The organism is Brevundimonas sp., from assembly GCF_044336875.1.
Taxonomy (GTDB): Bacteria; Pseudomonadota; Alphaproteobacteria; order Caulobacterales; family Caulobacteraceae; genus Brevundimonas.
Window position 1 is genome coordinate 57,268 of record NZ_JBIIOP010000009.1, and the last position, 57,671, is coordinate 114,938.

At 67.2% G+C, this 57,671-nt stretch carries 39 protein-coding genes and 3 tRNA genes (2 of these 42 only partly in view); 26 read left to right on the plus strand and 16 right to left on the minus strand.

The genetic code is table 11. The annotated features are described in order from the left end of the window. Together ACIQ1T_RS12100 and ACIQ1T_RS12105 are read right to left on the minus strand one after the other, a co-directional pair. On the minus strand, nucleotides 1-498 hold the start of the coding sequence (locus tag ACIQ1T_RS12100) for a glycoside hydrolase family 97 protein (protein ID WP_395944802.1). It extends 1,485 nt beyond the left edge of the window; the window shows 498 of its 1,983 coding nt (coding positions 1-498); it begins with the start codon at nucleotides 496-498; the stop codon falls past the left edge of the window. Next, nucleotides 495-2,027 (minus strand): tryptophan halogenase family protein, encoded by a 1,533-nt coding sequence (locus ACIQ1T_RS12105; RefSeq protein ID WP_395944803.1) that lies wholly within the window; start codon nucleotides 2,025-2,027, stop codon nucleotides 495-497. The genes ACIQ1T_RS12100 and ACIQ1T_RS12105 overlap by 4 nt, the downstream gene beginning before the upstream one ends. 218 nt (nucleotides 2,028-2,245) lie before the next feature. Here ACIQ1T_RS12105 and ACIQ1T_RS12110 point away from each other — a divergent pair, with 218 nt between their 5' ends. The 4 genes from ACIQ1T_RS12110 (at nucleotide 2,246) to ACIQ1T_RS12125 (ending at nucleotide 11,855) form a co-directional block, all read left to right on the plus strand. After that, complete coding sequence (locus ACIQ1T_RS12110) at nucleotides 2,246-5,131, plus strand: TonB-dependent receptor (protein WP_395944804.1); 2,886 nt, start codon at nucleotides 2,246-2,248, stop codon at nucleotides 5,129-5,131. An 84-nt stretch (nucleotides 5,132-5,215) separates the two neighbouring features. After that, complete coding sequence (locus ACIQ1T_RS12115) at nucleotides 5,216-6,859, plus strand: DUF5597 domain-containing protein (RefSeq protein WP_395944805.1); 1,644 nt, start codon at nucleotides 5,216-5,218, stop codon at nucleotides 6,857-6,859. Nucleotides 6,860-6,883: 24 nt separating this feature from the next. After that, a complete protein-coding gene (locus ACIQ1T_RS12120; protein WP_395944806.1) occupies nucleotides 6,884-9,820 on the plus strand; it encodes a TIM-barrel domain-containing protein in 2,937 nt (978 codons plus the stop codon). Between the two features lie 64 nt (nucleotides 9,821-9,884). Next, on the plus strand, nucleotides 9,885-11,855 hold the full coding sequence (locus tag ACIQ1T_RS12125; RefSeq protein ID WP_395944807.1) for a sialate O-acetylesterase: 1,971 nt from the start codon (nucleotides 9,885-9,887) through the stop codon (nucleotides 11,853-11,855). Nucleotides 11,856-11,868: 13 nt separating this feature from the next. Here ACIQ1T_RS12125 and ACIQ1T_RS12130 read toward each other — a convergent pair whose 3' ends face one another. Beyond that, nucleotides 11,869-13,491: an alpha-L-fucosidase gene (locus ACIQ1T_RS12130; protein WP_395944808.1), complete on the minus strand. Its 1,623-nt coding sequence runs from the start codon at nucleotides 13,489-13,491 to the stop codon at nucleotides 11,869-11,871. Next, complete coding sequence (locus ACIQ1T_RS12135) at nucleotides 13,488-15,761, minus strand: WD40/YVTN/BNR-like repeat-containing protein (RefSeq protein ID WP_395944809.1); 2,274 nt, start codon at nucleotides 15,759-15,761, stop codon at nucleotides 13,488-13,490. The genes ACIQ1T_RS12130 and ACIQ1T_RS12135 overlap by 4 nt, the downstream gene beginning before the upstream one ends. Before the next feature lie 286 nt (nucleotides 15,762-16,047). Here ACIQ1T_RS12135 and ACIQ1T_RS12140 point away from each other — a divergent pair, with 286 nt between their 5' ends. Then, nucleotides 16,048-18,600 (plus strand): glycoside hydrolase family 3 protein, encoded by a 2,553-nt coding sequence (locus tag ACIQ1T_RS12140; protein ID WP_395944810.1) that lies wholly within the window; start codon nucleotides 16,048-16,050, stop codon nucleotides 18,598-18,600. A gap of 25 nt (nucleotides 18,601-18,625) precedes the next feature. Beyond that, nucleotides 18,626-19,996: a mannanase gene (locus ACIQ1T_RS12145; RefSeq protein WP_395944811.1), complete on the plus strand. Its 1,371-nt coding sequence runs from the start codon at nucleotides 18,626-18,628 to the stop codon at nucleotides 19,994-19,996. 7 nt (nucleotides 19,997-20,003) lie between these two features. Here ACIQ1T_RS12145 and ACIQ1T_RS12150 read toward each other — a convergent pair whose 3' ends face one another. Further along, complete coding sequence (locus ACIQ1T_RS12150) at nucleotides 20,004-20,312, minus strand: GNAT family N-acetyltransferase (protein ID WP_395944812.1); 309 nt, start codon at nucleotides 20,310-20,312, stop codon at nucleotides 20,004-20,006. A gap of 274 nt (nucleotides 20,313-20,586) precedes the next feature. On the opposite strand from ACIQ1T_RS12150, the gene uxaC reads away from it, so the two are divergent. The 3 genes from uxaC (at nucleotide 20,587) to ACIQ1T_RS12165 (ending at nucleotide 25,175) form a co-directional block, all read left to right on the plus strand. Continuing rightward, nucleotides 20,587-22,002, plus strand: coding sequence for a glucuronate isomerase (uxaC, locus tag ACIQ1T_RS12155; RefSeq protein ID WP_395944813.1), 1,416 nt, complete (start codon nucleotides 20,587-20,589; stop codon nucleotides 22,000-22,002). Beyond that, nucleotides 21,999-23,483, plus strand: a complete 1,485-nt coding sequence (locus ACIQ1T_RS12160; protein WP_395944814.1) for a mannitol dehydrogenase family protein — start codon at nucleotides 21,999-22,001, stop codon at nucleotides 23,481-23,483. The genes uxaC and ACIQ1T_RS12160 overlap by 4 nt, the downstream gene beginning before the upstream one ends. A 192-nt stretch (nucleotides 23,484-23,675) precedes the next feature. Then, a complete protein-coding gene (locus ACIQ1T_RS12165; RefSeq protein WP_395944815.1) occupies nucleotides 23,676-25,175 on the plus strand; it encodes a UxaA family hydrolase in 1,500 nt (499 codons plus the stop codon). An 18-nt stretch (nucleotides 25,176-25,193) separates the two neighbouring features. Here ACIQ1T_RS12165 and ACIQ1T_RS12170 read toward each other — a convergent pair whose 3' ends face one another. From ACIQ1T_RS12170 to kduI, 5 genes are all read right to left on the minus strand, one after another. Further along, on the minus strand, nucleotides 25,194-27,857 hold the full coding sequence (locus ACIQ1T_RS12170) for a TonB-dependent receptor (protein WP_395944816.1): 2,664 nt from the start codon (nucleotides 27,855-27,857) through the stop codon (nucleotides 25,194-25,196). A 223-nt stretch (nucleotides 27,858-28,080) separates the two neighbouring features. Further along, the gene (locus ACIQ1T_RS12175) at nucleotides 28,081-29,739 is read right to left on the minus strand and encodes a pectate lyase (protein WP_395944817.1); all 1,659 of its coding nucleotides are present in this window, start codon (nucleotides 29,737-29,739) and stop codon (nucleotides 28,081-28,083) included. Nucleotides 29,740-29,895: 156 nt separating this feature from the next. Further along, the gene (locus ACIQ1T_RS12180; protein WP_395944818.1) at nucleotides 29,896-30,939 is read right to left on the minus strand and encodes a PfkB family carbohydrate kinase; all 1,044 of its coding nucleotides are present in this window, start codon (nucleotides 30,937-30,939) and stop codon (nucleotides 29,896-29,898) included. Between the two features lie 198 nt (nucleotides 30,940-31,137). After that, nucleotides 31,138-31,896: a 2-dehydro-3-deoxy-D-gluconate 5-dehydrogenase KduD gene (gene kduD / locus ACIQ1T_RS12185; RefSeq protein ID WP_395944819.1), complete on the minus strand. Its 759-nt coding sequence runs from the start codon at nucleotides 31,894-31,896 to the stop codon at nucleotides 31,138-31,140. Between the two features lie 22 nt (nucleotides 31,897-31,918). After that, on the minus strand, nucleotides 31,919-32,764 hold the full coding sequence (kduI, locus tag ACIQ1T_RS12190; RefSeq protein WP_395944843.1) for a 5-dehydro-4-deoxy-D-glucuronate isomerase: 846 nt from the start codon (nucleotides 32,762-32,764) through the stop codon (nucleotides 31,919-31,921). A gap of 174 nt (nucleotides 32,765-32,938) precedes the next feature. Here kduI and ACIQ1T_RS12195 point away from each other — a divergent pair, with 174 nt between their 5' ends. After that, on the plus strand, nucleotides 32,939-33,601 hold the full coding sequence (locus tag ACIQ1T_RS12195; RefSeq protein WP_395944820.1) for an RpiB/LacA/LacB family sugar-phosphate isomerase: 663 nt from the start codon (nucleotides 32,939-32,941) through the stop codon (nucleotides 33,599-33,601). 64 nt (nucleotides 33,602-33,665) lie between these two features. Here the strand turns inward: ACIQ1T_RS12195 and ACIQ1T_RS12200 are convergent, their stop codons facing one another. Continuing rightward, nucleotides 33,666-34,715, minus strand: coding sequence for a LacI family DNA-binding transcriptional regulator (locus tag ACIQ1T_RS12200; RefSeq protein ID WP_395944821.1), 1,050 nt, complete (start codon nucleotides 34,713-34,715; stop codon nucleotides 33,666-33,668). 169 nt (nucleotides 34,716-34,884) lie between these two features. On the opposite strand from ACIQ1T_RS12200, the gene ACIQ1T_RS12205 reads away from it, so the two are divergent. From ACIQ1T_RS12205 to ACIQ1T_RS12220, 4 genes are all read left to right on the plus strand, one after another. Continuing rightward, nucleotides 34,885-35,712, plus strand: coding sequence for a 2-keto-4-pentenoate hydratase (locus ACIQ1T_RS12205; RefSeq protein ID WP_395944822.1), 828 nt, complete (start codon nucleotides 34,885-34,887; stop codon nucleotides 35,710-35,712). A gap of 86 nt (nucleotides 35,713-35,798) precedes the next feature. Further along, nucleotides 35,799-37,085 (plus strand): MFS transporter, encoded by a 1,287-nt coding sequence (locus ACIQ1T_RS12210; RefSeq protein ID WP_395944823.1) that lies wholly within the window; start codon nucleotides 35,799-35,801, stop codon nucleotides 37,083-37,085. 58 nt (nucleotides 37,086-37,143) lie between these two features. Beyond that, the gene (locus ACIQ1T_RS12215) at nucleotides 37,144-38,781 is read left to right on the plus strand and encodes a family 43 glycosylhydrolase (RefSeq protein ID WP_395944824.1); all 1,638 of its coding nucleotides are present in this window, start codon (nucleotides 37,144-37,146) and stop codon (nucleotides 38,779-38,781) included. Nucleotides 38,782-38,784: 3 nt separating this feature from the next. Further along, nucleotides 38,785-39,777 (plus strand): alpha/beta hydrolase, encoded by a 993-nt coding sequence (locus ACIQ1T_RS12220; RefSeq protein WP_395944825.1) that lies wholly within the window; start codon nucleotides 38,785-38,787, stop codon nucleotides 39,775-39,777. On the opposite strand, the gene ACIQ1T_RS12225 is transcribed toward ACIQ1T_RS12220, so the two are convergent. After that, nucleotides 39,774-41,372 carry a carboxylesterase/lipase family protein gene (locus tag ACIQ1T_RS12225; protein ID WP_395944826.1) on the minus strand — a complete coding sequence of 533 codons (1,599 nt, stop codon included), beginning with the start codon at nucleotides 41,370-41,372 and terminating at the stop codon, nucleotides 39,774-39,776. The genes ACIQ1T_RS12220 and ACIQ1T_RS12225 overlap by 4 nt on opposite strands. Nucleotides 41,373-41,635: 263 nt before the next feature. Between ACIQ1T_RS12225 and ACIQ1T_RS12230 the strand changes: the two genes are divergently transcribed. Then, a complete protein-coding gene (locus tag ACIQ1T_RS12230; protein ID WP_395944827.1) occupies nucleotides 41,636-44,509 on the plus strand; it encodes a TonB-dependent receptor in 2,874 nt (957 codons plus the stop codon). Between the two features lie 220 nt (nucleotides 44,510-44,729). Here ACIQ1T_RS12230 and ACIQ1T_RS12235 read toward each other — a convergent pair whose 3' ends face one another. Beyond that, on the minus strand, nucleotides 44,730-46,091 hold the full coding sequence (locus ACIQ1T_RS12235) for an MFS transporter (RefSeq protein ID WP_395944828.1): 1,362 nt from the start codon (nucleotides 46,089-46,091) through the stop codon (nucleotides 44,730-44,732). 211 nt (nucleotides 46,092-46,302) lie between these two features. On the opposite strand from ACIQ1T_RS12235, the gene cyoA reads away from it, so the two are divergent. The 7 genes from cyoA (at nucleotide 46,303) to ACIQ1T_RS12270 (ending at nucleotide 53,185) form a co-directional block, all read left to right on the plus strand. Further along, nucleotides 46,303-47,514: a ubiquinol oxidase subunit II gene (gene cyoA, locus ACIQ1T_RS12240; RefSeq protein WP_395944829.1), complete on the plus strand. Its 1,212-nt coding sequence runs from the start codon at nucleotides 46,303-46,305 to the stop codon at nucleotides 47,512-47,514. A 13-nt stretch (nucleotides 47,515-47,527) separates the two neighbouring features. Then, nucleotides 47,528-49,531, plus strand: a complete 2,004-nt coding sequence (gene cyoB / locus ACIQ1T_RS12245; RefSeq protein ID WP_395944830.1) for a cytochrome o ubiquinol oxidase subunit I — start codon at nucleotides 47,528-47,530, stop codon at nucleotides 49,529-49,531. Nucleotides 49,532-49,534: 3 nt separating this feature from the next. Further along, nucleotides 49,535-50,158 (plus strand): cytochrome o ubiquinol oxidase subunit III, encoded by a 624-nt coding sequence (gene cyoC, locus ACIQ1T_RS12250; RefSeq protein WP_395944831.1) that lies wholly within the window; start codon nucleotides 49,535-49,537, stop codon nucleotides 50,156-50,158. Beyond that, on the plus strand, nucleotides 50,155-50,544 hold the full coding sequence (gene cyoD / locus ACIQ1T_RS12255) for a cytochrome o ubiquinol oxidase subunit IV (protein WP_395944832.1): 390 nt from the start codon (nucleotides 50,155-50,157) through the stop codon (nucleotides 50,542-50,544). Before cyoC ends, cyoD begins: the two co-directional genes overlap by 4 nt. Before the next feature lie 100 nt (nucleotides 50,545-50,644). Next, entirely contained in the window at nucleotides 50,645-51,328 is a 684-nt protein-coding gene (locus tag ACIQ1T_RS12260; RefSeq protein WP_395944833.1) for an SURF1 family protein, read from the plus strand. Then, nucleotides 51,325-52,659: an ATP-binding protein gene (locus ACIQ1T_RS12265; RefSeq protein WP_395944834.1), complete on the plus strand. Its 1,335-nt coding sequence runs from the start codon at nucleotides 51,325-51,327 to the stop codon at nucleotides 52,657-52,659. Before ACIQ1T_RS12260 ends, ACIQ1T_RS12265 begins: the two co-directional genes overlap by 4 nt. Next, nucleotides 52,649-53,185: a response regulator transcription factor gene (locus tag ACIQ1T_RS12270; RefSeq protein WP_395944835.1), complete on the plus strand. Its 537-nt coding sequence runs from the start codon at nucleotides 52,649-52,651 to the stop codon at nucleotides 53,183-53,185. Before ACIQ1T_RS12265 ends, ACIQ1T_RS12270 begins: the two co-directional genes overlap by 11 nt. A 30-nt stretch (nucleotides 53,186-53,215) precedes the next feature. On the opposite strand, the gene ACIQ1T_RS12275 is transcribed toward ACIQ1T_RS12270, so the two are convergent. Together ACIQ1T_RS12275 and ACIQ1T_RS12280 are read right to left on the minus strand one after the other, a co-directional pair. Then, a tRNA-Asn gene (locus ACIQ1T_RS12275) sits at nucleotides 53,216-53,290 on the minus strand. Between the two features lie 23 nt (nucleotides 53,291-53,313). Further along, nucleotides 53,314-53,388, minus strand: a tRNA-Asn gene (locus tag ACIQ1T_RS12280). A gap of 62 nt (nucleotides 53,389-53,450) precedes the next feature. Here ACIQ1T_RS12280 and ACIQ1T_RS12285 point away from each other — a divergent pair. After that, complete coding sequence (locus tag ACIQ1T_RS12285) at nucleotides 53,451-54,272, plus strand: TrmH family RNA methyltransferase (protein ID WP_395944836.1); 822 nt, start codon at nucleotides 53,451-53,453, stop codon at nucleotides 54,270-54,272. Nucleotides 54,273-54,528: 256 nt separating this feature from the next. Here the strand turns inward: ACIQ1T_RS12285 and ACIQ1T_RS12290 are convergent. After that, nucleotides 54,529-54,602: transfer RNA gene (locus tag ACIQ1T_RS12290), tRNA-Cys, on the minus strand. Nucleotides 54,603-54,734: 132 nt separating this feature from the next. Here ACIQ1T_RS12290 and ACIQ1T_RS12295 point away from each other — a divergent pair. The 3 genes from ACIQ1T_RS12295 to ACIQ1T_RS12305 form a co-directional block, all read left to right on the plus strand. Beyond that, complete coding sequence (locus ACIQ1T_RS12295) at nucleotides 54,735-55,364, plus strand: protein-L-isoaspartate O-methyltransferase (RefSeq protein WP_395944837.1); 630 nt, start codon at nucleotides 54,735-54,737, stop codon at nucleotides 55,362-55,364. 129 nt (nucleotides 55,365-55,493) lie between these two features. Next, the gene (locus ACIQ1T_RS12300) at nucleotides 55,494-57,029 is read left to right on the plus strand and encodes a TolC family outer membrane protein (protein ID WP_395944838.1); all 1,536 of its coding nucleotides are present in this window, start codon (nucleotides 55,494-55,496) and stop codon (nucleotides 57,027-57,029) included. 171 nt (nucleotides 57,030-57,200) lie between these two features. Further along, nucleotides 57,201-57,671, plus strand: partial view of a DUF2497 domain-containing protein gene (locus ACIQ1T_RS12305; protein WP_395944839.1) — the 5' portion only. Its footprint extends 153 nt past the window's final position; the window shows 471 of its 624 coding nt (coding positions 1-471); the start codon lies at nucleotides 57,201-57,203; its stop codon lies beyond the right edge, outside the window.

A 57,671-nucleotide genomic window follows, 5' to 3' on the forward strand; every position in this document is an offset into this window, starting at 1 on the left:
GCAGCCGTAGTCGGACGGGAAGGCGAACTGGGTGTTCTCCGCCACCACCCCCAGGGGCGCGTCTGGCCGGGCCGGCACGCGATAGCGGAAGGCGACCCCGTCGTCATAGGCGCGCATCACCAGGACCATGTCGGGCCCGTCGCGGCCCGAAGCCGGCGTCAGCATGGTCTCGCGCCAGGCCGAGCGCACATGGGACCTCCGTCCCAACAGGGGGTAGTCGTCCAGACCCTCGCGCACAGGCCCGGCGACGAAGATCTCGTCACCGCCGACCGTGACCCGGTTCTCCAGGGTCAGGCCGATGTCCGACGGCGCGATCACCGTGCGGCCGTCGCGTGCGACGGACAGGGCCGGCTTGCCGTCGACGGTCTCCACCCGGATGGTCAGCCGGCCGTCGGGCGAGGTCAGTTCGACAGGGTCGGCCAGGGCGACCGACGATAGGCCCGTCGCCAGGCAGGTCAGGGCTGCGCCGCACAGCAGCCGGGCGAGGGAAGGGGTCATGCGTGTTCCTTCGCCACGGGAAGGTCCGCGCGGCAGTTCCTGTCGATGAATTGCTGGTGCGTCGGCATGGCCGCGACACCGCTCTGGATGACGGTTCGGATCTGGGCCAGTCGGGCGGCCATCTGAGAGGCGGGAATCTGGTCGGCCATGGGGTCGTGGCCCTGCGGCGTGATCCCCTGGCCCAGCATGACCGCAACCCAGCTGGTGTGGGCGAACAGGTCCTCATGACGGCCCATCACGCGTCCGCGCGATCGGAACAGGTCGATCCGTGCCTTCAGGCTGTCGGGGATGTCTGTCGCGCGCACATGCCGCCAGAACTCGGAATCGTCCCGCTCTCCGGCGTGGTAGTGCAGAATGATGAAGTCGCGGGCGTGCTCGTACTCCTCGCGCATCAGGGCGTTGTACTTGTCGATGTCGGCCTGATCGAAACGGCGGTCCGGGAACAGGGACATCAGGGTGGTCACCCCGCTCTGGATCAGGTGGATGCTGGTCGATTCCAGCGGTTCCAGGAAGCCGGAGGCCAGGCCGAGGGACACGACATTCTTGTTCCAGGCCTTCCTGCGCCGCCCCGTCACGAAGCGCAGCGGTCGAGGATCGGCCAAGGGCTTTCCGTCCAGATTGGCCAGCAGGGTGTCGCGCGCCGCTTCGTCGCTGGTGAAGGCGCTGGCGTAGACATGGCCGTTGCCGGTGCGATGCTGCAGCTGGATCCGCCATTGCCAGCCGGCGTCATGCGCCGTCGAGCGGGTGTAGAGCGTGGGCGCCCCCACCGCTTCGCAGGGTACGGCCAACGCCCGATCCATCGGCAGCCAGTGGGACCAGTCCTCGTATCCCGTCTGCAGCGCCTGTTCGATCAGCAGGCCGCGGAATCCGGAGCAGTCGATGAACAGGTCGCCCTCGATCCGCCGTCCGTCGTCCAGGACCACGGCCTCGACGAAGCCGGTCTCGGCGTTCAGGGCCACGTCGACGATCTTGGCCTCGATCCGGTTCACGCCGCGCGCCATGGCCAGTTCGCGCATGAACCCGCCGTAAAGGCCGGCGTCGAAATGATAGGCGTAGGCCATGCGTGAATGGACATGGCGCGGGTCCTCGGCCGTGCGGGTGAACCGCCCCGCCTTCATCGCCATGATCGGCAGGGAATAGGCGTCGATCTCGCCGACGCCCGGCTGGTCGCGCAGCCTCAGCCAGTGCTGATGGAATTGAACACCCTCCAGGTCGGCGCCATAGGTTCCGAACGGGTGTATGTACTCGTGGCCCAGCCGGCCCCAGTTCCGGAACTGTATGCCCAGCTTGTAGGTGGCCTGGGTGCGGCGGACGAATTCGTTCTCGTCCATCCCCAGAAGCCGGTTCAGCGTCAGGATCGGCGGGATGGTCGCCTCTCCGACCCCGACCGTGCCGATCTCGGGCGATTCGATCAGATCGATTGCGGCATAGCCGTGCGCCAGGTTCTTCGAGATGACGGCGGCCGCCATCCAGCCGGCGGTGCCGCCGCCGACGATGACGATCCGTCTGATCCTCTGGTCTTCCGACATTGTGGTCCTCCCCGACCGCGAACGTCTGGCGCGATACGTCGCCGCGCCATTGTCGTCCTAAAAAATGGTACCGCTACCGAAAACAGTTTTCTTTCTATGAAACTTGTTGCATCCTTGAAATCGGGTCAAGCGGAACGCAGGCCCGATTGTCTTGGGAGAGATGTCGTCCAGCGCGCCTAGAGAGCGCGCGAGGCATCAGAGGGGAAGGGAAGAGACTCATGTCTCGTATCACTCGCGCCAACCGCTTCGCACTGCTGTGCGGCGCGTCCGTCCTGTCGTTATCGGCCATGGCCGCACCGTCCCTCGCTTCGGCGCAGGAAACGTCCGCTCCCGTTCCGGCCAGCGAGGACGACCAGTCCACCGAAGTCGGCGAGGTCGTGGTCACGGGCCTCCGGGCCAGCCTGGCCTCGGCCCAGTCGATCAAGAAGAATTCAGAGCAGTTCGTCGATTCCATCACGGCGGTGGATATCGGTCGCCTGCCCGACGTCAATGTCGCCGAGGCGCTGCAGCGCGTCTCGGGGATCCAGATCACGCGCAACTATGGCGAAGGCTCCGGCATCGCCATTCGCGGCCTGACCAACGTGCGTTCCGAGCTCAACGGGCGTGACATCTTCAGCGCCAGCGGCGGCCGCGGCCTGAGCTGGGAAGAGGTCGGCGCTGATCTTCTGGGCGGGGTGGACGTCTACAAGAACCCGTCGGCCGAGATGATCGAAGGCGGCCTGGGCGGCACCATCAACCTGAAGACCCGCCTGCCGTTCGATGCGCCGGGTCGCGTCCTGTCGGCCAGCACCGCCTACACCCATTACGATCTGGCCAATGACGACGGCTACAACGCCTCCTTCCTGGCCAGCGACCGCTGGCAGACCTCGGCGGGCGAGTTCGGCGCCCTGCTGAACATGTCCTACGGCGAGACCTCGTTCCGCCAGGATCTCGACGTGGTCGAGCCCTATCTGGTGCGCACCGACGTGCCGGGCTTCGTCGGTCAGGAGATCGCCGTGCCGAACGGCGGCGGGTTCAAGGTCGGCTTCGGCGACCGCGAACGCTTCAGCGTGGCGACCGCGCTGCAATGGCGCCCGAACGACAAGACCGAATTCTATCTGCAGGCCCTGCGGACGGAATACACCTTCCACGACAATGGTCTGTCCTTCTTCGCCTATGGCGGCAACGGCGTGCCGCTGGACCTGGCGCCGGGCGCGGCCTTTACGGTCGAGGACGGTATCGCCACCTCGGGCTCCTTCATCAATCCGGGCGTGGATGCGGTCACCTTCGCGACGACCCGCGAAACCGAGACGACCGACATCGCCATCGGGGGCAAATGGCGCCCGACCGACCGTCTCCAGATCTCCGCCGACCTGCAGTATATCAATTCCAAGGTCGATCAGCAGACGATGAACCTGACGGCCAGCGTCCTGACCAACACCTCGGGACCCAGCTTCGATGACGACAGCGATCCGCTGACGCCCAATATACCGATGTTCCCGGGCAACTACGTCTTCAACTTCGACACCCGTCCCTCGATCCCTGAGTTCGGGACGTCGAACGGCTATTACGGCGACCTCGACAACTATGGTCTGACCGCCGTTCTTCCCTATGCCGAGAAGAACGACGCCGAGAGCTGGGCCGGTCGCGCCGACATGCGTTGGGACTTCGAGGAAGGTGGCTTCTTCAAGGACTTCCGCGCCGGTGTTCGCGTCACGGACCGCACCGCCGTCAACCGGTCGACCACCTACGGCACCTGGACCGCGATCGGTACGACCTGCGCCAACTGGTCCAGCCCCGCCGGCTGCTATCGTCTGGCCGACTTCCCTCAGGTCGCCGAGCAGTTTCCGTTCCGCAACAGCTTCCTGAACGGCGACGGCCAGAACGTCTTCGGCGACGTCTGGATGTTCGGCCTGCGTCAGGTGGGCGATCCGCAGGCGGTGTTCGACTTCCTGAACGGCGCGCCGTTCAACCAGAATATCGGCTTCCGCTCGTTCGACGATCCGACCGCCCAGATCTCCAACGTGTCGGAGACGACCTATGCCGGCTACGGCGTGGTTCGTTTCGCCTCCAACTTCCTGGGCAAAGACTGGGACGGCAACTTCGGCGTCCGCATCGTCAAGACCGAGTCCGCCTCTGACGGTTTCGAGACCATCACTTACCGTGATCCGAGCGGCACGAGCGGCACGCCGACCAATCTGACGATCGTCACTCCGATCGTCGGCAACAACAAATACACCGACATTCTTCCAAGCCTGAACTTGCGGATGTTCCTGTCGCCTGAACTGCAGCTGCGTTTCGCCGCCTCGCAGAACGTGGCCCGTCCGGACTTCGGTCAGCTGAACGCCAGCTACAGCATCAGCCCGACGTATGCGAACTCGGGCGACATCCTGCCGATTCCGGGGCAGCGCGGAACCGGCACGGCCGTCGGTAATCCGCTGCTGGATCCGCAGCGCGTTACCGCGCTGGACTTCGCGGTCGAATGGTATTTCTCGCCGGTCGGCTTCGTCTATGCGACGGCTTTCAAGAAGGACATCAAGGACCTGTTCTTCAACGTCACGGCGGTGGAGAACTACAACCTGCCAGGTCTCGGCACGGTGCCGTTCAACATCACGCGCTTGAAGAACGTGGACGAGGGCACGCTGGAGGGTTTCGAGGTCGGCGGTCAGCGCTTCTTCGACTTCCTGCCGTCGCCGTTCGACGGTCTGGGCGTCCAGGCCAACTACACCTTCATCGACTCGAACGCGGCGACGGTCGCGGCCAACGCCCAGACGGGCGGCTCTGAAATCTCGGTGCCGATCCAGGGGCTGTCGGAGAACAGCTACAACCTCGTGCTGCTGTACGAGAAGTACGGCTTCAACGCCCGTCTCGCCTACAACTGGCGCGACGACTTCCTGCAGACCACGACCGGCGTCGGCACCGGCCAGCTGCCGATCTTCGGCAAGGCCTTCGGCGTTCTGGACGGTTCGATCAGCTACGACTTCAACGAGCGGCTGGCGGTCACCGTGGATGCGCAGAACATCCTGAACCAGGAATCGCAGACCTATCAGATCACCGAGGATCGTTATCGCGACTATCAGCTCGATGATCGCCGGTTCAGCATCCGGGTTCGCCTCCGCTACTAGGGGCGTACTGTAAGCCTATCGTTTCTCGGGCGTCGCCGTTCGCGGCGGCGCCTGATTTCGTTTCGTGACTACGGGAGGACGTCCATGATCAGCAACCGCATGTTCAGGACCTGCACGGCGGGGCTCGCGCTCGCCGCAACCCTGGCGACGGGCGGCGCCTTCGCCGCCGAACCCATTCCCCAGTTCGTCACCCGCGAGGGCCGCCACGCCCTGATGGTCGACGGCGCGCCCTTCACCATCCTGGGCGGACAGGTCAACAACTCCTCCAACTATCCAGCCCCCCTGGCCCAGGCCTGGCCGGCCCTGCGATACATGGGCGCCAATACGGTCCAGATTCCTCTCGGCTGGGAGCAGATCGAGCCGGAGGAGGGGCGTTTCGACTTCTCCTTCGTGGATCACGCCATCGAACAGGCCCGCGCCAACGACATGCGCGTCGTCTTCCTGTGGTTCGCCACCTGGAAGAACACGGCCCCGGCCTACGCCCCCGCTTGGGTCAAGCTGAACCCCGAGCGGTTCCCGCACCTGATCGAGAAGGACGGCAAGGAAAGCTACGCCCTGTCGCCTTATGGCGCTGAGACCCTGGCCGCCGACGCCCGCGCCTACGCCGCCCTGATGCGCCACATTCGCCAGGTGGACGAGCGCCAGCGCACCGTCATCATGATGCAGCCCGAGAACGAGGTCGGCACCTACGGCCCCGTGCGCGACTATTCCCCGGCTGCGCGCGCCGCCTTCGCCGCCCCCGTGCCTCAGGCCCTGCTGGACCGTACAGGCAAGTCGCCCGGAACCTGGGCCGAGGTGTTCGGCAAGGACGCGGACGAGTTCTTCCACGCCTGGTCCATCGGCCATTACGTCGGCACGGTCGCTGCGGCCGGCAAGGCGGAATATCCGCTGCCCATGTACGTCAACGCCGCCCTGCGCGACGCCATCAACGACCAGAACCCGGCGACCTACGCCTCGGGCGGCCCGACCTGGAACGTCATCGAGGTATGGCAGGCCGCCGCCCCGTCGATCGACTTCCTGGCGCCCGACATCTACACGCGCAAGTCGATCGAGTATGAAGCCCACCTGAACCGTTACGGCCGTCCGGACAACGCCCTTTTCGTCGCCGAGACCGGCAGCGACACCCAATACGCCCGCTATCTGTTCGAGACCCTGGGGCGGGGCGGCATAGGCTTCTCGCCGTTCGGCATCGATTACACCGGCTATTCCAACTATCCGCTGGGGGCCAAGGCGATCACCGAGGAGACGCTGGTCCCGTTCCGCGACCTGTATCGGCTGATCGCCCCCTGGCAGCGGACCTGGGCCCGCCTGTCCTTCGAGGGCAGGGTCTGGGGCGCCGCCGAGCCTGACGACCGCAAGCCCGAGGTCATCGACCTGGGCGACTGGACCGCCACCACCGGCTATCAGCGCTGGCAGTTCGGGGCCACTTCCATGGCCATCGATCCGAACGACGTCCCGGCCGCCACGGCCCAGCCGAACGGCGCGATCGCCATCGCCGAGATCGAGCCCGGTCAGTTCATCCTCGCCGGCCACAACATCCGCATCGACTTCGCCGCCAAGCCCGCGACCGACGGCAAGCGCCGCATGGTCCTGCGCATCGAGGAAGGCCATTTCGACCCCGCCGGGAAATGGGTGTTCGAACGCATCTGGAACGGCGACCAGGTCGACTACGGCCTCAATTTTTCCGACCGACCGCAGCTGCTGCGCGTCGTCACCGCCACCTACTGACCTGTCTGTAAAGCGAGCGCCCCCATGACCTCGACCCTCGCCCGCCGCCTGATGCTGGCCGCCCTGATGATTGCGCCCCTGAGCGCCTGCGCCGGATCAGGCCTGATGGACAGCGCCTCCGCCGGCGCTCTCGAACAGGCCGCCTTCGAGCGTATCCCCGCCGGGATCGTCATCGCCCCGACCGAGGGCGCGGCCCGCCGTGTTCGCCTGGAGGTCTATGGCCCCGAGACCATTCGCGTCACGGCGACCGAAAACGCCGATCTGGAACTGCCGGCCAGCCTTATGGTCACGGCCCAGCCCTCGACCACGACCCCGTTCGAGGTCGAGACCCGCGGCGAACTGGTCGTGTTGAAGACCGCCGAGGCCACGGCCGAGGTCTCGCGCCGGACCGGCGCCGTCCGCTTCCTCGACGAGAACGGCCGGGAGGTGCTGAAGGAACGGGCCGGCGTGCGCGAACTCAGCCCCGTCACCGTCGAGGACCAGGCCGGAGATCACCGTTTCCTGGCCACCCGCCAGGTCTGGGACAGCCCTGCCGACGAGGCCTTCTACGGCCTGGGTCAGCATCAGCAGGGCGTGATGAACTACAAGGGCCGCGACGTTCAACTGGCCCAGCACAATATGGACGTGGGCGTCCCCTTCGTCGTCTCCAGCCGCAACTACGGCCTGCTGTGGGATAATAACTCGATCACCCGGTTCGGCGATCCGCGGCCCTATGGCATGATCTCGGACCAGTTCATCGTCCGCGACGCCACCGGCCGCTTCGGTGGTCTGACCGCCAGCTACTATCAGGACGATCAACTCAAGGTTCAGCGCCAGGAGACGGAGGTGAACTACGAGTTCATCCGCGAATGGTCGCGCTGGCCCGAAGGCTTCAAGTCGCAACCGGGCCAGCCGGTCCAGACCGGCGACATGGGCAAGCCGGGCCAGGCGGGCGTCAGGGTCGTCTGGGAAGGCACGCTGGAAACCGCCGAGGCCGGCCTGCACAAGTTCCGCCTCTATTCGTCGGGCTACGCCAAGGTCACCATCGACGGCAAGGTGGTCGAACAGAACTGGCGCCAGAACTGGAACGCCTTCGACCATGATTTCCAGGTCGAGATGGCCGCCGACACGCGCGTGCCGATCAAGATCGAGTGGACGCCGGAGGACGGCTATATCTCGCTGCGCCACATGGATCCGCTGCCGGCCGCAGACCAGGGCGCATTGAGCCTGGCCTCGGAAGTCGGCACGGCCATCGACTACTACTACGTCGGCGGCGACGACATCGACGGCGTCATCTCCAACTATCGCGGCCTGACCGGCAAGTCGGTGATGCTGCCCCGCGCCGCCTACGGCTTCTGGCAGAGCCGCCAGCGCTACAACACCCAGGACGAGGTCGTCGACGCCGTGCGCGGCTATCGCGAGCGCGGCCTGCCGATCGACATGGTGGTGCAGGACTGGTTCTACTGGCCCGAGAACGCCTGGGGCTCGCACCAGTTCGACCCCGCCCGCTATCCGAACCCGACCCAGATGGTGAAGGACGTTCACGACATGAACGCCAACATCATCATTTCGGTCTGGCCGAAATTCTATCCGACCACCGACCATTACAAGCAGCTGGACGCCATTGGCGGCATGTATACGCGCAACGTCGACGTCGGTGCGCGCGACTGGGTCGGCCCCGGTTACGCCAACAGCTTCTACGACCCCTATCTGCCGGCGGCGCGCGACCTTTACTGGAAGCAGATGTCCGACAGTTTCAAGGGCATGGGCTTCGACGGCTGGTGGCTGGATTCGGTCGAGCCGGACATGCACTCCAACCTCGACTTCGCCGAACGGACCCTGCGCATGGGCCCGACCGCCAACGGTCCCGGCGCCTATGTGTTCAACTCGTATCCGCTGATGAACGCCGAGAACGTCTATCGCCATTTCCGGGCCGAGCATGACGACCAGCGGACCACCATCCTGACCCGCTCCGCCTGGGGCGGTCTGCAGCGCACCGGTTCGGTCCTGTGGTCGGGCGATGTGGTCGCGCGATGGGACAATCTGCGCGACCAGATCTCGGCCGGCGTCAACGCCGGCCTGTCGGGACTGCCCAACTGGACCCACGACATCGGCGGATTCTCGGTTGAGAGCCGTTATTCCAACACCGCCGGCATGAAGCCCGAGGACAAGGCCGAGTGGGACGAGCTGCAGCTGCGCTGGTTCCAGTTCGGGGCCTGGTCGCCGATCTTCCGTTCCCACGGGGAGTTCCCGCTGAGAGAAGTCTATAATCTGGCCCAGCCCGGCACCGACTACTACGCCGCCTACGCCGAGCAGCTGCGCACCCGCTACCGGCTGATGCCCTATATCTACAGCCTGGCCGGCGACACCTATCTGCGCGACGGCACCATTATGCGCGGTCTGGTCATGGACTTCCCGTCCGATCTGAAGGCGCGCGACATCGACGACCAGTACATGTTCGGCCACGCCCTGCTCGTGGCGCCCGTCACCGAGTACAAGGCGCGGGGCCGCTCGGTCTATTTCCCGGCCGGGGCCGAATGGTACGACCTGCTGACCGGCCAGAAGTACGCCGGCGGCCGATCGACCACCGTCGCGGCCGCCCTGGGCAAGATCCCGGTCTTCGTTCGCGCGGGCTCGATCCTGCCGACCGGACCGGCCATCACCTATACGGCCGAGAAGCTGGACGGCCCCTTGACCCTGGTGGTCTATACCGGCGCCGACGGGTCGTTCTCGCTCTATGAGGACGAGGGCCGGTCCTACGCCTACGAGCGCGGCGAGTTCTCGACCATCCCGATGCGCTGGAATGACGCGACCGGCGTCCTGACCATCGGCGCCCGCGCCGGGGCCTATGCGGGCATGCCGATGAACCGCACGATCAATGTGCGCTTCGTCAGCGGACCGGGTGCGGATGTCGGCGATTTCGACGCCGCTCCGGCGAAGACGATCCAGTACACGGGCGAGGCCGTCGAGGTCCGCCGTTAGTCGGCCATACGCCGCTCATCCCCGCCCATCGGGGATGAGCGGGTTCAGATCACAGGAGGCGCGGATGCGCTCGTTGCTGCTCACCGCCGTGGCGGCCGCCGTCCTTGCGACGACGACAGCCGTCCCCGTTCAGGCCCAGAACACGGAGGTGGTGAACACGGCCGCCGGGCCTCTGCTGGACGCGATGTTCCAGGACCACGCCGTGCTTCAGCGCGATCGGCCGGTGGCCGTGTGGGGCAGGGCGGCGCCGGGCGCCTCCGTCACCGTTGCGTTCGACCAGGTCCAGGTTCAGGCCGTCGCCGACGCGGACGGGGGCTGGCGCACCCATCTGCCGTCCCTGCCCGCCGGCGGGCCCCACGTCCTGACCGCCCGCAGCGGCGGCTCCACCCAGACGGTGGCGGACGTCATGGTCGGCGATGTCTGGCTGTGCTCGGGCCAGTCGAACATGGAGTATCAGCTCCGTCAGGTCACCAACGCCGACATCGAAATCAACAATGCACGCGACGAGGGCCTGCGCCTGTTTCTGGTCGGTCGGTCCAGCAAGCCGGCCCCGTCGACCTCGACCGCGCCCGTGGGCCAGTGGCGTCTGACCACGCCGGACAGCGCGCGCGACTTCTCCGCCGCCTGCTATTTCATGGGCCGCGACCTGCGCAAGGCGCAGACCGTTCCGATCGGCCTGATCGCCGCATCCTGGGGCGGATCGATCATCGAGGACTGGCTCAGCCGACAGACCCTGACCGATCTGGGCGGCAATCAGCAGGCCCTGGCCGCCCTGGCCGCCTACGCCCGGTCGCCTGAGGACGGCGAGGCGCTCTGGCGCGACATCACCCTGGCCTGGTGGAAGGACAATGATCCGGGCACGAAACAGGGCTGGAACGGCGAACGGTTCGACGACCGCGCCTGGGCGCCCATCCCGGCGGAGGGAGCCTGGGAAAACACCGTCCCGGCCTTGGCCGGCTTCGACGGCGTGGTGTGGATGCGCAACACGGTCCAGGTGACGGCCGCTCAGGCCCGTCAGCCGGCGACCCTCGAACTCGGCCCGGTCGACGACGTCGACACCACCTGGGTCAACGGACGCTGGATCGGCGGCGGCCAGGGGTGGGATACGCCCCGCACCTACAGTCTGCCGGCCGGAACCTTGACGTCCGGCCGCAACAGCATCGCCGTCGGAGTTCTGGACACCAATGGCGGCGGCGGGGCCTGGGGACCGGCGTCGGCGAAACGGATCGTGTTTGCGGACGGCTCGACCGTCTCCCTGTCCAGCGGCTGGCGTCACCAGGTTTCGGCCCAGGTCGCGTCCCTGTCCTCCCTGCCGCGAACGCCCTGGATCGGCGGCAGCGGCATGACCACTCTCTACAATGGCATGATCGTCCCCCTGGGCGCCTACGGCCTGAAGGGCGCCGCCTGGTATCAGGGCGAGTCCAACGCCGGCGACGCGCCCGGCTATTCGAAACTGTTGCCGGCCTTGTTCGCCGACTGGCGCGCTCGGTTCGAGAACCCGGACCTGGAGATGCTGGTGGTGCAGCTGGCCAACTACGGCCCGGCTGTGACCCAGCCGACCGACAGCCTGTGGGCGGCCCTGCGCGAAAGCCAGCGCCGCACCGTCGCCGCCGATCCGCACGCCGGGCTGGCGCTCGCGATCGACATCGGCGACCGCTACGACATCCATCCGACCAACAAGCAGGAGGTGGGTCGCAGGCTGGCGTTGGAGGCCTTGCGTCTGGCCGGCCTCTCCACCGTCTCGTCGCCGCAGCCCGTCGCCATCGAACGCGGCGCCGATGGGGTGCATGTTCGCTATGCCGCCGGGACGGCCCTGAGCCTGTACGGCTTCAACCGCCCGGTCGGGTTCGAACTGTGCGACGCGGAGGGCGCCTGCCGCTTTGTCGACGCCACCCTGACCGGGGATCAGATCGTGCTGCCGTCCGCCCGGCCGAGCGACGTCAAGGTGCGGTTGTGCTGGGCGGAAAGCCCGATCTGCAACCTGTATGGTCCGTCAAACCTGCCGGCGGTTCCGTTCGAGGCGCCGATCGTCTGAACGGGGGGCGGGCTCAGACGAGCCCCGCGCCTCGCAGCCGCAGCGCCGGGGCGACCGCGACCGGTCGCTCCGCCGGCAGGTCGACGACCAGACCTTCATCGGTCTGACGGAAGGGCAGGGCGCCGCCGCCCAGCAGTTCGACCGCCGCGACGCGGCCCGCCTGGGGCGTCAGAGCGCGCATCACCATTCGCCCGTCCTCGGGCCAGTCCAGCGCAAAGGCGTACAGGGCCTGGCCTCTTGTCGTGAAGCGGATGTCCTGGCCGGTCCACGGCCGCGCGGCGCCTTCGCCGTGCATGCCGCCCACGACGGTCGTCGGGCCCTCGCCATAGATGCGCCAGGGCCGGGTCTCGAAGATCGCCTCGCCATTGACCTTCATCCAGACGGCGATGTCCGTCAGGATCTGACGCTCGTCGCTGTCGATGGAGCCGTCGCCCCGCTGCGGGATGTTCAGCATGAGGTTGCCGTTCTTGGACACCACGTCGACCAGGCGCTGGATCACGCTGTGCGCCGGCACATAATAGTGACTGGTGTAGCGGGCGCGATTGTAGTGCCAGTCGCCGATGCAGGTGTCGGTCTGCCACGGCTCGGGCTTCAGGTTCTCCGAGAAGCCGCGCTCGACGGTCTCGACGATCCCCTTGCGCTGGCGCTCGTCCAGCCGCTTGCCGTTCACGACCGGCAGTTCGCCCCGCCACTGCAGCGAGGCGTTGTAATATTCCGCCGTCGCTTCCAGCCCGTAACGCCCCAGAGGCAGCTGGTAGTTGTCGAAATAGACCATGTCCGGCTTGTACTTGGTGATCAGGTCGCGCTGACGCGCCACCCAGGATCGCACGAAGGCCGGATTGTTCGCCGGCGGCGTCTCGATCCACTGGCCGTCGCGCGCGTCGTGCCAGGCGTTCATCTCGGCGATCGAGGCGATCCCCTCCGGCGGGGCGAAGGTCGGGCCGGTATAGAGTTCCTGCGGGTCCAGTCCGTCCCACCATTTGCCGGAGCCGTCCGCCTTCGTCAGGCGCGCGGCGTCATAGCGGACGCTCTTGAGCGGCCCTTCGGCGTCATAGCCATAGGCCGTCTGCCACCAATGCCACGCATGGGCCGCGTGGTTGGATACCGCGAACCTCAGGCCCCGCGCGCGCACGGCCTTTTCCCAGGTCCCGACGATGTCGCGTTTCGGCCCGACGCGCATGACGTTCCACGCATGATGGGCGCTGTCGAACAGGTCCAGATTGTCGTGGTGGTTGGCCATGGACATGATGTAGCGGGCGCCGGCCGCCTGATAGAGGTCCAGCAGTCCCTCGGGATCCCACTGGTCGGCCTTCCACTGGTCGATGAACTCCATGAACCCGACCTGGCTGGGGTGGCCGTAGGCGGCGACATGGTGTTCGTAGAAGGGGTTGCCCTGGATATACATCTGGCGGCCGTACCAGTCGCCGAACTCCGGGACGCACTGGGGGCCCCAGTGGGACCAGATGCCGAACTTGGCGTCGCGGAACCAGTCCGGCGTCCGGTAGCCGTCGATCAGACTGTCCCAGGTCGGCTTGAACGGCCCTGCCGCCGTTGATCCGCCCGGCGTAGTGGCGCAAGCGCCCAGCATCGAGGCCGAGGCGCCCGCGCCCAGAAGTCCGCGTCGTGACAGGTTCATGCCGGTTCTCCATAGACGACGCCGCGCCCGTCGGTGGCCACATAGACGCGGCCGAAGACGCGGGGATCGCCCGCGATGGCGCGATAGCGGCGCCCGTATTCATGCTGGTCGTCGTTGACTCGCGTCCACGACCGGCCGCGATCGTCGGACCGGAAGACGCCCCGCAGATCGCTCCTGGTTCCTATGGCGAACAGGGCAGGGTAGGTCGAGCCGGCGGGCGGCTTGCCGAAATCCATCATCTCGACGCCGAGCCCGCCGTCCACTTGCTCGAACCTCTGACCGCCGTCCCGGCTGTTGTAGAGGCCGGATCGCGACACGAACCACAGATCCCCCTCATGCCCCGGCGTGGCCTTCAGCGGAAAGGCCTGTTCGCGCCAGGTCGGACGGTCAGCAGAGGCGTCGGGCAGGCCATGCGACGGCACGGCGGCGAAGCTGCGCGCGCCGTCCACGCTGACGAACCAGTCGCCGGTCCTGAAGTCGAGGGCGTAGAACAGGCCTGCGTCCTGCCGATCCGCCACAGGGCGCAGCAGCAGCGGCAGGCCGGCGCAGGGCCGCCAGGTTGCGCCGCGATCCGTCGACCAGACGTTCTGCGGCGTCGACAGGACGAAGGTCGATCCGTCGGCCGAGACCGTGATCGGCGCGTCCCGGTACAGATCCATGCGAGGATTGTCGGCGGGAACCGGGGCGGCGCCCGATGCCGGACGCGGCCGTCCCAGCGGTTTCCAACTGCGGCCCGCATCCTCGGACCAGGCGATGGTCGAGCCGTCGTGCCCCCCCGAACCGACGCCTTCGTGCGGGGTGCCGCTGCGCACCACCACCGTCGGCGCCCGGCCGGCGTAGTCGATCTGGTTGGTGTTGGCGAAGACCGGCGTCGTGAACTGCAGTTGCGGCGACCGGTTCAGGTCCTCGTGCGCGAAGCCGGAGATGTCGCCGAACCCGGTCAGAAGCTCCGGGCCTTCGGGCGGACTGACCAGGGTGATGACCGCCGTCTGTTCGATGCCCTCCACCCAGGGCCGCCAGTCTGTCGGCTTGCGGTCGTCGGCGGCCGACAGGTTGCGGGTCTCATAGACGGTCGCTCCGGTCGCATAGACCAGTCTGTCGCTGTCGAACGGATCCAGCGCCAGGGCCGCGATCCACCAGCCGAAGTCAGGCCTGTCATTGCCCCAGTTCAGATAGGGGGTGGCGCTGACGTCGTGCCGTGCGGCCTCGCGCAGGCTCTTCCAGCTTCTTCCGTCGTCGGTGCTGCGCCAGATGGTGTCGCCGGGCTGCCAGCGGTTCAGGGTCGAGACCATGATGACCCCCGGCCGTTTCCGGTCCAGGGCCACGCCCATGAAGCCGCCTGCCTGTCCGCTGCTCGGTCTGGGAGGACTGATGTCGCGCCAGTCGCCGGTGTTCGTGTCCAGTCGCCAGACGGCGCCGTCGCCGACGCCGTTCGGGCCGACGCCGAGGGTGCAGGTGACATAGAGCACGCCCGTGTCGTTCATTTCGGCCTTGGCGGCGGACAGGTCAGCGCGGGGGCCGCCCTCGAGCGCCCGCCAGGTCAGGCCCGCATCGTCGGATCGATAGAGGACGTGTTCGTGGGGATCGGCGACGCCGACGAACAGGGTCTTCGAACCCTGTCCGCGCGCGCCGCTGCGGGGGTCGAAGATCACGAAGCTGAGGCCGCCGTGCGTCGTGCGCCCGGTCGGCAGGCCCAGTCCCTTCAGCGGAAAGGTCTCGACCTTGCGCCAGCTCACGCCGCCGTCGATCGAGCGCTGCAGCCCATCGTGGCGTGACCCGAAATAGAGGATGCGATTGTCATTCGGGTCGATGGCCAGCCGCTCGCCCAGGCCTCGCCCGTCCTCGTTTCCGCCCATGCGAAACGGGACGTCGGTGCGGATCCAGGTCCGCCCCCGGTCGTGCGAGCGCAGCATGGCGCCTGGATCGCCGCGGTGAACCCCGACCGCCATATGGACCACCTCGGCGTCGACCGGATCCGCGGCGATGCTCTCGACGCCGAAATCGCCGGAGCGGGGGCTGGAATCCTGCAGCGGCAGCCAGCGCGCCTGCTCGGGGTCGAACCTATAGGCGCCGCCCATGTCGGAGCGGGCATAGGCCAGGCCGCGCGCGATGGGACTGAAGACGATCCCTGGAATGAAGCCGCCCGCGCCCACCTTCACATTGCGCCAGCTGTAGCCCGCCTCGGCGGCGCGCGCCGACCCGGTCATGGCCGCGCCGCCCAGGCCCAGCGCCAGCACGCCCGCCGCGCGTCGGGTCAGTCCTGTCGTCATGCCGCGTCTCCCCATGGCCGTCGGGGCGTCTGCCGGCCCCTTATCTGTTAGCGCTACCTCATAGCAGGTTGACATCATTGTCATAGGTGCATCAAGTTGCGCTGGTAAAAATCAACGTCGGCAAACGACGTGTCGGGAGCGAGGCTCGAGTTCACACGGATTTCGCCGCTTCCGGCGCGTTTTGGCGCCTGATCTTTTGCACCCTGAGCGAACTTCCGGTGCGGTCATCTGGCCGCACCGGCTTTTCGCGCCAAAGTTTCTCGCCCGCCGACTGGACGGACCCGACATGACCCCGCGTTTCCTGAACTTCCGCCGCAACGCCGTTTCCGTGATGGCGCTCAGCTTCGCCCTGGCCGCCGGCGCCTGCGCAACCCCGGGTGCGGGTCGTCCGACCCCCGTCAACTACGTGAAGCCGACCGACACCATCGTGACGGACGCCACCCGCGCCCATCCCGCGCTGTGGCCACATGCCGCATCGCCCGCCGCCATGACCGACGCCGCGACGGAAGCCTTCGTCACCGAGCTGATGGGGCGGATGACGCTGGAGGAGAAGGTGGGCCAGACCATCCAGGCCGACATCGCCTCGATCAAGCCGGAAGATCTGCTGACCTATCCGCTGGGGTCGATTCTGGCGGGAGGGAACTCCTCGCCCGGCGGCGACGAGCGCGCCTCGGCCCGGAAATGGGTCGAACTGGCCCAGGCCTTCCGCGCCGCCGTGGCCCAGCGCCCGGGCGCCAAAATCCCCATGATCTACGGCATTGACGCCGTCCACGGTCACAACAACATCGTCGGCGCGACCATCTTCCCGCACAACAGCGGCCTGGGCGCCGCGCGCGATCCCGACCTGATCCGCCGCATCGGCGAGGCCACCGCCCTGGAAGTCGCAGTCACCGGCGCCGACTGGACCTTCGGACCCACACTCGCCGTGCCCCAGGACGATCGCTGGGGCCGGGCCTATGAAGGCTATGCCGAGAATCCGGAGGTGGCCCAGAGCTACGCCGGCCCCATGACCCTGGGCCTGCAGGGGACGCTGTCGGCCGACCGGCCTCTGGCGCCCGGCCGTATCGCCGGCTCCGCCAAACATTTCCTCGCCGATGGCGGCACGACGGGCGGCCATGACCAGGGCGACTTCGCCGGTTCAGAAGAGGAGATGATCCGCACCCATCTGTCCGGCTACCCCCAGGCGATCGATGCAGGCGTCCTGTCGATCATGGCCAGCTTCTCCAGCTGGAACGGGGTGAAACACTCGGGCAACGAGACCATACTGACCGACGTGCTGCGCGGCCCGCTGGGCTTCGACGGCTTCGTGGTCTCCGACTGGAACGCCCAGGGCCAGCTGCCCGGCTGCTCCAACGAGAGCTGCGCCCTGGCCTTCAACGCCGGCATCGACATGTTCATGGCGCCGGACAGCTGGAAGCCGCTGTATGTGAATACCCTGGCCCAGGTGAAATCGGGCGAGATCCCGATGGCCCGTCTGGACGAGGCGGTGCGACGCATCCTGAGGGTCAAGGTCAAGACCGGCCTGTTCGCCGACAGCCGTCCGGTCGAGGGCCATCTGAACGAACTGGGCTCGCCGGCGCACCGCGCCATCGCCCGCGAGGCGGTGCGGAAATCTCTGGTGCTGCTGAAGAACGAGGGCTCGGTCCTGCCGATCCGCTCCGGCGCCCGCGTGCTGGTCGCCGGCCACGCCGACGACATCGGCCAGGCTTCGGGCGGCTGGACGTTGACGTGGCAGGGCACCGGCAACACCAACGCCGACTTCCCCAACGGACAGTCGATATGGAGCGGCGTCCGCGAAGCGGTCGCGGCCGGCGGCGGCACGGCGACCCTGAGCCCCGAGGGCGTCTATACGCAGAAGCCGGACGTGGCCATCGTCGTGTTCGGCGAGACGCCCTATGCCGAGTTCCAGGGCGACGTGGACACGCTGGACTTCCTGCCGACCGAACCGCTCGAGACGCTGAAACGCCTCAAGGCGGCGGGAATCCCGACCGTCTCGGTCTTCCTGTCGGGGCGACCGATGTGGACCAATCCCGAGATCAACGCCTCCGACGCCTTCGTCGCCGCCTGGCTGCCGGGCACGGAAGGCGGCGGCGTCGCTGACGTCCTGATCGGCGACGCGGCGGGCAGGCCTCGCACCGACTTCAACGGCAAGCTGTCGTTCAGCTGGCCCAAGGACGCCAAGGGCGAGCCCCTGAACGTCGGCCAGGCCGGCTATGATCCCCAGTTCGCCTACGGCTATGGTCTGACCTATGCGCACGGCGCCCGGGTCGGCCCCCTGTCGGAGGAGAGCGGCGTCGTGGGCGAGGTCGGCAGCATCGATCGCTACTTCGTCGACGGCCGTTTCGTCGCCCCCTGGTCGTTGATGCTGCGTGACGCTGGCGGCGAGTTCCGCCTGGGGACTGAGAGCAGCGGCTCCAGCCCCCGCGCGGGCGTGGCCGTGCGGTCGACGGACGGCGCGGGCCAGGAATCGGCGCGCGCCCTGACGTTCGGCGCGGCCGGCGGCCATGCCCTGATCGTCGCCCGGCCGGTCGATCTGACCCGCCAGGCCAACGGCGAGATGGCGCTGGCCTTCCGTTACCGCCTCGACGCCAGGCCCGGCGGCGCGGTGATGCTGACACTGGGCGAGGGTCAGGTCGATGTGACCGCCATCTTCAACGCGGCGCCTCTGGGCCAGTGGCGTACGCTGAAGGTGCCGCTGTCCTGCTTGCGCGACGCCGGCGCCGACCTTTCCGCCGTCGACCAGCCCTGGGGCCTGCGTTCGGCCGGGGGGCTGGGCGTCACGGTCGAGGACATCCGCCTGGGGTCGGATGAGGGCGATACTGTCTGTCCCGCCGCCTGACGTCGGGTTGAAGCGAGAGAAGATGATGACCCAGGCCTCCGAAGACCGTTTCACCCTGAGCCGCCGCGCGGTCCTGGGCTCGACCGCCGCCCTGGCCCTGACGGCCGGTGCGGCGTCGGCCGCCAGCCGGACGGCGCCGAGCCGCGGCTTTGTCACGCGTGAGGGAATCGGACTGAAACTGGACGGAAAGCCGTACCGGTTCGTGGGCGCCAACGCCTGGTATCTGGCCTGGCTGGGCGCCGACGCCGACTATGGGGATCATGGGCGTCTGACGCGCGAGCTGGACGCCCTGGCGGCGGACGGCGTGACCAATCTGCGGGTCGGCGCCTCGGCCGAGCTCTCGCCGCTGAACAACTCGGTCCGTCCCGCCTTCCGGGACCAGACCGCAGCCTATAACGAGACCCTGCTCGCCGGCCTGGACCGCACCCTGGTCGAGATGGGGCGGCGCGACATGAAGGCGGTCCTGTATCTGACCAACTTCTGGGAATGGTCGGGCGGGATGATGACCTATCTCTCCTGGGTCAACGGCGGTCGCTACATCAACATGAACGACCCGGCCCATCCGTGGCCCGAGTTCGCCGACTTCAACGCCGACTTCTATCGCAGCGATGAGGCTGTCGCCCTCTATCACGACTATGTCCGGGCCGTGGTCGGCCGGACCAACACGATCAGCGGCATGGCCTATGCCGAGGATCCGACCATCATGGCCTGGCAACTGGCCAATGAGCCGCGCGCAGGCGGCGGCGCGCAGGTCGCCCTGGACAATCTTCCCGCCTTCTACGCCTGGATCAACGGCACGGCCCGGCTGATCAAGTCGCTGGCGCCACGCCAGCTGGTCTCGACCGGGGGGGAGGGGCTGAAGGGCTCGTCCGAGCGCGCCGAGGTGGTGATGGAAAGCTGCCGTTCGCCCGACATCGACTATCTGACCGCCCATATCTGGCCGGGCAACTGGGGCTGGCTGGACCGCAAGGACATGGCGGGAACCGACGCCCGCGCCCGCGCCATGGCCATCGACTATGTGAACCAGCATGTCGGCTTCGCCCGCCAACTCGACAAGCCGCTGGTGATCGAGGAATTCGGCTATCCCCGCGACGGCGATTTGTATGATCCGTCCGTGCCCACGGTCCTGCGCGACGGCTTCTACGCCGACATCCATGCCGCAGTGCTGGCGGATGCGCGGGCGGGCGGACCTCTGGCCGGCTCGAACTTCTGGGCCTGGAACGGCGAGGGCCGCACACGCAATCCCGACTTCCGCTTCCACGACGGCGACAGCGCCTGGCTGGGCGATCCGCCGCACGAGCCCCAGGGCTGGTACGGCGTGTTCGACAGCGATCGTTCGACCCGGACCCTGGTCCGCGATCAGGCGAGAGCCCTGGCCGAAATCCTCGCGGGCTGACCGAGCCCTAGAGGCCCAGCGCTATCCGGTAGCTGGGGTGAACAATATCCGCGTGTTCCGGATGTTTCTGCAGATAGCCCGCGAAGAAGGGGCAGGTCGGCAGGATCAGGATTCCCCGCGCCCGGATATCGGCCAGCACATGTTTCGCCAGGCGACTGGCGACGCCGCGCCCCTCCAGAGGCACGGGCACGATGGTCTCGGTGATCAGAAGTCCGCCCCCCACTTCGTTGTACATCACCACGGCGGTCTGGCCGTCGATGGTCAGCTCGTAGCGGTGGGCGTCGTGGTTGTCGTGGATATCGAGGTCGAGGGACATGGGAGGGTTCCTTCCGGCTGGACATCCGGAAGGTCCGGCGTGTCGATGACGAGACTGTGCCAGCCTCGCCGGCCCGCGAAAACCGAAACGATGTAAACTCAGGGTTTCCCGTCTTGGGATCATGAGGGGGATCCGCCCTCGACGCGCCGGCCGGCCCTGGCCGTCAAACACGCCAAGGTAACCGGTGTCTTTTTCTGCGCGACGTAGTATCTGGTCCCGATCAGACTCGCGAGGCGATCCAACGCCTCCGCATCGAGGATCAGTGAAGGACGTCATGGCTCATCCGCTCAAGCTCAATCCCGACCGCCTGTTCCCGGCGGACGCCGACACGCGCGCCGTGGCGCGCCGCCTCTATGCGGAGATCAAGGGCCTGCCGATCATCAGCCCGCACGGCCATACGGATCCCGGCTGGTTCGCGGGGAACGAAAACTTCGCCAATCCGGCCGAACTGCTGATCACGCCCGACCACTATGTCTTCCGCATGCTGCATTCGCAGGGGATGGCGATGGAGGATCTGGGCGTGCCGCGTGCTGACGGCGGCCCGGTCGAGACCGATCCACGCGTGATCTGGCGCCGCTTCGCCGAGAACTATCACCTGTTCCGCGGCACCCCGTCGCGCATGTGGCACGACTGGGTCTATGCCGAGGCCTTCGGCATCGACGTGCGCCTGTCGGCCGAGACGGCCGACCACTATTACGACGTCATCGACGCCGCCCTGAAGACCGACGCCTTCAAGCCGCGCGCCCTGTTCGAACGCTACAATATCGAGGTCCTGACCACGACCGAGAGCCCGCTCGATACGCTGGAGCACCACAAGATCATCGCCGCCTCGGGCTGGAAGGGTCGGGTTCTGACCGCCTATCGCCCGGACCCGGTGCTGGATCCCGACTACGAGGGCTTCCGCGACAATCTGAAGATCCTGGCCGAACAGACCGGCCGCGATACGCTGAGCTGGGACGGATACCTGCTGGCCCTGCGCGACCGCCGCGCCTTCTTCATCGAAATGGGCGCCACCTCGACCGACCACGGCCATCCGACCGCCTTCACCGCCGACCTGTCCAAGGGCGAGGCGGAGGCCCTGTTCAAGCGGGTCTCGACCGCTCCGGCCAGCGCCGCCGACGCCGAACTGTTCCGCGGCCAGATGCTGACCGAAATGGCCGCCATGTCGGTCGAGGACGGTCTGGTGATGCAGCTTCACCCCGGCAGCTTCCGCAACCATTCGGCCACGGTCTTCAACCGTTTCGGCCGCGACAAGGGCTGCGATATCCCGACCCAGACCGACTATGTCCGGGCGTTGAAGCCGCTGTTGGACCGGTTCGGTTCGGACAGCCGTCTGTCCCTGATCCTCTTCACCCTGGACGAGACCAGCTACAGCCGCGAACTGGCGCCCCTGGCCGGTCACTATCCGGCGCTGAAACTCGGCCCCAGCTGGTGGTTCCACGACAGCCCCGAGGGGATGCGTCGCTTCCGCGAACAGGTCACCGAGACGGCCGGCTTCTACAACACCGTCGGCTTCAACGACGACACCCGCGCCTTTCTGTCCATCCCGGCCCGCCACGACGTGGCCCGGCGCATGGACTGCGGCTTCCTGGCGAAGATGGTGGTCGAGCACCGGATGGAAGAGGACGAGGCCCACGACCTGGCCCACGCCCTGACCTATGGTCTGGTCAAGGCGGCCTACAAGCTGTGACCCGGCTGTCTAATGCAGCCCTGCAGGGCCTGCCCGCAGAGGTCGCCGTTCCCCACTATGACCGCGCCCAGGTGAAGACCGGCGTGGTCCATCTGGGCATCGGCGCCTTCCACCGCGCCCACCAGGCGGTTGTGTTCGACGATGCGATCAAGGCCGGCGACCTGCGCTGGGGCGTGCTGGGCGCCTCGCTGCGGTCGCCGGACGTGCGCGATCAGCTGAACCCGCAGGACGGCCTCTACACCCTGGTCGTCCGTGACGGTTCGGACGAGCATCTGCGGGTGATCGGCGCTGGTCGCGGCGTCCTGGTCGGACCGGAAGACCCTGCCGCCCTGGTCGCCGCCATGGCCGACGCGGACGTCCACATCGTCACCCTGACCGTGACCGAGAAGGGCTATCGCCTCGACCCCGCCACCGGCGACCTGCTGCTGGATGATCCCGAGGTGGCGGCCGATCTGGCCGACATCGCTTCGCCCCGCACCGCGCCGGGCTTCATCGTCGCGGCGCTGCAGGCCCGCAAGGCGGCGGGTTTGAAACCCTTCACCGTCGTCAGCTGCGACAACATCCCCCACAACGGCAAGCGTATCCGCGCCGGGGTCGTCGCCATGGCCCGCCATGTCGACCCGGCCCTGGCCGGCTGGATCGAGGCCGAAGGCGCCTTCCCCCAGACCATGATCGACCGGATCGTTCCGGCGACCATTGCCGACGACATCACCCGCCTGACCGCCCGACTGGGCGTCGAGGACCAGGGCATGGTCAAGGCCGAACCCTTCACCCAGTGGGTGATCGAGGACCGGTTCGCCGGCGAGCGGCCGGACTTTGCGGCGCTCGGCGTGCAACTGACCGACGCGGTCGAGCCGTGGGAGGACGCCAAGCTGCGCCTGCTGAACGGCGCCCATTCGGCCGTCGCCTATCTGGGCGCCCTGTCAGGGCATGAGCATGTCCACGAGGCCGTCGCCGTCCCCGCCTTCCGCGCCTATGTCGAAGCCTTGTGGGACGAGGCCCAGACGACGCTGAACCCGCCGCCGGGTCTGGACATCCCCGCCTATCGCGACGCGCTGATGGCGCGGTTCTCCAACGCGGCCCTGATGCACCGGACGCGGCAGATCGCCATGGACGGATCACAGAAACTGCCCCAGCGGCTGCTGGCCGGCGCCGCCGAACGCCTGGCGGCCGGGCCAGATTCTAAGGGAATGGGGATAGACGCCATCGCTCTTGGCGTCGCCGCCTGGATGAAATGGCAGTCGGGCGTGACCGAAAGCGGCGAGATCTTCGTCGTCGACGATCCCCTGGCGGCGAAGACCGCCGAACTTCTGGCCGGCAGCGACAATGACCAGGCGCGGGTTTCGGCCCTGCTGACCCTGTCCGCCGTCTTCCCGCCTGCGCTCGCCGCTGACGACCGGTTCGCCGTAGCGGTCACGGGCGCCTATCTGTCGCTGAGCCGCAACGGCGCGGTCGAGGCCGCCCGTGCGGTGACGGCGTAGTCTGATGGCCGAGTTCGTCGCTTCCTGCCTTCTCCCCTCGGGGGAGAAGGTGGGCCCGAAGGGCTCGGATGAGGGGGCTCTGTCCGCCTCGCTGACGACAAGAGTGGGCCTGCGTCTGGCGGCCCCCTCATCCGTCTCGCTCCGCGAGCCACCTTCTCCCCCAAGGGGAGAAGGAAGAAACGAGGTTAGTCCATGTCCCGCGTCCTGATCCTGAACCCCGCCGACGACGTCGCCATCGCTCTGGACGACATCGCCGCCGGCGACACGCCCGAGGGCCTGGCTGTCCCCGCCCGCGCCGAGATCGCCACCGGCCACAAGATCGCCCGGCACGACGTCGCCGAGGGCGGTCTGGTCCGCCGCTACGGCCAGGTCATCGGCCGGGCCAAAACGGCGATCGCCGCCGGAGACCATGTCCACGTCCACAACCTGGCCATGGCCGAGGACGGGCGCGAGGCCGAGGTCGGCGCCGATCTGCGCGTACCGGCGTCTCTGGACGGCGCGACCTTCAACGGGATCGTCCGCCCGGACGGCCGGGTCGGCACCCGCAACTATATCGGCGTCCTGACCAGCGTGAACTGTTCGGCCACGGTCGCGCGCCGCATCGCCGACGCCTTCCCGGACGCCAGCCTGCCCGACGGCGTCGACGGCGTGGTCGCCTTCACCCACCAGGGCGGCTGCGGCGGCTCTTCCCTGTCCAGCGACGTCACCCTGCTGCAGCGGACCCTGTCGGGTTACGCCCGGCATCCGAACTTCCATTCCATCCTGATCGTCGGCCTGGGCTGCGAGGCCAACCAGATCCCCGCCTGGCTCGCCAACGAGGGTCTGCAGGCCGGCCCCCATCTGCGCGCCCTGACCATCCAGGAAGCCGGCGGCACCGGCCGCGCCATCGAGGCCGGGATCGAGATCGTCCGCGACCTGGTCGCCGAGGCGGCCCAGGTCGAACGTCAGCCCGTCTCCGCCGCCCATCTGACCGTCGGTCTGCAATGCGGCGGCTCGGACGGCTGGTCCGGCGTCACCGCCAATCCGGCCCTGGGCGCGGCCGTCGATCTGCTGGTCGCCCACGGCGGTTCGGCCATGCTGTCCGAAACGCCGGAAATCTGGGGCGCTGAACACCTGCTGCTGCGCCGCGCGGCGAACCAGGGCGTGGCCGACCGGCTGAACGCCCGTCTGGAGTGGTGGCGCGACTATGCCGACCGGCACCAGATGGAGCTGAACAACAATCCGTCGCCCGGCAATCTGAAGGGCGGTCTGACGACCATTCTGGAGAAGTCTCTGGGCGCCGTGGCCAAGTCCGGTTCGACCCCGCTGAACGACGTGATCGGTTACGCCGAGCCGCTCATGTCCAAGGGGCTCAGCTTCATGGACAGCCCCGGCTACGACCCGTGCTCGGCGACGGGCCAGATCGCCTCGGGCGCCAATCTGATCGTCTTCACCACGGGCCGGGGTTCGGTCTTCGGCGCCAAGCCCGCCCCGTCGATCAAGGTGGCCTCCAACGCCAAACTGGCGAACTGGATGGACGAGGACATGGACATCGACGCCTCGCCGGTCCTGACCGGAACCCCGATGGCCGAGGTGGGCGAGATCATCTTCCGCAGGATGCTGGCCGTCGCCTCGGGCGAGCCGTCCAGGTCCGAGGCCCTGGGCATAGGCGACAACGAGTTCGTGCCCTGGCAGGTCGGCGCCTATCTCTAGGCGCCGACGGCTCGGTCTTCAGTACCGGAAGCGCAGGGCCAGGGAGTAGATCGTCTCCTCGCGCCGCACGTCGCGCGGATACACCCCTTCGCCATAGTCGTAGAAGGACCGGAAGGGCTCGCCCAACAGGTTGGACGCGTCGAAGGCCACGGTGATCCGGTCGGTGGGCGAATAGCTGGCCGAAAAGTCCAGCCGCTTGACGTCATCGACGTATTCGCCGATCGCCCCGCTGTCGTACTTGGTCCGGACATTGTAGGCGAGGCGGGCGCTGATCGGTCCGTTCTCGTACATGCCGACCAGATTGTACGAATATTTCGAGATATACTGCAGGTCGCCGTCGACCATGGTGCCGTTGATCTGCACCCCGAAATGCCGCGCCCAGTCGGGCATGAACTCGTAGTCCAGGAAGGTGGTGAAGGCCGCCTCCACCCCCTGAAGGACCGAGGAGTCCAGGTTCTGCGGCCGGGTCACGCGCAGGGCTCCATAGACCGGATCGACGATGTCCACCGTCTCGTTGATGATGAAGCCGTTGATCTCGCGCCGGAAGGCGCCCAGGGTCGCCCAGCCGCTGTCCGAGAAATAATATTCCAGGGTGGCGTCATAGTTGGTCGACTCGATCGGCGTCAGGTCGATATTGCCGCCGTTGGCCGCGCGCAGGCCGGACGAGTCCGGATTGGGCGAGACGAACAGTCCCGGGTTCAATTGGCCGAAGCTGGGCCGGGTCCGCGTCTGGTTGGCGGCGAACCGCACCTGGACGGCGTCGGTCAGCGGCAATTTGACGTTCAGGCTGGGCAGCAGGTCCGTGTAGCGGCTGGTGCGCTGGATCGGGGTAAAGCTCTCGACCCCGTCGACCGTGTTCCGCGTGGAACCGTCCACCGTGACCTCGGTGGCCACGATCCGCAGGCCGGCGTCGCCCTCGACCGGCAGGCCGAACAGGTTGAAGGCGAAGTCCGCCTGGCCATAGCCCGTCCAGGCCTTTTCATTGGCCAGGAAGGTCTGTTCCGGGATGATCGGCGGATCGCCGGCGGCGAAGCCGGCGATGGCGCGCAGCCCCTCGATATTGTTGCGCAGGCTGTCATAGGTGGGGGCGACCCAGGTCCGCATCGCCTGGACGTCGCTGCCGTTGAACCCGGCCTGGACCAGGCCCAGTTCGACCGGCAGGTCCGCCAGACCGATGCGCAGATCTTCCTGGTTCAGATAACGTTCGCCGTTCTGGTAGGAGGCGTTGCGGTCGACGTAGCGGACGCCGAAACGCGTTTCGGGAAACAGGCTGTTGCCCGTATCCAGCTTTAGATCCACCCGCGCCTGTACGTCGTCGCCCTTGCCCTCGAACCGCCGGTCGAAGAGGCCGCGATAGATGTAGTTGGCCGGATCGGTCGTGTCGAAATCACGGAACGAGAATTCGACCCCGCCGTCTTCGCGCGGCACGTCGAAATTGACATCCACCACCGGGGTCGAGGCGAAGGCCGTGTCAATGTTCTGGATCGAGTTGGTGAAGGTGCTTTCGGTCCGGGCCAGGTCGAACGACCACTCCGCCGGACCGGCGGTATAGACCCCGCCCACGGCGTACTGGAAGGTGTCGGTCTTGCCGAAGGCGGCGGACTGATACTGCTCCGGGCGCAGACCGCCCGACGCGGTGAGGCTCTGCACGTCGCCGCCGGGGCGCAGCACGATGTTATCGAAGCTCGTCCCCTCGGCGTACAGGGGCACGACGAACTGACGATCGGACACCTCGCCGCGATACCCCTGGTACAGGCCGTCGAAATAGAGGCTCAACTGATCGTTGGGCCGCCACTGCAGGGCGACGTTGGCCGAGGGCCGCCAGCGGTCGCCCGTGCCGTAATAGACGCCTGCGGCGTCGGGATAGCGGGCGCCGACCAGGGTCGGGTCGGTCGTCTGGTCGGTGATCGTTCCGACCACGCCCGATCCCCATCGCACCGAATCCAGGTAGCGCAGGCTGGTGTAGGACAGGTTCACCAGGGCGCCGACCTCGCCGATCGGGGTGTCCCAGCGGTTGCTGATCAGGATGTCGCCATTCGGGTCGTACTGCTCGGACTGGGTGGCGTAGGTGCCCCGGATCGAGCCGGCGATCTCCAGGCCGTCGAAGTCGAACGGCCGACGCGAGCGCACATTGACCAGGCCGGCGATGCCGCTCTCCAGCCGCCAGGCCGACGACGACTTGAAGACCTCCAGCGCCGCGACCGAGGCGGCGGGGAAGTCCTGAAGGGCCACGCCGCGCCCCTCGGCGGTGAAGATGTCGCGGCCGTTGTAGGTGGTCGAGATGTCGGGCAGGCCGCGCACCAGCACGCGGGACGCCTCGCCGCCGCCGCGCTCGACCTGGACGCCGGTGACGCGGGCGAGGGATTCCGAGGCGTTGCTGTCGGGCAGCTTGCCGATGTCCTCGGCGACGATCACGTCCACGACTTCGTCGGCGTTACGCTTGATGTTGCGGGCCGTGGTCAGGCTGCTGCGTGATCCGACGACGGTGATGTCGCCCAGTCGGGTCGGATTGCCGAGAAGCGCGCCCAGGGGCGAGGTGCGGATAGCGGGGCGGGGCGGGGCGGCGGGGGCCTGCTGCGCCGTCGCGTCACTGGCCGTCGGTGAAACGGTCTGGGCGGCGGCGCCGGTGGCCAGCATCAGGGCGAGAACAGACGTGGAAGACGCCCAGACGGTGGCTTGCATAAGGATCTCATCGAAATTTCGGTGCGACCCAAACCGCTGAGCTTCAGTTCGGTTTCCATCTTTTTTGCATTTGCGAAAGAAAGGCGAAGGGGAGGCGGTCTTGCCATCTCAGGGCCTTGTTTTTCGCCGGTTTGTCGCGTTTTCGGGCGGAAAGAAGGCGGTGGAGTCTCGGGCGGACAGTCTGCGCTTTCCGATTGGGTCTCCGCCGCCTCCAGCCTGAAACTCAGGCGCCGAGCGCTTCGATCAGGTCGCCCATGTTTCGGATGAAGACCGAGGTCGAGACGCCCTCGACCGGGAAGTCGGTCTGATAGGGGGAGGTGTCCCACAGATCGCCGACGCGGGTCATCTGGTACTCGCCGCCGGTGACTGCGGTAGGCGAGGGGCCCTTGTAGGGGTTGGAGGTCGTGGTCAGGGGCGTGGCCCAGTAGCCGCGCGCATTGAGGGCGGAGATCAGATCGGCCGCACGATTGGCGTGCGGCGCGGTCGGGCGGCGGGCGTCGCTGGACATGTCCCAGACGTCCACGTCCTGCAGGGTGAAATATTTCGGCAGGTTCAGCGAGCCGGGACGGGCCTTCAGGGGCGAGCCACGGGTGGCCTCCTCGACCGGCAGGGCCGACAGGCGGGCGTATTCGGCGCGCAGGGCCGGGGTGTCGACGTTGCGGAACGAGCCGTAGTGGACGATCAGATTGGTCGGATTGTCGTCGGCGTAATACTGGCCGTTGGCGATGTTGGATCCGCGCCGGTGGATGTAGATCGGGGTGTTGGCCCCTTCCAGGATGAAGGTCGGGTGGGTGCGGCCCGGCGTGTTCAGCGGCGGTTTGGTCGCCACCTGGTCCAGCCAGTCCATCGCCTCGGGCAGGCGCGCCAGATATTTGCGGTCGCCGGTCAGGCGGTAGAAGCCCAGCATCGACTTGATGTTGGTGCCGGTGGCGTGGGTGACGAAGGCCTGGGGCTCGATGGTGCGGGCGCCGGCGGGCTTCAGGCTGTCGGGGAAATGCTGCAGGCCCCAGGCCGGCTGCGGCTGCGGCTGCTGGGTCTTCACGAAAATGTCCATGCCGCGGTGGATGGCGTCCAGCACCTTGGCGTCGCCCCGGCCGTTCCGCGCCAGGCCGTGGTAGGCGTAGATCAGGAACTCCAGGTTCTCGCCGGCCACATCGTCGTTGAAGGTGATGTAGGGGGTGTAGTCCTCATGCCCGTGCAGGCCGCCGTTCTCGACGAAGGGATAGCGCTGCGGCCAGCCGCCGTTCGGATACTGGCTCTCCAGCACGAAGCTGATCGCCTTGTTCAGCGGCGCCAGATATTTGCGGTCCTTCTTCTCCAGATAGACGCGCAGCAGCAGCTGCGACGCCTCGGCCGTGCCGGCGTCGTCGAAGGTGGCGTTGCCGTAGTAGTGGTGGAATTCCTCCAGCCGCCAGGCGTTGGCGGCGACCGTGCCGTACCACTGTTTCAGCGACTCCTCGCCGGCGGTGTCGATGACATAGTTCCAGCCGCCCAGCGGGTGCTGGCCCTTGACCAGGGCGTCGGCGGCCTTCTTGGCGGCCTCGTAGTAATAGTCGTCGCCGGTGGCGTGATAGGCGTCCATGAACAGGTGGCCCACCGTCGCCGTGCCGGGGGGCTGGACCCAGATCATGGTCGGGCCGGCTTCCAGTTCGCCCCAGCGGCGCGAGAAGTCGGGCAGATACTGCCAGACATAACCGCCCTCGACAGCGGCCTCCTCGCTCATGAACCGGGCGGCGCGCTTCATCGCATCCAGGACGGCGGCGCGGTCGGGCGAGGTCATGCCTCCAGGGTTTTGGGCAAGGGCGGGGCCGGAGGCGGCGACGAAGGTGGCGGCGGCGCCGGCGGCCAGCAGGGCGCGGCGGTTCATGGACGTGACGGACATGGAAACTCCTGGGGTGACCTCTCTCGGACGGTTCTTGGCGACCGTTTCGAGGTTGTACTCAAGCATGAGTGACACCGGTTTCCTAGCCCTGATCGGGCAAAGAAAAAGGCCGCACGGATCGCTCCATGCGGCCTCCACAATGTCTGGATCAAACGCCTAGCGTCGGATGTCGAAACCGCCGTCGCCCATGGCCGCGCGCACCTCGTCGGCGGTGAACAGGTTGAAGTCGCCGGGCACCGAATGTTTCAGACCGGCGGCGGCCAGACCGAAGTCCAGCGCCTCCTGATCCGTCCATCCGCTCCATAGGCCGAACAGCACCCCCGAGGCGAAGGCGTCGCCGCCCCCGACCCGGTCAACCACGCCCGCCATGTGGATGGCCTCGGCGTTGGTCTCGATCACGCCGTCCCCATCACGCGTCAGCATGACGGCGGACAGGGCCTGGTCCGCGACGCTCTCCTGAACCCGCAGGGTGCAGGCGATGCGTTGCAGGCGAGGGAAGGCGGCGAAGGCGGCCTTGGCGGCTTCGCGGCGACGCACGGCGGGATCGGCGCTGTCGAACCGGGTCTTCAGCACCAGGGCGAAGTCGCGGTCGTCGGCGAAGGCGACCGTGGCGCCCGACAGCATCTTGCCCAGGGTGGTCGGCGGATCGCCGGCCCATTGCTCCCACAGCTTGCCGCGGAAATTGCCGTCATAGCTGACCTTCACCCCCTTGCGGACAGCCGCCTCGATGATCGCCACGGCGGCGGCCGAGCCGTTCGGACCCGTCGCCGGGGTCACGCCCGAGGCGTGCAGCCATTCGACGCCGTCCAGCAACTGGTCCCAGTCGAAGGCCGTGTCGACGTGGTCGACGAAGGCCGAGCCGGCGCGGTCGTAGAGGACTTCCGACGGCCGCCGCACGGCGCCGGGCGTCAGGAAATACAGGCCCATCCGGCCGGGCTTGAACACGACCGGGGACGTGTCGACCCCGTGCTTGCGCACCTCGTCGCGGACGCCCCGGCCCAGGGCGTTGTCGGCCAGGACCGTCGCCATGCTGGTCGGCGCGCCGAAACGGGCCAGGGACACGGCGACGTTCGCCTCGGCCCCCGCCGGACGGATGGTCAGGGCGGGGGACTGCATCAGCAGTTCGTTGTCGTTGGGCGAGAACCGCAGCAGCATCTCGCCGAAGCAAAGGATGCGTTTGGAGGAGGCGTTCTGAGACATGGAGGCTAACCGCAGCGGGATCGGATCGGCACTGTGCCTGAAAGCGATGCGATGGCGAACGCCTTCAATATTTCACCGTCATCCTCGCCCTCGTGGCGAGGATCCAGACTCCCGGTGTGTCCGCAGGTCGCCCTGACTTTGAAACCGGGAGTCTGGATCCTCGGGACAAGCCCGAGGATGACGGAAACGGGGTTGGGGTCAGCGCGCCTGCCAGCCGCCGTCGACCGGCAGGATGGCGCCTTGCACATAGTCCGAGGCCCGGCTGGCCAGGAAGACGGCCGCGCCGCCCAGATCCGACGGCTCGCCCCAGCGACCGGCCGGGATACGGCCCAGGATCTCGGCCGAACGCACCGGGTCCTCGCGCAGGGCCTGGGTGTTGGCCGTGGCGAAATAACCGGGGGCGATGGCGTTGGCGGTGATGCGGTGGGGCGCCCACTCGTTGGCCATCAGCTTGGTCAGGCCGGCGACGCCCGACTTGGACGCGGTGTAGGAAGGCACGCGGATGCCGCCCTGGAAGGACAGCATCGAGGCGATGTTGATGATCTTGCCGCCGTCGCCCTGTTTGATGAACAGGCGGGCGACCGCCTGGCTCATGAAGAAGACCGTCTTCAGGTTGATGTTCATCACCAGGTCCCAGTCGGCCTCGGTGAAGTCCACGGCGTCGGCGCGGCGGATCAGGCCGGCGTTGTTCACCAGGATGTCGATCCGTCCCATGGCGTCCAGGGCTTCCTGAACCACGCGCTCGACCGGCTCGATCGAGGTCAGGTCGGCGCTGATCGCGTGGGCGCGGCGGCCCAGGGCGGTGACCTTGGCGACAGTGTCGTCGGACTCCGACAGGGCGACCGAGACGATGTCGGCGCCGGCCTCGGCCAGGGCCAGGGCGATGCCTTGGCCCAGACCCGTGTTGCCGCCGGTGACCAGGGCGACCTTGCCGGTCAGGTCGAACGGATTGCTCATGAATTTCCTCCTGTTATCCTGATTACTTCAACTGGCAGACGTCGAGCTTGTGCATGTCGGTATAGTCGAGATTCTCGCCGCCCATGCCCCAGATGAAGGTGTAGTTCGAAGTGCCTGCGCCCATGTGGATCGACCACGGCGGGCAGATCACGGCCTCGCCGTCGGCGACGACGATGTGGCGCGCCTTGTCCGGCTCGCCCATGAAGTGGAAGGCGCGGTCGGTCTCGCTCAGGCCGAAATAGAGATAGGCCTCGGAGCGACGATCGTGGATGTGCGGCGGCATGGTGTTCCACACCGAGCCGGGCTTCAGCACGGTCACGCCCAGCAGCAGCTGGCAGGACTTCACCTTGGCCGGGACCACATACTGGTAGATGGTCCGTTCGTTGGACGTCTCCAGCGCGCCCATCTCCAGCGGCACGGCCTCGTCGATCGAGATCTTGGTCAGGACGTGGCGGGCGTGGGCCGGGGTGGCGACCAGATAGAATTTCGCCGGTTCGGCCGGGTTCTTCGAGGTGAAGCCGACCTCGGTCGAGCCCATAGGCACATAGAGGCCGTCGCGGAAGCCCAGGTCGATGGTCTCGCCGTCGACGGTGATCGAACCCGCGCCGCCGATATTGACCACGCCCAGCTCGCGGGCCTGCAGGAAGGCCGCGCCGGCCAGCGACGGCGGCTCGGACTGGGTCGGCAGGGTCAGGGCGGTTTCTGTCGGGGTGGCGCCGCCGATGATCATCCGCTCGTGGTGCGAATAGTTCAGGCTGATCCTGCCGGGAACGAACAGGCCCTCGATCAGGTAGCGGTCGCGCAGCTGCTGGTTCGTGGCGCCGTCCATCATGTCGGGATGGGTGGCCTGATAGACTTTGTCGTACATGGGGTCGTACATGCGGGTCTCCCTTCGAACTCGCGGGGCGAGCCACGGGGGACGGATCTTGTGTCCGTCCTTCGGTGGACTAGGTAACCGGTGTCATATTATGATGCAATGGATTAGACCATAATCGCCGACATCTGCTCGGCATCGCTCCGTCCCCGTCTTGAGGATTCCCCCATGAAGATCGCTCTCATCATCGAAAACAGCCAGGCCGCCAAAAGCGAGACGGTGCACGCCGCGCTGACCGCCGTCGCGGAACCCCTGGGCCATGAAGTCTTCCACTATGGAATGTATGCGGCCGAGGACAAGGCGTCGCTGACCTATGTGATGAACGGCGTCCTGACCGCCATCCTGCTGAACTCGGGCGCGGCCGATTTCGTCGTCACCGGCTGCGGCACGGGCATGGGCTCGATGCTGGCCTGCAACAGCATGCCGGGCGTCTTCTGCGGCCTGGTCATCGACCCGACCGACGCCTTCCTGTTCGGCCAGATCAATGACGGCAACGCCATCTCCATGCCCTACGCCAAGGGCTTCGGCTGGGCGGCGGAACTGAACCTGCAGGACGTCTATCGCAAGCTGTTCGAGGGCGAGCGCGGCCTGGGCTATCCGAAGGAACGCGCCGAGATCATGCGCAAGAACCGCGGCGTGCTCAGCGGCCTGAAGGCCGTCACCTGCCACGACATGCTGACCGTGCTGAAGACGATGGACCAGGACCTGCTGAAGGCGGCCATCGCCGGCGAGCGCTTCCAGGACTACTTCTTCGCCAACGCCACCGACGAAGGCATCCGCGACTATCTGAAGGGTGTTCTCAGCGCCAAGCCCGCGCTGGAAATGGCCTAAGCCTGGATCAGGGCCGGCGGGGACGACCCCGCCGGCCCTTTTCAACTTCGTCAGGCGGCTTGGTTCAGGCCGCGTCGATCGCGGACTTGCGCACGACCAGGGCCGGACGGACCTCGTCCTGCTGCAGCTTGGCGGGGTCGACGCCGCGCATCGGCGCCAGCAGCTTCTCCGCCGCCATCCGTCCCATGTCGCGAATCGGCAAGCGCACCGAGGTCAGGTTCGGCCAGACCCGAGCCGCCATCGGCAGATCGTCGAAACCGACCACGGACAGGTCGCGCGGAAGCTCCAGACCGCGTTCGCGGGCGGCCTGCATCACCCCGATGGCCATGTCGTCGTTCAGGGTGAAGATGGCGGTCGGCGGCGTCGCCAGCGACAGCAGGGCGTGCCCGGCCTCGACCCCCGATTCGAACGTATAGGCGCCCTTGAAGTCATAGGCGGGGTCCAGCGGAATGCCGCGCTCGGTCAGGGCGTCCAGGAAGCCCTGGCCCCGCACCGCCGACGACCGGAACAGGTCCGGACCGCGCACCAGGCCGATCCGCCTGTGGCCCAGATCCGCCAGATGGTTCGCCGCCTCGGCCGCCCCGACGCCGTCGTTGGTCACGACCATCGACTGGGGCTCGTCCAGCGCCACCGAGGCGATGCGGACATAGGGGCAGTCCAGATCCTGCAGCAGTTCGATGACCTTTTCGTCCTCGGACACCGACGGCGGCATGATGACGCCGAACAGCCGCTGGCGCTCGACGAAGCCCTTGATGTCTTCCAGCAGGGTAGGGGAGTTGCGGTTGCACGGGTGCACGACCAGCTCCAGGCCCGAGCCCTTCAGCGCATCCAGAACCCCCTGCTGCATGTTGACCACATAGGTCGGGCTGGGGTTGTCGTAGATCAGACCGACCAGGAAGGACCGGCGGAAGGCCAGGCCGCGCGCCTGAGGGTCCGGGGTGAAGCCCAGGGTCTTGATGACCGCATTGACCCGTTCGCGCGTGTCCTCACGCACGAAGGGCGACTGGTTGATCACCCGCGAGACGGTCTTCTTGGAGACTTTCGCCTCTCGGGCGACGTCGTTGATCGTAGCCCGCTTGGCCGGCTTGCCGGTGCGCGGATCGTCTTGAGCCAAGGCCGCAGCCTCCCATCCTGTCGAACGTCAGCCATAGCCGCGACTCGCGCTCGACGCCATGGGCGGCGTGAAAGCGCATTGACACCGGTTTCCTTCGTGGTTCTTATCGAAGCTTATTCACGAGGCGACTTCCCTTGATCTTCACCCTCTCTTCCGCGAGCCGCGCCCGATGAGCGCGACGCCCGTCACACCGTCCGGCGTCTCCGCCGAGGCGACGGCGATCGCGGAGCAATTCGTCGCCGCCCGCCTCGCCGCCCGCTGCACGCCCGACTATCCGGGCCGCATTCCCGAGAGCATGGCCGAATCCTACGCCATTCAGGACATCGCCATCGGCCTGTTCCCCGACGAGGTCGTGGGCTGGAAGGTCGGCGGCGTGCCGCCCGCTCTGCAGCCGAAACTGGGCGTCCATCGCCTGGCCGGCGCCATCTTCGCCCGCAACGTCTGGCCTGCGCCGGGCGACACGGTCGTGCCCCTGCCCGAGATCGAGGGCGGGTTCGCCGCCGTCGAATCGGAATTCATCGCCCGCATCGGCGCAGACGCCGATCCGGCCAAGACCGACTGGACCGTCGAGGAGGCCAAGGCCGCCGTCGACAAGGTCTTCATCGGCGTGGAGCTGGCCGGCAGTCCCCTGTCGGCCATCAACGACCTTGGCTCGGCTGTCGTGGCCTCGGACTTCGGCAACAACGGCGGCCTGATGGTCGGGCCGGAAGTCGAGAACTGGCGCGACGTGCTGGACGACATCCAGGTCGAGACCGTCATCAACGGCGCCAGCGTCGGCACGGGCGGCTCGCCCTCGCTTCAGGGCGGGGCGATGGAATCCGTCCGCTTTCTGCTGGAACACTGCGCCCGGTGGGGCCGTCCGCTGAAGGCGGGCACGCTTGTTTCGACCGGCGCGGTAACCGGTGTCCATCGGGTCCACGCGGGCGACGAGGCCGTGTGCATCTTCAAGGGTATTGCTGAACTCCATTGTTCGGTCGTTCGGGCCGAGATCAAGTAAGACATCATCGAGACGTCAACCCGGCCGCCGTTCAGGGACGGAATGAGCTGGGACGCGTCGAGGAAACATCAGGAACGGGTATTGTAATGACTGACGCTTCGAGCGCGGCGCCGATCGAGATCAAGGCGCCGTCACCGGGCAAATACCGGTGGGTGATCATGTGGCTGCTGTTCGCGGCCATGGTCATCAACTACGTCGACCGGCAGATGATCGGCTTCCTCAAGCCGACCCTGTCCGCCGAGTTCGGCTGGTCCGAGACCGACTATGCCGACATCGTCTTCTGGTTCCAGGCCTCCTACGCCGTGGCCTATCTGCTGTGGGGCCGGATCATGGACAAGGTCGGGGCCCGCTGGGGTCTCGGCGTCGCCTTCGGCATCTGGCAGATCGGCCATATCCTGCACGGCGCGGCCCGCGACCTGTCGCACTTCATGATGGCGCGGATGGTTCTGGGCGTCGGCGAGGCCGGCGGCTTCCCCGGCGGCATCAAGGCGGTCGCCGAGTGGTTCCCCAAGAAGGAACGCGCCCTGGCCACCGGTCTGTTCAACGCCGGCACCAATATCGGCGCCATCGTCACCCCGCTGATCGTGCCCGGCCTGGTCCTGGCCTTCGGCTGGGAGATGGCCTTCGTCATCACCGGCGCCCTGGGTCTGATCTGGCTGCCGATCTGGCTGCTGGTCTATCGTCGTCCGCGCGAGCAGAAGAACCTGTCGGCGACCGAACTGGCCTATATCGAGCAGGATCCGGCCGACGTCGTCGAAAAGGTCAAATGGACCAAACTGCTGGGCGTTCGCGAAACCTGGGCCTACGCCCTGGGCAAGTTTCTGATCGACCCGATCTGGTGGATGTTCCTGTTCTGGCTGCCCGACTTCCTGGGCAAGACCTACGGCCTGGACCTGAAGAGCTTCGGCCCGCCGCTGGTGGCCATCTATCTGTTGAGCGACGTGGGTTCTGTCGGCGGCGGCTGGCTGTCCTCGCGCTTCATGCATCGCGGCATGAGCGTCAACAACGCCCGCAAGATCACCATGCTGATCTGCGCCCTGTGCGCCGTGCCGGTGATGTTCGCCGCCGAAGCGTCGAACCTGTGGGTCGCGGTCGGCATCATCGGCCTGGCCACCGCAGCCCACCAGGGCTTCTCGGCCAACCTCTACGCCTTCCCCGGCGACGTCTTCCCGCGCTCGGCCGTGGGCTCGGTCGTCGGCATCGGCGGGATGCTGGGCGCCATCGGCGGCATGGCCATGGCCAAATACGCCGGCTACGTCCTGGAGCAGATCGGCACCTATACGCCCATCTTCATCGTCGCGGGCTCGGCCTATCTGATCGCCCTGCTGGTGGTCCACCTGCTGTCGCCGAAATACGCGCCGGCAAAGGTCTGACGAAACGAACGGCCGGACGAGCGATCGTCCGGCCGTTTCTCTTTGCAGGAGCGGGGACATGGCCTTCTCGAGACGCAGCGCCCTCTTGGGCGGACTTCTGGGCGGTGTCGGCCTGGCGGGCGCCTCCGCTCCGCCGGCGTCAGCCCAGACCCGCGACCGGATCGCCCCGGTCGGTCGTGAATGGGACACCCTGCGCTGGCGGCCGGGGGTCGAGGGCCAGCGGCGCGCCGATCTGGGCGACGGGACCTATCTGAACCCCGTCATGGCCGGTGACCATCCGGATCCGTCGATCCTGAAGGACGGCGACGTCTGGTACATGACCTTCTCGTCGTTCGAATCCGTGCCCGGCGCCGTGATCTGGCGCTCGACCGATCTGGTGAACTGGACGCCGGTGGTGGCGGCCCTGACGACCAATATCGGGTCCGTCTGGGCGCCCGAGCTGTGCAAGCACGACGGGCAGTATTTCATCTATCTGCCGGCCCGCACCGATACCTATCGCTCCAACTACGTCATCTGGGCCGACCGGATCGAAGGGCCGTGGAGCGAGCCCGTCGACCTGAAACTGCCGGAGCATATCGACCCCGGCCACATCGTCGGCGAGGACGGGAAACGCTATCTGTTCCTGAACGGCGGCGATCGGGTGCAATTGTCTGATGACGGCTTGTCCACGGTGGGCGAGGTGACCCACGTCTACGACCCCTGGCGCTATCCCGACGACTGGGTGGTCGAAGGTTTCGCGCCGGAGGGGCCGAAACTGCTGCGTCGCGGCGACTGGTTCTACATGATCACCGCCGTCGGCGGCACGGCCGGTCCGCCGACCGGCCACATGGTCATCACCGCCCGGTCAAGATCCATCCACGGTCCATGGGAGAACTGCCCGGCGAACCCTCTGGTCCGCACCGAAAACGCAGCCGAGAAATGGTGGTCGCGCGGTCACGCCACCCTGATCGAGGGACCGGGCGGCGGCTGGCACATGGTCTATCACGGCTATGAGAACGCCTACTGGACCCTGGGCCGTCAGACGCTGTTGGACCCGATCGAATGGACCGACGACGGCTGGTTCCGCGCCTTGGGCGGCGACCTGTCCCGCCCGCTGGCGATGCCCGCTCCGGCGACGGCGACTTCCGTTCATGGCATGGCTCTGTCGGACGATTTCTCGACCGACAAGTTCGGCGTCCAGTGGAGCTTCTACGATCCCGCGCCGGGCGAGCGCTCACGCCTGTCCCGCGCAGGCGGCGTCATGACCCTCGCCGCCAAGGGAACCGCGCCCAAGGACTGTTCGCCCCTGACCTTCGTTCAGGGCGAATTGGCCTATGAGTTCGAATGCGAGATCGAGGTGGATCCGGGCTGCACCGCCGGTCTGGTGCTTTTCTACGATCGCGCCCTCTACGCCGGCCTCGGTTTCGACGGCGAGAAGTTCGTCACCCATCAGTACGGGATCGAACGGGGTCGCCCCGCCAATCCGCACGGCCGACGGATGTGGCTGCGTCTGACCAATGACCGCCATATCGTCAGCTTCCACCACAGCGCGGACGGCAAGACCTGGCAGATCTTCCGAGACCGCCAGATGGAGGTCTCGGGCTATCACCATAATGTCCGTGGCGGCTTCATGATGCTGCGGCCGGGTCTCTATTCTGCAGGACGGGGCCAGGCCGTTTTCCGCGACTTCCGCTTCCGTACGCTGGGAACCGAATAGGTCATGACTATGGACCGCCGCACCTTGCTGGGCCTGGCGGGCGCCGTCGTCGCCTCTCCGGCCCTGGCGCAACAGACCCTGAGCCCGCGCCATCCGACACCGACCATCGCCCCACCCGATCCGACCGAGATCATCCGTCTGTGGCCGAACGGCGCGCCGGGCGGGGAGGGGGTCAGCGTCACCCCCGTCGTGCCCGAACGATCGACTGATCCGGCGTTCCACGACCGCTACGCCCAGTATACGACCGACCCGATCCTGACCGTCTTCCGGCCCGAGCGGCCGAACGGTTCGGCCCTGCTGCTGATCCCCGGCGGCGGCTATCGCTGGGCGGTGCTGGACAAGGAGGGCTATGACGTCGCCCGCGTCTTCGCCGAGACCGGGACCACCTGTTTCGTCCTGCGCTACCGCCTGCCGGCCGACGGCTGGGCCGCCGGGGCCGACGCCCCGCTGCAGGACGCCCAGCGCGCCCTGCGCCTGATCCGCAGCCGCGCCGCCGACTATGGGCTGAAGCCCGACCGGATCGGCGTCCTCGGCGCCTCGGCCGGGGGCCATCTGGCGGGACTGGCCAGCGCCCGGACCGATGCGACCTATGCTCCGGTCGACGCCGCCGACACGGTGTCGCTGCGCCCGGACCTGACGGTGCTCATGTATCCGGTCGCCACCATGGAAGATCCGCACGTCCACGCCGGATCGCGCACCCACCTGCTGGGCGAGACGCCGACGCCGGAACGGATCGCCGCCTATTCGCTGGAGCGGATGGACTGGAAGGACGCCGCGCCGGTGTTTCTGGTCCACGCCATGGACGACGCCTCGGTGCCGGTCGAGAACAGTCTGCAACTGCTGACCACCCTCAAGGCCGCCGCCGTCCCGGCCGAGGCGCATCTGTTCCAGGAAGGCGGCCACGGCTTCGGCGTCCGCCTGATCCAGGGCAGGCCGGCCCAGGTCTGGCCCGATCTGGTCCGCGCCTGGGCCGCCCGGCTGGACTTCCCGCTCTAGGTTCCCGGCTGGACGTAGGGGATGGCCGAGAAGAAGGCCCGCTCGTCGCCGCGCGGGTCGTCGGCCATGCGCGACTCGACGTCGAACAGCATCGTCTGGCGGCGCGCCAGCTCGTAGCGGTCCCAGCGCGGCAGGCCTGCATGGTTCGGGTCGCCGTCGCGGGCCAGGGCGAAGAAGGCCTTGCGCATCGCCTCCGACACGGTCTGGGCGCCCGGCCCGTTCACGCGGGATTCCGGAATGGCGACATTGTCGAAGACCAGGGCGATGTCGGCCGTGTGGAAGGCGCCCCTGCGTCCCGACGGCATGGTCCCCGGATAGTCGAGTTGATAGACCCAGGCCGGCGCCCCGGCCTTCGCCCGCTCCTCCGCCTCGATCACCGCGCCGCGCCAGGATCGGCCCGCCGTGGTGGCGGCGATCAGCACCTGATCCGGCGACCAGTCGGGATGCATCCGGCGGTATCCGGCGATCACCGCCTCCGGCGTGATGTCGATCCGCATCACCCCGGGCGTCAGCCGCGCGGGCAGGGTCTCCCAGCTCAGGCCGGCATTCTTCGGATCATTGCCCATGAAGCCCAGGGTCTCGTCCCGGGTATTGCCGATGATCATCGGAATCGACCGCCCCTGCGGCGCGGCGTCCGGATAGAAGGGATGGCGGGGCAGGGTGCGGAAATCCAGCACCGGCCCGAAATAGAGGCCGCCGAAGCCCAGGATCGGATCCTCGGTTCCTTGCGCCTCCAGCAGTCGCTCGACCGGCATCGTCGCCGCCTCGGCCGCCCGGTCCGGCGTCAGGCCCAGGGCCTTCAGCCAGGTCGTCGTCCGCGTCGTGGCGTTGATGGGGCCGGACGCCGTCACCTGCTGTCCGCTCATGGTCGCGGCGCGATGGAACAGGCCCTGCGCGGCCGGCGTCGCCATAAGGGTGGCGATCTTGGCCCCGCCGCCCGACTGTCCGAACAGCATGACCCGGTCCGGATCCCCGCCGAAGGCGGCGATATTGTCCCGCACCCACTGCAGGGCCTGGATCAGGTCCAGCTGTCCCACATTGCCTGAATCCTCGAAGCCCGGCGCCAACCGCGCCAGATAGGCGTAGCCGAAGACGTTCAGCCGGTGATTGACCGTCACCACCACCACATCGCCGTGCTCGGCCAGTCGCGCGCCGTCATAAAGCGGATGGCTGCCTGACCCGGTCGCATAGGCGCCGCCGTGGATATAGACCATGACCGGCCGCTTTCCGGCGTCGGCGCCCGGCGTCCAGACGTTCAGGAACAGGCAATCCTCGCTCTGATTCGCCTCGTCGCCGCGCTGGGGACTGGCGCCGCCGAAGGCGACCGCCCGGACCGGTTCGCGCCACGGCGTCGGCTTTTGCGGCGGCTGGAATCGTCTCGTCGCCGCGCCGTAACGCACGCCTTTGAAGACCCTGACCGCCTCACTGCGGATGCCGACGACGGGGCCTGCCGTGGTCAGCACCTGGGGATCGGTCGGCCCCGGTGCGGCGCGGGGCGAGGCGGGAAGGGCCGCGACCGCCAGCCCCGCCGCCAGGGCCGAACGTCGGCTCATCATGGCCCGTTCGGCTGTTTCTGTGTCCGCGTCCTGTCTCATCCGTCGTCCTTCCCTAAAAGCCGGCCTCTATCGGACCGGTCGTTTTGCACCTCTGCACAGCGGCTGGACGGCGCCGATGCGGAAACGGGAAAAACCCGTCCGCCACCTTCTTGCCACCGACCCGCAACTGTGCGTACAACTTCTATGACACCGGTAGCAGCGATCTGGCAAACCAGACCTGACACCGGTGTCGCCCGCCAGCAGCGGGCGGTGAAACGGGGGCGGATCGATCCCCGAGAGCCAGACCTGGGAGGAGATCGAAAATGAACCAACGCCATAAATTCGCGCGTCGCGCGCTGACGACCACCGTTTCGCTGGGCGCCCTGGCGCTCGCCGTCATGGCGCACGACGCCGCCGCGCAGACCGCCGAGCCGGATGCCGCTCAGGACGCCGCAGAGGTCGACGAGATCGTCGTCACCGGCTTCCGCGCCAGCCTGCAGAACGCCCTGAACATCAAGCGCCGCGAGGCCGGCGTCGTCGACGCCATCTCGGCCGAGGACATCGCCGACTTCCCCGACACCAATCTGGCGGAATCGATCCAGCGTATCCCCGGCGTCTCCATCGACCGCGACGCGGGCGAGGGGCGTTCGATCACCGTGCGCGGCCTGAGCTCGGAGTTCACCCGCACCCGCATCAACGGCATCGAGGCCCAGTCCTCGACCGGCGCGACCGACTCCTCGGGCGGCGTGAACCGTGGCCGCGGCTTCGACTTCAACGTCTTCGCTTCCGAACTCTTCAACAATATCACCGTCCGCAAGACCGCCTCCGCCGAGGTCGAGGAGGGTTCGCTGGGCGCGACGGTCGATCTCCGCACCAGCCGTCCGTTTGACAAGATGGGCTTCCAGGGCGCCCTGTCGGGCCAGTACGGCTATAACGACCTGTCGCAGGACTGGAGCCCGCGCTTCGCCGCCCTGGTGTCCAACACCTGGGCCGATGATCAGCTCGGCGCCCTGTTCTCCATCGCCTACAGCGAGCGCGACAGCCTGGAAGAAGGCTTCAGCTCGGTCCGCTGGGGGCCGGCTGGCCCGAACCCGGGCTTCCCGACGTCGAACGATGGCGGCTTCCAGAACGTCGGCGTGCTTCCGAACGCCAACCTCGTGTATCACCCTCGCATTCCCCGCTACGGCAGCCTGGAACATAGTCAGGAGCGTCTGGGCGCAACCCTGTCGCTGCAGGCCCGGCCGGGCAATGGGCCGACCCTGTTCACCATGGACATGCTGTATTCGAAGCTCGATTCGACCCGCAGCGAGAACTTCCTCCAGGCTTGGTCGCTCAGCCGCGGCGCCGATCAGGGTGGTAAACCCCAGGTCGACATCGTCGACTTCGAGATCGACCCCGACACGGGCGAGATGATCTACGCCCAGCTCGACGACATGGACATCCGCAGCGAGCAGCGGTTCGATGTCCTTGAGACCGAGTTCAAACAGATGACTTTCGGCGTCGAGCACGAGTTCTCGGATCGCCTGCGATTCAGCGGCCTGGTCGGCCGGGCGGAATCGAGCTTCGGCAACCCCGTGCAGGTCAGCGCGATCATCGATCGCCAGAACGTCGACGGCTATTCCTATGATTTCCGCGAGAATCGAAACCTGCCCGCCATCAACTGGGGCTTCGACGTCACGGACCCCGCCCAGTGGACGATCGTCGGCCCGGCAGGCGCACAGCCGCGTTCGGAACTGCGCTCCAGCTCCAACTTCCAGGAAAATATCTATACGACGGGTGAGGCGAGCTTCGAGTTCGAGCTCAACGACTGGCTGACGCTGAAGGCCGGTGTGAGTCGCAAGGAGTTCGAATCGAACAGCCGCAACTTCGCCCGCCTGACGAACGGGGCGCCCGCCCTGCCGGCCGGCGTCAGCATGGCGGACGTGACCAATCTGCTGGAAGGCTTCGGGCGCAACCTCGATCTGCCGGCCGGGTCGGCGACCGCCTGGGTTCGGCCCGATCTGGCCGCGCTGGCGGATGTTTGGGATTACAACTGCAACTGCGACACGGGCGTCCCCGGGGGGGATTTCCGCCTGATCGGTCTGAATGGAAACTCCACGACCTACGGCAACTGGCGCGAAGTGACGGAGAAGGACACCGGCGGCTACGTTCAGGCGGACTGGGACACCGAGGTCAGGGGTGTGGCTTTCCGCGGCAACATCGGTGTGCGCCAGGTGAAAACGGAAGTCGAAGCCCTGGGCTATTCCAATGTCGGCGGGGTCGCGACGCCTGTTCTCGGCAAGAACGAGTACGAAGACACTCTGCCGTCGCTGAACCTGTCGATCGAGCCTTACGAAAATCTGATCGTTCGTTTCGCTGCAGCCAAGGTGATGTCCCGTCCGCCGGTGACGAACCTGCCGCCGGTGTTCACGCTTAGCGCCGCCAACGCCGCGACCAACACGGCCTCTCTGGGCAATGTCGAGCTCGATCCGTACCGGGCCAAGACCTATGACCTGTCCATCGAGTATTATTTCGCGCCCGAGGCCCTGCTGTCCTTCGCCTACTTCTACAAGGACATCTCGACCTATGTGCAGACCACGGCGGAGCCGGTGCTCTACAGCGACCTGACGGCGCTCAATCCCATCGCCTTCCCTGCGGGAGCGCGCCCGGCGGGCGCCACCTTCCAGTTCAGCACGCCGACCAACACCCCCGGCGGCCCGCTGAAGGGCTTCGAGATCAGCTATCAGCAGACCTTCAGCTTCCTGCCGGGGCCGCTCGCGAACCTTGGCACGCAGCTCAACTACACCCACGTTGAATCGGAGATCGACTACTGCGTCACCGCCACCTGCGCAGCCTTTGTCACGGCTGATCTGGTCAACCTGTCGCCGGAGGCCTGGAACGCGACGCTGTATTACGATGACGGCAAGATCAACGCCCGGGTCTCAGCTGCCTATCGCGACGCCTATTTCCAGAACGTCCCGGGATCGAACGGCGCGCTGGGTCTGATCCCGTATCAGGGCAAGTCGGAATCGACCACCATCGACGCCTCGGCCTCCTACAATCTGACGGACAGCCTCAGCTTCTCCATCGAGGGGCTGAACCTGACGGACGAGGAGAACCGCCAGAACCACGGCGACATCGGCGGGTCACGCGACAGCACCTATGTCTATCACCACACGGGCCGCCAACTGTACGTCGGCGCTCGCTACAAGTTCTGATCGAGACAGGGCGCCGGGTTCAGGCCCGGCGTCCAACTGACAAGACCGGGGCGGGTTCATGCGCAGGCATGGCCCGCCCTTTTCTTTTGTCTCAGGCGGGCGGGGAGACGAGGGGAGGGCCTGACGCCACACGGCCGGCCCCATGTCCGAGAAGCAGCCAAAGAAAAACCCCCGGCCTCGCGAGGAGACCGGGGGCTGTTCGTTTCGCTTCGAGAAGGCGTCAGACCTTGGCGGCGCGGGTCTTGTCCGAGGAACTGCGAGCCAGTTCACGGTTCAGCCACAGGGCGACCAGGGTGCAGACCGCGCCCGACAGCAGATAGGCGCCGGCGGCGACCAGACCGAACTGGCTGGAGATCCACAGGGCGGCCAGAGGCGCGAAACCGGCGCCGAACAGCCAGGCCAGGTCGGAAGTCAGGGCCGAGGACGTGTAGCGGTTGGCCAGGGAGAAGGTCGAGGCGACCGGGCCGGAGGCCTGACCGAACGACAGACCCAGCAGGATGAAGCCCGAGATCATGAAGACCAGTTCGCCGGTCGCGCCGCCGTTCAGCAGCTGCGGCGCGAAGCCCGAGAAGGCCGCGATGCCGGCGGCCGTGACCGCCAGCAGGGTGCGACGGCCGTAGCGGTCGGCCAGGACGCCCGAGGCCAGGATGGCCAGCAGGCCGAACACGGCGCCGACCATTTCGATCAGCAGGAAGCGGACCGGCGTCTCCTGGGTGAACAGGAAGACCCACGACAACGGGAAGACGGTGACCATGTGGAACATGGCGAAGCTGGCCAGGGGGGCGAAGGCGCCGATGGCGATCTTGGGGCCTTCCGCCGCGATGGCGGTGTGGACCGGCGTCGGCTGCAGTTCGCGGGTCTCGAACAACTGCTGGAAGGCCGGGGTCACGACGATGCGCAGACGGGCGAACAGGGCCACGACATTGATGGCGAAGGCCACGAAGAAGGGATAGCGCCAGCCCCAGTCCAGGAAGTCGGCGGCCGACAGGGTGTTCAGGAAGAAGGCGAACAGGGCCGAGGCGACGATCAGGCCGATCGGCGCGCCCAGTTGCGGGATCATGGCGTACCAGCCGCGACGATTCTCCGGCGCGTTCAGCGCCAGCAGCGAGGCCATGCCGTCCCAGGCGCCGCCCAGGGCCACGCCCTGACCGATGCGGAACACGGCCAGCAGCACGGCGGCGGCGACGCCGATCGTCTCATAGCCGGGCAGGAAGGCCACGGCGACCGTCGAGGTGCCCAGCAGGAACAGGGCGATGGTCAGCTTGGCGCCGCGCCCGAACTTCTGGTCGATGGCGATGAACAGGGCCGTGCCCAGCGGGCGGGCCAGGAAGGCCAGGGCGAAGATCGCGAACGACAGCAGGGTGCCGCCGATCGGGCCCGCGAAGGGGAAGATCAACTGCGGGAACACGACCACGGAGGCGATGGCGTAGACGAAGAAGTCGAAGAACTCCGACGTCCGGCCGATGATCACGCCGATGGCGATCTCGCCCGCGTCCACCTTTCCGTGGTGGCCTCCATGGGCGTGGAGGGCGGCGGCGTCGCGTTCCAGCGACTCTGACGAAGGGGTCGTCGAGGCGGACATGGGCTGGGATCGCTCCGTGCAATTAGAGAATTTGGGCGTACGGCGGTAATGCCGCATTATGACCGCGCGCCCTTTGCGATGAAAGTCGCGACAAGAGGATAGGACAGATTGTCCAATGTCGTTTCCGGACGAAGCTGATTATCGCCGCCAATTCGAACGCCAACCGTCGCGACTCCTCCCCGTTGTCCGACGCTTCCCGATTGGAGCCGCCTTGCGCCGTCTGCGCCTACTTCTGCTCGTGCCCATGGTGGCGCTGCTGTCGGCCTGCAACCTGGTCGTCCTGAAACCCGCCGGCGATGTCGCCCAGCAGCAGGGCGACCTGCTGATGATCTCCACCCTGCTGATGCTGATCATCATCGTGCCCGTGATGGCGTTGACGGTCTTCTTCGCCTGGAAGTACCGCGCCTCCAACAAGGACGCCGAATATCAGCCCGACTGGGACCACTCGACCCATCTGGAAGTGGTGATCTGGGCTGCGCCGCTGCTGATCATCATCTGCCTGGGCGCCCTGACCTGGGCCGGCACCCACCTGCTGGACCCCTATCGTCCGATCGACCGGATCAAGCCGGGGCAGGCCGTGGCCGAGGACGTGCAGCCGCTTCAGGTCAATGTCGTCGCGCTCGACTGGAAATGGCTGTTCATCTATCCGGAATACGGCGTCGCCACGGTCAACGAACTGGCCGCGCCGGTCGATCGTCCGATCCGGTTCCACATCACCTCGTCCTCGGTGATGAACTCCTTCTACATCCCCGCCCTGGCCGGCCAGATCTACGCCATGCCGGGCATGGAGACGAAGCTGCACGCCGTCATCAATCGCCCCGGCGAATACGAGGGCTTCTCGGCCAACTATTCGGGCGACGGCTTCTCGCACATGCGTTTCGCCTTCCACGGTCTGGACCAGGCCGGGTTCGACACCTGGATCGCCGGGGTTCGCCAGGGCGCGCAGACGCTGGATCGCGACCGCTATCTCGAGCTTGAGAAGCCCAGCGAGAAGGTGCCGGCCATGAGGTTCTCGAGCGTCGACGGCGGCCTGTGGGACGCCATCCTCAACATGTGCGTCGAGCCGGGCAAGATGTGCATGGGCGAGATGATGGAGATCGACCGCAAGGGCGGCATGACCATGGCCTCGGCGCGCAACACCATGCCGCTGATCTATGACAAGTACGCCGGTCGCGGGAAGAACGCCGCCATCTTCGGTTCCGACGACAGCTACGTCATGACCATCTGCACGCCGCTTCAGGCCGAGGCCGCCGCCGCCGACCGCATCCGTCGCGCCGAGCTGGACGCGGTCAGCGCCCCGGTCAGCCTGGCCCCCCTGTCGGGTCTCGGCCTGCCGCAGGGCACGCCGATGGCCTCGCTTTCCAATATTCAACAGTCGACGGGGGCGGTTTCGACCGACGTCCGTTCCGCCCCCAACGCCTGAGCGAACATAGTCGATGAACGCTGACACACTCATTCCACTCATCTTCGGGCGGCTGACGCTCGAAGCTCTGCCCTTGCACGAGCCCATCCTGGTCGTGACCATGATCGTGGTCGCGCTGGGCGGCGTCGCCCTCGTGGGCGCCCTGACCTATTTCAAGCTCTGGCCCTACCTCTGGAAGGAATGGTTCACGAGCGTGGACCACAAGAAGATCGGGATCATGTACATGATCCTGGGTCTGATCATGTTCTGCCGCGGCTTCGCCGACGCGCTCATGATGCGCCTGCAGCAGGCCATGGCCTTCGGCGGGTCGGAGGGCTATCTGAACGCCCACCACTATGACCAGGTCTTCACCGCCCACGGCGTGATCATGATCTTCTTCGTGGCCATGCCCATGGTGACGGGGATCATGAACTATGTCGTGCCGCTGCAGATCGGCGCGCGCGACGTCTCGTTCCCGTTCCTGAACAACTTCAGCTTCTGGATGACCACGGCCGGCGCCATCATCATCATGGCCTCGCTGTTCGTGGGCGAGTTCGCCCGCACCGGCTGGCTGGCCTATCCGCCGCTGTCCGGCATCGGCTACAGCCCGGGCGTCGGGGTCGACTATTATATCTGGGGCCTGCAGATCGCGGGCGTCGGCACCACCCTGTCCGGGATCAATCTGATCGCGACCATCGTGAAGATGCGCGCGCCGGGCCTGGGCATGATGAAGATGCCGGTCTTCACCTGGACCTCGCTGTGCACCAACGTGCTGATCGTGGCGTCCTTCCCGGTCCTGACCGCCGTTCTGGCCCTGCTGACGCTGGACCGTTACGTCGGCACCAACTTCTTCACGAACGACTTCGGCGGCAACCCGATGATGTACGTGAACCTGATCTGGATCTGGGGTCACCCCGAGGTCTACATCCTGATCCTGCCGCTGTTCGGCGTCTATTCCGAAATCGCCTCGACCTTCTCGGGCAAGAAGCTGTTCGGCTATACCTCCATGGTCTACGCCACGGTCGTCATCACGATCCTGTCGTACCTGGTGTGGCTGCACCACTTCTTCACCATGGGCTCGGGCGCCTCGGTGAACTCCTTCTTCGGCATCACCACGATGATCATCTCGATCCCGACAGGGGCCAAGATCTTCAACTGGCTGTTCACCATGTACCGTGGCCGCATCCGCTTCGAACTGCCGATGATGTGGCTGGTCGCCTTCATGCTGACCTTCACCATCGGGGGCATGACGGGCGTGCTGCTGGCCGTGCCGCCGGCGGACTTCGTCCTGCACAACTCGCTGTTCCTGATCGCCCACTTCCACAATGTGATCATCGGCGGCGTGCTGTTCGGCCTGTTCGCGGCCATCAACTTCTGGTGGCCCAAGGCCTTCGGCTTCAAGCTGGACAAGTTCTGGGGTCTGGTCAGCTTCTGGTGCTGGGTGCCGGGCTTCTGGCTGGCCTTCACGCCGCTGTACGTCCTGGGCCTGATGGGCGTGACGCGCCGGATGCGGGTGTTCGACGATCCGTCGCTGCAGATCTGGTTCATCATCGCCGCCGTCGGGGTCTTCGTCATCGCCCTGGGCATCCTGGCCATGTTCATCCAGTTCGCTGTCTCGATCATCAATCGCGACAAGCTGCGTGACGTCACGGGCGACCCGTGGGGCGGCCGCACCCTGGAATGGGCGACCTCGTCGCCGCCGCCGGACTACAATTTCGCCATGACGCCGGTCGTCCACGACGCCGACGCCTGGTGGGACATGAAGAAGAAGAGCTACCAGCGTCCGCTGTCCGGCTACCGCGCCATCCACATGCCCAGCAACACGGGCACGGGCGTGATCATCTCGGGCCTGTGCCTGGTGATGGGCCTGTCGCTGATCTGGTACATCTGGTGGCTGGCCGCCCTCAGCTTCGTCGCGGTGCTGGCGGTCTCGATCGCCCACACCTTCAACTACAAGCGCGACTACTACATCCCCGAGGAAGTGGTCCGCGAAACCGAAGAGGCGCGTACGCGCGCCCTGGCCGGAACGGAGGCCTGATCCATGAGCGCGCACGCGACTGAGATCGACCCGAACGTCTTCCATCTGGAAGAGGAGCCCCACCACCCGGAGGGTTCCAGCACCGCCCTGGGCTTCTGGCTCTATCTGATGAGCGACTGCCTCATCTTCGCGATGCTGTTCGCCGTGTTCGGCGTCCTGGGCGGCAACTACGCCGCCGGGCCGGGGCCCAAGGAGCTGTTCGACCTGGAGCTGGTGGCGGTCAACACCGCCATGCTGCTGTTCTCGTCGATCACCTACGGCTTCGCCATGCTGGCCATGGCCCGGAACAACAAGTCCCAGACCCTGATCTGGCTGGCGATCACCGGCCTGTTCGGCCTGGCCTTCCTGGGCATCGAACTCTACGAGTTCGCCCACCTGATCCACGAGGGCGCCACGCCGCAGCGCAGCGCCTTCCTGTCGGCCTTCTTCACCCTGGTCGGCACCCACGGCCTGCACGTCACCTTCGGCATCATCTGGCTGGTGACGCTGATGGTTCAGGTCGGCATGAAGGGCCTGATCCCGGCCAACAAGCGCCGGCTGATGTGCCTGTCGATGTTCTGGCACTTCCTCGACGTCATCTGGATCGGCGTCTTCACCTTCGTCTATCTGCTGGGGATGGTGCGATGAGCGCTGACAACCACTCGCACGACGCGCACGGCGCCGATCATCACGACGCCCACGACGATCACGATCACGGGTCGTTCAAGACCTATATGATCGGCTTCGTCCTGTCGGTGATCCTGACGGCGATCCCGTTCGCCCTGGTCATGACCGGCGCCCTGCCGGCCCAGGCCACGGCCCTGATCGTCATGGCCTTGGCCGTGGTGCAGATCGTGGTCCACATGATCTACTTCCTGCACATGAACTCGAAGTCCGAGGGCGGCTGGACCATGCTGGCCCTGATCTTCACGATCGTCATCGTGGTCATCTGCCTGGCCGGTTCCCTGTGGGTCATGTACCACCTGAACACCAACATGATGCCCGCCCACGACATGAGCCAGATGGGCTCGTAAGCGCCCGGCTCGGGAGACCGCCATCAAGGCCCAGGGCCATATTTCGCCGCGTCCGTCGCCGACCCTGATCTGGGCCGGCCTCGGCGCGGCGTTGCTGTTCATGGGCTTCGTCGCCCTGGGCGGATGGCAGGTTCAGCGCCTGGCCTGGAAGACCGATCTGATCGCCCAGGTCGAGGCGCGCGTCCACGCCGCGCCACAGCCGGCGCCGGGCCCCTCGGCCTGGCCGGCGGTGTCTCGGGAGACGGATCAGTATCGCCGTGTCACGGTGCGCGGCGTTTTCCGCAATGATCGCGAGACCCTGGTCCAGGCGGTCACGGACTATGGACCCGGTTTCTGGGTCATGACGCCGCTGACGACCGACGCGGGCTTCACCGTGCTCATCAATCGCGGCTTCGTCTCGCCTGAGCGCAAGGCGCCCCGGGATCGCTCGGCGGGGCAGTTGGAAGGCGAACAGACCGTCACCGGTCTGCTGCGCATCTCCGAGCCCAAGGGCGGCTTCCTGCGCAGCAATGACGCCGGGAAGGGCCGCTGGTATTCGCGTGACGTGCCGGCCATCGCGGCGGCGACGGGCGTCTCCGACATCGCGCCCTATTTCATCGACGCCGACGCCACGGCCAATCCCGACGGTTGGCCCAAGGGCGGGCTGACGATCATCAAATTCCCCAACAGCCACCTGGTCTACGCCCTGACCTGGTTCGGCATGGCCCTGCTGACCCTGGTCGGCTACGCCATCGTGGCGCGCGAGGCGCGCCGCCGGAGCGCCGCAGCCCGGTCCCGGCCATGACCTCGGCCCTGCAGCGGCTTCTCGGGTTCGGCGACTGGCGCGAGACCTATCTTTCGCAGGAGGCCGCCAACCGGCGGAACCTGCGGCTGCTGGTGCAACTGCGCTGGCTGGCGGTGGCGGGGCAGGTCGCGACGATCCTGATCGTGCATTTCGCCATGGGCATCCGGCTGCCGGTCCTGTGGCTTCTGTTCGCCCCGGCCAGCCTGGCCTTGGTCAATCTGATCAGCCTGCCCCTGACCCAGAGACGGGACGCGATTTCCGACCAGGAACTGATGCTGGCCCTGCTGGCGGATGTCGCCGCCCTGACCTGGCAGCTGTTCCTGACCGGCGGGGCGGGCAATCCGTTCGTCGCCCTGTATCTGCTGCAGGTGGTGCTGGGGGCGGTGCTGCTGGCGCCGGCCTACGCCTGGTCGCTGATCGGGATCACCAGCCTCTGTTTCGCCGGCCTGGGCGTGTTCAATCGCCCGCTGGACCTGCCGCCGGATCGCGAGGGGGCCCTGCTGGGCCTCTATATGCAGGGCAGCCTGATCTGTTTCCTGCTGATGGCCGTGCTGCTGGTGCTGTTTATCACGCGGATCAGCGACAATCTGCGCGCCCGTGACGCCTATGTCGCGGATGTGCGTCAGCAGGCGACCGAACAGGATCATATCGTCCGCATGGGCCTGCTGGCCTCCGGCGCCGCGCATGAACTGGGCACGCCCCTGGCCTCCCTGTCGGTGATCCTCAGCGACTGGCGCCGGATGCCCGCCCTGACCCGCGACGGCGATCTCATCCAGGACATGGAGGTGATGCAGGCCGAGGTGGAGCGCTGCAAGGCCATCGTCACCGGCATATTGATGTCGGCCGGCGAGGCGAGGGGACAGGCCCCGTCGCGCACGACCCTGGTCCGTTTTCTGGCCGAGGTGGTCGACGGCTGGACCGCCCGCGACACCCGCGTCCGGGTCGAGGTGACCTCCTGGACCGGCCCTGATCCGCGCATCATCGCCGACCCGGCCCTGCGTCAGGTGTTCGGCGTCCTGTTCGACAACGCCGTCGAGGCCGGCGCCCGCCGCATCGTGGTGTCGCCCACCGTCAGCAACGGCCAGCTGGAAGTCGTCGTGCGCGACAATGGTCCCGGCTTTCCGGCGACCATACTGGAGCGGCTGGGCAAGCCCTATAATTCGACCAAGGACCGCCCCGGCGCCGGCCTGGGCCTGTTCCTGCTGGTCAATGTGATCCGTTCGCTGGGCGGCGCGGTCGAGGCGTCCAATCCCCCCGCCGGCGGCGGCGAGGTGCGGCTCAGCCTGCCGATCGACGTCCTGGCGCCCGAGGAGAGTTCCGATGACCGATGAAACCCCCGTCCTGCTGATCGTCGAGGACGACGAATCCTTCTCGCGCACCCTGCGCAAGTCGTTCGAGCGTCGCGGCTATGTGGTGGTCAGCGCCGACGGGCCGGACCAGATGGCCGAGGTGCTGAGGGTGCACCGGCCGGGCTTCGCCGTGGTCGATCTGAAGCTGGGCGGCGCCTCGGGCCTGGCCTGCGTCTCGACCCTGCATGGCTTCGATCCGGATATGAACATCGTGGTTCTGACCGGCTTCGCCAGCATCGCCACGGCGGTCGAGGCGATCAAGCTGGGCGCCCGCCACTACCTGGCCAAGCCCGCCAGCACCGACGATATCGAGGCCGCCTTCGGCAAGGCGTCGGGCGACGCCGCCACGCCGCTGACGACCCGCCCGACCTCGATCAAGACCCTGGAATGGGAACGGATTCACGAGACCCTGGTCGAGACCGATTTCAACATCTCGGAGGCCGCGCGGCGGCTGGGCATGCATCGCCGGACCCTGGCGCGGAAGCTGGAGAAACGGCGCGTCACCTGACGCGTCTCGCTGATCCGGATGCAGGGGAAATGGCTCCGCAGGTAGGATTCGAACCTACGACCAGCCGATTAACAGTCGGCTGCTCTACCACTGAGCTACTGCGGAATAGCATTTGGTGAAGACCCGAGTGGCTCCGCAGGTAGGATTCGAACCTACGACCAGCCGATTAACAGTCGGCTGCTCTACCACTGAGCTACTGCGGAACATGCTCGGGAGGCGGGCCTATAGCAGCGGCCCTTCGAGTCGTGCAATGGGAAAATGACGAATGCGCTCGATCTCCATCACCGACCCAGAAGACCCGCGGATCGCCGCCTTCCGCGATATCCGGGAGCGCGACCTGACCGGCCGGGAGGGCCTGTTCATCGCCGAGGGCGAGGTCGTGGTCCGGGTTCTGGCCTCGACGGCGTCGCGGTGCCGGCCCCGGGCCCTGTTGCTGGCCGAGAAGCGGGTGGCGGCCCTGGCGGATGTGATCGCCGCCCTTCCGGCCGCAGCGCCGGTCTATGCCGCCAGCCAGCCGGTTCTTGACCGTATCGCCGGCTTTCCCCTCCATCGGGGAATACTGGCCCTGGGCGAGAAGCCGCCGCCGCCCTCGGTCGCCTCGATTCTGGCGCGACCGGGCATGGACGACGTATTCGTGGTCGCCAGCGGCATCGGCAACCACGACAATATGGGCGGTCTGTTCCGCAACGCCGCCGCCTTCGGGGCGCGGGCCGTGCTGCTGGACCAGGCGTGCTGCGATCCCTTCTATCGAAAGGCGATTCGCGTCTCTGTCGGCGCGGTCCTGCGGACGCCCTTCACCGTGGCCGATTCGGCCGAGGCCGTGGTTGCGGCGATGCAGGCGGCCGGGGTGGAGGTGCTGGCCCTGACGCCGTCCGCGACCCAGCGTTTGGCCGATTATCGTCGCAAAGGGCCGGTCGCCCTGGTGCTGGGATCGGAAGGTCCGGGCCTGCCCCGTGCGGTGATCGAGCGATGCCGGGCGGTCGGTATTCCCATGGCGGGCGGATTTGATTCGCTGAACGTGGCCGTCACCAGCGCCCTGGCCCTGCACCAGATGACGATGTCGCCGCCGGGATCACCGGGAAGTTAGGCGCCCCGGACCTGATTCGGCTTGCGCGATCGCTCAGGTTGTGACGACCATCCGTCTGCTTTGGGGGAGGCGGTTCATGGGCATTCTTTATTTTCTGAATCGGAACGCGCGGGTGGCCTTGGCCTTCGGGGCGGCGGCGGCCGCTCTGGGCCTGGCGGGCGCGATCGGCTGGATCACCGCGCCGATCGGCTGAAACCGGCGATCCGGAAACGAAAAAGGCGCGGACCCTGCGGTCCGCGCCTTTTCTGTATCGCGATGGAGGCCTGACCGGGAATCGAACCCGGGTGCAAGGATTTGCAGTCCTCTGCGTCACCACTCCGCCATCAGGCCGCTTTGTCCCGATTTCTCGGGGGCGGTCATCGCGAGGGGCGTTCGCTATCAGATCGGATTGTCCGCTGCAACGCACGGAACTATAAGCACGCGAGATTTCCTCCCCCGACTACCGTTGAAGGCTGCCTACAGATGGATTTCACCGCCGAGCGCAAGGCCATGGTCGATTCGCAGGTTCGCGTGAACGACGTGACCAACCATGAGATCCACATGGCCATGATGGCGGTGCCGCGCGAGCAGTATTGCGCCGCCGATCGCGTCTTCGCCGTCTATTCGGACGCCGGGGTCGAGATCGCGGGCGAGCGCAAGCTGATGCCGGCGCGCGACGTGTCCAAGCTGCTGCAGGCCGCCGACGCACGGGAAGGGGAGAAGGCCCTGGCGGTCGCCGCCCCCTACGCCGCCGCCGTTCTGGCCCGCATGGGCCTGACGGTCACGGCTCAGGAGGCCGATCAGGCCGTGTTCGACGTGGTCGGCGACGCCCTGGCGGCCGAAGGCGTGACCACGGCGGTCGCGCCGCTGGCCGCGCCGGTCGGCGAGGGCTGGGATCTGATCGTCTGCGAAGGCGGCGTAGCCGAGATTCCGTCGGCCTGGGGCGCGGCCCTGCGCATCGGCGGCCGCATGGTCGTGGTCGAGCGTCGCGGCGCGGTCGGCAAGGCGGCGCTTTATGTGAAGGGCCGCGAGGGTCTTTCGCGTCGGGAACTGTTTGATTCGTCGCCGGCCCTTCTTGCCGAACTGACGCCGGCGCCTACCTTCGCGCTTTGATTGTTGCGGTCGCGACGGAACGCGCGACCTCCAGCGTGAAAAAAACTTAACTGGCGTGTGGTCGACTGAAGCCGCAGTTACGCTTGATGACATTCGGGCGCTCCCGGGGGCGTCAGGCAAGGACGGACAATGTTGAAACGCTCGCGTGTGCTGGCTTCGGCCGCTGTGGTCGCCCTCGTGACGGGGCTGGGCGCGCCCGCCTGGGCCGAGACGCTGCAGGAAGCGATCGCCCTGGCCTACCAGACCAACCCCAGCCTCCTGGCGCAGCGCGCCAACCAGCGGGCCCTGGATGAAACCGTGGTGCAGGCCCGTTCGGGCCTGCGGCCGACGCTCAGCGCCTCGGCCGGCGTCGACTACACCCGTAGCGACTTCCCGACCGTGACCCAGTTCGTCGACACCAACGGCGACGGCGTTCCGGACGCCCAGGTGTCCAGCTCCTCGTCCGAAAGCGACGGCGCCACCGTCGGCGTCAGCCTGTCCCAGAACCTCTGGACCGCCGGCCGAACCTCGCTGGCGATCGACCAGGCCCGCGCCGGCGTCATGGCGGGCCGCGAGAACCTGCGCGAGATCGAGCAGTCGGTCATGCTGTCGGTGATCCAGGCCTATGTGAACGTGACCCGCGACATGGAAATCCTGCGCATCCGCCAGGAAAACCTCGCGGTGCTGCAGCGCCAGCTGGAAGAGACCAGCGCCCGTTTCGAGGTCGGCGAGATCACCCGCACCGACGTGGCCCAGGCCGAGGCCTCGCTGGCCCAGTCGGAAGCCGATCTGGCCAACGCCCAGGCCCAGCTGTCGACGACCCGGGCCGCCTATGCGGCGGTCGTCGGCCAGTCGCCGTCGGCGCTCGAGGCCGCACCGGTCCTGCCGACCGTGCCGACCGATTTCGACGCGGCCATGGAAACGGCGCTGGCGCGTAACCCGGGCGTCCTGTCGGCCGGCTATTCCCTGCAGGGGGCCGAAGCCGCCGTCGCCGCCGCCCGCGCCGAATATCTGCCCTCCGTTCGCGCCACCGCCTCCTATGGTGGAACGGCCACCGACCTGGGCAATCTGGACGAACTGGCCGACCGTCGCAGCTTCACCGCCGGCGCGACCCTGTCGGTGCCGCTCTTCACCGGCGGCCTGAACCGTTCACGCGTCGCCCAGGCGCTGGAACAGGCCAACGCCGCCCAGATCGCCGTCGAGGGCGAGCGTCGCACCGTGCTTCAGAACGTCAGCACGGCCTATGCCCAGGTCCTGTCGACCCGCTCGAACGTCGCCGCCGGCGAGGAGGCCGTCCGCGCCGCCTCGGTCGCCGCCGAGGGCGTGCGCCAGGAGGCCCAGGTCGGGCTGCGCACCACCCTGGACGTGCTGAACCAGGAAGTGACCCTGCGCGCCTCCCAGACCTCCCTGGCCAGCGCCCGCGCCGCCGAATATGTCGCCCGCGCCTCGCTGCTGTCGGCCATGGGCCAGCTGGAAGGGCCCAGCCTGAACCCGTCGCTGGAAGTCTATGACGCCACGACCAACTACGACCGTGTCCGCAACCGCGGCGGCCTGCCCTGGGACGGCGTGATCGAGGCCCTGGACCGTGTGGCCTCGCCGCCGGTCGTCGCCGCTGACGATGCGGCCGATGCGCCGATCGACGGTCAGCTGAAGGGCCAGGTGATCCGGACCGCGCCGCGCGACTGAGGCAGGGTCAGGCGGCGAGGTCGAAAACGCCCGTTGATTCCGGCGGGCGTTGATGCGACGACAATCCTGTGGGGTCTTGAAGAATGTAGTCTTCCGGTCCCCGACCCGTTCACGGCGTTGGGGGCGACCTCCGCGCCCCGTTTCATCCCAGGCCTCTCCCAGGGTTAAGTCATGACCGATCAGTCCGCCCAGGAACCGACCATGGAGGAAATCCTGGCGTCGATTCGCCGGATCATCTCCGAAGACGAGGCTCCGGCCGAGACCCCGCCGGTCGCCGCTGCGCCGGAACCCGAACCCGCGCCGGAACCGGAGCCCGAACCGGCCGCGCCCGAGAACATCTTCGCCGCCCCCGCCGAGCCGACGCCGGAACCCCAGCCCGAGGCTGTCGAGGACGATGTTCTCGAACTGACCGAACTCTACGAGGCCCCGGCTGAGGCCCCGGCTTCGGAAAGCATCGGCGACCTGGACGTGGTCGAGACCGCGCCCGCCGCCGAAGCGGAGCCCGCTGCGCCTGCGCCGGTCGAGACCCCGGCGCCCGCCTATGACTCCCTGGTCGGCGACAGCGCCGCCGCCAGCGCCGCCTCGGCCTTCGCCGGCCTGGCCGCCAGCTTCAAGAAGCCGGAAGCCGCCCCGGCCGCCTCG

What these genes read in the sequence shown, in the direction of transcription:
- ACIQ1T_RS12105 (WP_395944803.1), bottom strand. Translation starts at nt 2,027, where the DNA reads ATGTCGGAAGACCAGAGGATCAGACGGATCGTCATCGTCGGCGGCGGC.
- ACIQ1T_RS12110 (WP_395944804.1), top strand. Translation starts at nt 2,246, where the DNA reads ATGTCTCGTATCACTCGCGCCAACCGCTTCGCACTGCTGTGCGGCGCG.
- ACIQ1T_RS12115 (WP_395944805.1), top strand. Translation starts at nt 5,216, where the DNA reads ATGATCAGCAACCGCATGTTCAGGACCTGCACGGCGGGGCTCGCGCTC.
- ACIQ1T_RS12120 (WP_395944806.1), top strand. Translation starts at nt 6,884, where the DNA reads ATGACCTCGACCCTCGCCCGCCGCCTGATGCTGGCCGCCCTGATGATT.
- ACIQ1T_RS12125 (WP_395944807.1), top strand. Translation starts at nt 9,885, where the DNA reads ATGCGCTCGTTGCTGCTCACCGCCGTGGCGGCCGCCGTCCTTGCGACG.
- ACIQ1T_RS12130 (WP_395944808.1), bottom strand. Translation starts at nt 13,491, where the DNA reads ATGAACCTGTCACGACGCGGACTTCTGGGCGCGGGCGCCTCGGCCTCG.
- ACIQ1T_RS12135 (WP_395944809.1), bottom strand. Translation starts at nt 15,761, where the DNA reads ATGACGACAGGACTGACCCGACGCGCGGCGGGCGTGCTGGCGCTGGGC.
- ACIQ1T_RS12140 (WP_395944810.1), top strand. Translation starts at nt 16,048, where the DNA reads ATGACCCCGCGTTTCCTGAACTTCCGCCGCAACGCCGTTTCCGTGATG.
- ACIQ1T_RS12145 (WP_395944811.1), top strand. Translation starts at nt 18,626, where the DNA reads ATGACCCAGGCCTCCGAAGACCGTTTCACCCTGAGCCGCCGCGCGGTC.
- ACIQ1T_RS12150 (WP_395944812.1), bottom strand. Translation starts at nt 20,312, where the DNA reads ATGTCCCTCGACCTCGATATCCACGACAACCACGACGCCCACCGCTAC.
- uxaC (WP_395944813.1), top strand. Translation starts at nt 20,587, where the DNA reads ATGGCTCATCCGCTCAAGCTCAATCCCGACCGCCTGTTCCCGGCGGAC.
- ACIQ1T_RS12165 (WP_395944815.1), top strand. Translation starts at nt 23,676, where the DNA reads ATGTCCCGCGTCCTGATCCTGAACCCCGCCGACGACGTCGCCATCGCT.
- ACIQ1T_RS12170 (WP_395944816.1), bottom strand. Translation starts at nt 27,857, where the DNA reads ATGCAAGCCACCGTCTGGGCGTCTTCCACGTCTGTTCTCGCCCTGATG.
- ACIQ1T_RS12175 (WP_395944817.1), bottom strand. Translation starts at nt 29,739, where the DNA reads ATGTCCGTCACGTCCATGAACCGCCGCGCCCTGCTGGCCGCCGGCGCC.
- ACIQ1T_RS12180 (WP_395944818.1), bottom strand. Translation starts at nt 30,939, where the DNA reads ATGTCTCAGAACGCCTCCTCCAAACGCATCCTTTGCTTCGGCGAGATG.
- kduD (WP_395944819.1), bottom strand. Translation starts at nt 31,896, where the DNA reads ATGAGCAATCCGTTCGACCTGACCGGCAAGGTCGCCCTGGTCACCGGC.
- kduI (WP_395944843.1), bottom strand. Translation starts at nt 32,764, where the DNA reads ATGTACGACAAAGTCTATCAGGCCACCCATCCCGACATGATGGACGGC.
- ACIQ1T_RS12195 (WP_395944820.1), top strand. Translation starts at nt 32,939, where the DNA reads ATGAAGATCGCTCTCATCATCGAAAACAGCCAGGCCGCCAAAAGCGAG.
- ACIQ1T_RS12205 (WP_395944822.1), top strand. Translation starts at nt 34,885, where the DNA reads ATGAGCGCGACGCCCGTCACACCGTCCGGCGTCTCCGCCGAGGCGACG.
- ACIQ1T_RS12210 (WP_395944823.1), top strand. Translation starts at nt 35,799, where the DNA reads ATGACTGACGCTTCGAGCGCGGCGCCGATCGAGATCAAGGCGCCGTCA.
- ACIQ1T_RS12215 (WP_395944824.1), top strand. Translation starts at nt 37,144, where the DNA reads ATGGCCTTCTCGAGACGCAGCGCCCTCTTGGGCGGACTTCTGGGCGGT.
- ACIQ1T_RS12220 (WP_395944825.1), top strand. Translation starts at nt 38,785, where the DNA reads ATGACTATGGACCGCCGCACCTTGCTGGGCCTGGCGGGCGCCGTCGTC.
- ACIQ1T_RS12225 (WP_395944826.1), bottom strand. Translation starts at nt 41,372, where the DNA reads ATGAGACAGGACGCGGACACAGAAACAGCCGAACGGGCCATGATGAGC.
- ACIQ1T_RS12230 (WP_395944827.1), top strand. Translation starts at nt 41,636, where the DNA reads ATGAACCAACGCCATAAATTCGCGCGTCGCGCGCTGACGACCACCGTT.
- ACIQ1T_RS12235 (WP_395944828.1), bottom strand. Translation starts at nt 46,091, where the DNA reads ATGTCCGCCTCGACGACCCCTTCGTCAGAGTCGCTGGAACGCGACGCC.
- cyoB (WP_395944830.1), top strand. Translation starts at nt 47,528, where the DNA reads ATGAACGCTGACACACTCATTCCACTCATCTTCGGGCGGCTGACGCTC.
- cyoC (WP_395944831.1), top strand. Translation starts at nt 49,535, where the DNA reads ATGAGCGCGCACGCGACTGAGATCGACCCGAACGTCTTCCATCTGGAA.
- cyoD (WP_395944832.1), top strand. Translation starts at nt 50,155, where the DNA reads ATGAGCGCTGACAACCACTCGCACGACGCGCACGGCGCCGATCATCAC.
- ACIQ1T_RS12260 (WP_395944833.1), top strand. Translation starts at nt 50,645, where the DNA reads ATGGGCTTCGTCGCCCTGGGCGGATGGCAGGTTCAGCGCCTGGCCTGG.
- ACIQ1T_RS12265 (WP_395944834.1), top strand. Translation starts at nt 51,325, where the DNA reads ATGACCTCGGCCCTGCAGCGGCTTCTCGGGTTCGGCGACTGGCGCGAG.
- ACIQ1T_RS12270 (WP_395944835.1), top strand. Translation starts at nt 52,649, where the DNA reads ATGACCGATGAAACCCCCGTCCTGCTGATCGTCGAGGACGACGAATCC.
- ACIQ1T_RS12285 (WP_395944836.1), top strand. Translation starts at nt 53,451, where the DNA reads ATGCGCTCGATCTCCATCACCGACCCAGAAGACCCGCGGATCGCCGCC.
- ACIQ1T_RS12295 (WP_395944837.1), top strand. Translation starts at nt 54,735, where the DNA reads ATGGATTTCACCGCCGAGCGCAAGGCCATGGTCGATTCGCAGGTTCGC.
- ACIQ1T_RS12300 (WP_395944838.1), top strand. Translation starts at nt 55,494, where the DNA reads ATGTTGAAACGCTCGCGTGTGCTGGCTTCGGCCGCTGTGGTCGCCCTC.